A 53,990-nucleotide genomic window follows, 5' to 3' on the forward strand; every position below is an offset into this window, starting at 1 on the left:
GACCTCCGCTACGACCGACGCACGCGGGCAAGCAGGTCGATTGCCTCGTCGGCCATCGCCTCGGTTACCTCGTTCCCGTACCGCGTCCGCTCGTAGCGGTCGACCAGTTCCCGCGCTGCCGGGTCCGCATCGACCGCCTCGACGTATTCGCGGACAGTCTCGCCGGTCCGACGGGGCCGGTGGCGGCGTTCGAGAACGTACGCTAGCCGACGGTAAGCCGCCTCGATGTCGGTTTTCGGGTCGCGCCGCGGGAGGTAGCGAAGCCAGCCCCAGCGGTACACCCGGTCTGCCAGATTGCTCCGGCGGATACCCGCGGCGGCCCCCACGAGCGCTATCAGTCCGAGCACGAGCCGGTCGGTTGGAGGGAGGTCCGGCAGACCACCGCTTCTGTCGGTGTCGTCCTCGAACGGTGTGGGGTCGGAGAAGTTCTCCAGTGAGTCCTGGCTGTCGTTGTCCGGGGTCGGTGTCGTCGGTGTGGGTGTCGTCGGCGACGAATCCAGGCCGCTCGGCGTCGGAGTTGGTGTCGGGTCTTCGGACCGGTCGGTATCGACACCGTCGGTGTCATTGTCGCGCGCGTCGGCGAGCCGGTCCTCTTCAGCTGCTTGACGCGGTCCGGCCGGGGTCGGGTCGAATTTGGTCCAGCCCTCGCCCGGGAAGTACACTTCGACCCAGGCGTGAGAGTCGTATCCACGGACGACGTACTCGTTTTGATCGACCTGCTGGCCGGGCGTATATCCAACGGCGACGCGCGCCGGGATGTCCTGTGTCCGCAACATCACTGCCATCGTCGTTGCAAAGTAGGTGCAGTAGCCCCGGTCCATCTCGAAGAGAAACGAGTCGGCGACATCGCTGTCCGGTCGTGCCACGTCCAGCGAGTACTCCTTGTTCGCCTCAAGCCACTGTTCGACGCGGCGGGCGGCCGAATAGCGGTTGTCCGTCTCCCCGACAATAGCAGCAGCCCGCTCGCTCACCCGATCAGACGTGCTCGCTGGGAGCTGCGTGTAGCGGTTTTCGATGTGCTGTGGGTCGTCAGTTCCAGTGCCCGCAAGTTCCCGTGGGGTTGCACTCGGCACTGCGCTGAGGACCTCGTATCGGTCACCGGGCTCCAGTGTGTCCATCGGTGCGAGTCCGAACTCGCTCGTGACCTGCGTCGAGTCGGTCGGGCCGTCGACGGCAAGCGGTCGCCAGGCGGCCGGCATCACGCTGGCCGCAGACTCGACGCGAAACACCTGCCGCACGCGCGTCGATTCGCCCGGCGGACCGGGAAGGCGCGCGTCCTCGTAGGCGACTGGTTCACCGCTTCGCACCCAGCCGTCACCAGTGTACCGGTTGTAGCTGTCGACACGCCAGTAGTGCTGTGCCGACGCGGTGACCGTGAACCGAACTTTCGGCGAGAGTTCGAGAGAGCCTGCGAGTTCGAACTCCGAGTCCGCCGAGAGGAGGCTGGCCTCGATTGTCCCGCTCTGGTCCGCACTGGTATCGGGGTCGAACCCCAGTGGGAACCCAACGCTCCCGGGCACCACCGAGACGATCAGCGGCGTGACGACCATGATCGCGAGCGCGATTGCGACCGCTTCGACTGCACCCCTGGAGTGTTCCCGCCGATCGAGGTCACCGAATCCGAGCGCCGCCGCGGCGCCGACCACACCCAGCAGCGTCGTCGGGAGTCCGGCATCGCCGGTCAGTACGAAGTAGGTCAACATCCCACCGGCGACGGCGGTGGCGCTCGTATACCACCCGCGCACCCCCAGATACCACGTCACGAACACGGGCGTCGGCGTCACCGAGAGCGCCCACAGCGTCGACGCCTCGATCTCCAGTATCGACTTGCCGCTCAGCAGTTCGACGTTGCTCGCGAGGAGCGCACCGAGTTGCGGGTTGTCAGACAGCGCCCCGACGTAGAGAACCAGTCCAATAGCGAGCAAGACGGCGGCAAGCGAGAGTGCGAGCGTTACCCGCAACACGCGGGCGAACGCCGTCGCTGCAGCCAGGGTGCCGGCGACCAGCACATAGAATGTCGTGGGCTCTCCGGAGACGACGACGATACCGTGCAACACCGCGAGCAGCGAGACGAGGAGCGCCAGGAGCCCCGCGAGTGCGAGCACGCGCATCGGCCGCATGTCCGGTTGCACCCACGCGCTGATGCGGCCGAGCGAGCCGACGGTATCAGTACTCATACGGATACCTCCCCGACCGGTCGGCTGGTCGTTTGCAGGTCGTCGAAGCGCTCGGTGCGGTCGCCGACGTGAACCCGTGGATTCTCGCTCTCCGCGCGGATCGAGATATCGGTCTCGTCGTGAACGGGCGAGGGGACGGTGCCCGACCGAACACCGGCGAGGGCCCGAAGCAGGCTCTCCCTGTGTGCGGTCCCGGTGCCGGACGGGACGCGTTCGCCGGGGACGGTGAGTTCGACGCTCAGTCCAGCATCGAGTGCACCGAGTGCGAGCGTCGCCGCAGCCGAGGCCATCGCGTCGGCGTTCCCGGGGGTCGCATCGGCGACGATGTGGACCGACTCCGTTCGCTGTGCGGGCGCAAACTCCATGACGAGGAAGTCGTCGTACTTCGCACTGGACTTCCAGTGGACGTTCTTCAGCGGGTCACCGGACGCGTACTCGCGGAGGCGGTCGAACTCCTGGCGTTCGGCAGCCAGTTCGTCGGCAAACAGTTGCGATAAGCGCACGTCGTCGGTGGTCGTCACCGGCGGATAGACGACGATTTCCAGGTCGGCGTCGACATCGACGCGTCGGCTGACGAGTCCGAGCGGGTCCCGCTGTCGGACCGTCGGCGCGGCCAGCCGGTAGATACCACGGTCGGCGAGTGTCAGCACTCGCTCGAGTGAGTGCGGTGGCGTCACCGCCGCATCGATGGTGTCCGCTTCGATGCCGTCGGGCAGTGGTTGGACGAGCGTGACCAGCCCGCTACCGTTTACGTCGACGCGCAGTGTCCGCGTCTGGCCGGGGTAGCCAGACTGAAGAGAGCCGTAGGTGAGGCTTGGCTCCTCGGCGCGCCAGACGAGGAGTGCACCGACCGCGAGCGCAGCGAGGATGGGTGCGGCGATAGCGTTCAACGCCCGTGCGCCAGCGAGATACGCAGCCGTGTACGCGAGCGCGACGACGACGAGCGCGCCCCAGCCGCGACGAGTGAGTCTCATTCCGGGTCGACAGTAGCGAGTGCCGCCTCGACGACAGCGCTCGCGGTGTGGTCGGTCGCCGTTCGAATCCGGTGTGTCAGCACGGCCGGCGCCTCCGCTTTCACGTCGTCCGGGATGACGTAGGAGCGGCCAGCGAGGACCGCACGGGCTTGCGCTGCCTGGAGGAGCGCGATGGTGCCGCGCGGACTGACGCCGATCTGGGCGTTCTCGCGCGTGTGGATCGCCAGCCTGGTCGCGTAGGTCCGGAGCGGTTCGCTGACGGTAGTCCGTGCCGTCGCCTCGCGAGCGGCCCGGAGGTCGTCCAGCGTCGCGACCGAGGAGAGCGTCTCGATCGGGTGGTCGCCGACGACGCGACCGAGTAGCTCCGTCTCCTCGGCCTCGTCGGGGTAGCCCAGGTGGAGTTTCTTCATGAAGCGGTCGATTTCGGCCATCGGGAGGTCGTACGCGCGGTCACCCTCGACGGTGTTCTGTGTCGCGATAACGGTAAACGGACTGGGCAGACTGTGGGTCTCCCCGTCGACAGTAGCCTGGTTTTCCTCCATCGCTTCCAGCAGCGCACTCTGTGTCTTCGGTGGTGCGCGATTGATTTCGTCCCCGAGGACGACATTGGCGAAGATGGGGCCCTCACGGAACTCGAAGGTCTGGGTCTGCTGGTTGTAGATGTTGACGCCGGTCACGTCCGAGGGGAGGAGGTCGGGCGTGAACTGGACGCGCTTGAACGAGCCGTCAAAGGATTCGGCGACCGACCGAGCGAGCATCGTCTTTCCGACGCCGGGCACGTCTTCGAGGAGGACGTGTCCCCGACCCAGCAGTGCGGTCATGATGTGCTCGATTTCGTCGTGGTGGCCGACGATGACGCTCTCGACGTTGGCGATGACCTCGTCGACGACCGCGCTCGCGCGTTCGATAGCGCGCTCTGGCTGTACCTCCGGAGATTCTGTCTCGGTATCTGTCATAGGTGGCGAGGGACGACGGCGTGGCGGTGAGTGGCGACGGCAGCGGCCGTATCCAGTCGACACAACCGCTGTCTGTGGATCCGCGGCCGTGTCTCACAGCCCCGATTCGGTGAGCTATGACACACGTGATCACGAACCTTCATCAGGAGGACATTGCGGCCGAAGAGTAGTAAGGCTGCGGGTGAGTTCTACCACTCTTTGCACGTCGCACAGACCAGACCATCGGGGCCGTCCCAGACCCGGTGGACTGTCTCACCACAGGCGGCGCACGTGGTTCCCTCGGCGTCCCACCGCGACGTCGTCGTCGCGGGCTGGGCAGACTCGCTCTCGGTCGCATCTGAGCCGTCGGGTTCCTGCTGGGAACGCTCCGAGTCCGACATCGGTTCGTCTGCATCCGACGCCGGTTCGCGCACGTCAGATTCCGACTCGTCCACACCGGACGCCGTCTCCTCGCTGTCGTCACCGGAGAGAAAGTCGTCGAGCGAGGTATCGTCCATACCGACACAGTGTGCGCACGTCCCTTAGCGGTGTCGGAGAGCCCCATCCGGCACGCGTCGCCCGGATGGAAGCACACAAGTATCGTGGGGCAAAACACCCGGATATGTTCATCAGAGAGCTGTTCCAGAGCATTCTGGATATGCCCGGCAAGTTCGCCGACGTGGCGATGCACGACCCGCTCGGTGCACTCATGCTCGCCGTCGGTAGCGTGTTCGTCCTCCTGTCTGTCGGTTACTTCACGCTGCTCACGCTCGGATCCATCGCGGATCTCTTCACGCCAGAGCCCGGCGGACGGCCCCGCCAGCCAGGTCAATAGCCGTTTCCAGGTCCGGCCCCAGCGGTGACCCGACGACGATGCTGTCGGCCTCGGCCATCACTGCTTCTACCCGCGATTCGACCGTGTCGGGCGTGCCCGCGATACAGAACGCGTCGACCATCGCCGGCGTGACCAGCCCGAACGCCTCCCTGAACTCGCCGGCAGCAATCGTCTCGCCGATTTCACCCGCCAGTTCCCGATCCAGGTCGTGCCGGTCGAGCACCGGCGGGGGCGCGCTCCCAGCGATGAAGGCGACCGGCGGGCGCGCTGCCTCGCGTGCGTCGTCGGCGTCCTCGGCGATGCTGACGCTGGCGTAGGCGGCGAAGTCGAACTCCCCGCGCTCGTCGGGCCGGTCGTCGAGTCCCTCCTCGACACGGTCGCTCGCCCACGCGATGTCGAGGGGATGTGAACCGTTGAAGAGGACGCCGTCGGCGTACTTGGCCGCCATCCGGGTCATGTCTGGCCCCTGTGCGCCGACGTAGACCGGGAGCCGGCGGGCATCGTAGTTGAGGCCAGCATCAACAGCCTGGAAGGTGCCGTCGTGGTCGACGCGCTCGCCGTCCCAGAGGCGGCGCGCGACCTGCATCGTCTCCAGCACTCGTCGGAGCGGGCGCTCGTCGTCGTAGCCGAGATTCGAGAGCGTCGAGCGGTCGCCAGCGCCGACGCCGAAGACACCGCGCCCGTCCGAGAGTTCGTCCAGCGTCGCCGACCGCGAGGCCAGCGTCACGGGATGAGTCTCGTAGGGGTTCGTGATTCCCGGGCCGAGGCGCACCTCGTCGGTCGCGCGAGCAATATCTGCGAGCGCGACGAACTCGTCGCGGTTGTTGTAGTGGTGACTGGCGAAAATCGTGTCGAAGCCCGCTCCCTCGGCTCGAACCGCGAGGTCGGAGAGTTCCGAGACGGGATGTTCCGGAGTGAGTTCGAGTCCGATCATTCTGCGCCCTCCCAGGCGGTGAGCGCCCGCCGGACGATGTCGTCCTCCGGTTCGCGGAACAGTTCGTCACTACCGTTGTGGGCACCGAACTCCCAGTCCCGGATGACCGCGACCGGGGTCCCGCCGTCGCCCTCGCCGGTGACGAGGTTCGCGGTGGCAGCGAGTTCATCGACGACGGCCTGGACGGTGGCGGTGAGTTCCTTGCCTTCCCGGTCGTGTTCGCCGCGCCAGTCGCGGGCGGCCGGGAGGCCGGCCCATCCGAGAGCGACGCCGCGCTGTCCGTAGCGGAACGGTCGGCCCGAGGTGTCGGTAACGACGACGCGAGCGTCCAGTCGTTCGTGGAGCGTCCGCGCGCTTGCACCTGGGCTCTCGGGGAGCAAGAGCAGGTCCGCCCCGGGGATGTTCGAGCGGTCGATGCCGGCGTTGACCGTGATGTGACCGAACGGCGTCACCGCGAGCATGATGGGAAAGTCGATGAGCAGTTCGTCGCTGGCGTCGATGACCGCCTGTGCGAAGCGCGGGTCCTTCTCCTCGCCGGCGGCCGCGCCGACGCGCTCGGCGATCGAGCGGGCGCGCTCGCCGGCCTGGTAGTTGTCGAGGTCTGCCTGTCGGCCCTCTGCCTTCGAGACGATGGTACTGGCGACACAGACCACGTCGTCCGGGCGGAGGTCGACCTGCTCGTCGATGAGTGCGGCCACGTCGTCACCCGGCCGCACCTCCGGCAGTCCCTCGACGGCGAAAACGTTCATATCAGTGGTGGGCAGTGCGAGAGTAAAAGCGGCCCGGAACCGGAGACTACAGTTCGTGCAACTCCACGGTAATCGCCCCGTCCTCGACGGTCGCCACCATCATCGTCGTCCGGGTGGCCGGACTGGCACCAGTCACACTGCCGGGGTTCAGGAGTCGAACGCCGTCGTGTGTGGTGTCGAGAACGTCGTGGGTATGCCCGGAGACGCCGACTGCGGTGTCCGTCTCTGCGTACTCGTGGATGGTGTTGGCAACCCGTTGCTCGTACCCGCGGGGCGACCCAGTGCCGTGGGTGACGACGAACTCTACCCCGTCGAGTTCGGTGGTTGCGACGGCCGGCAGACCGATTCGTGGGTCCATGTTCCCGGAGACTGCGGTGAGAGTGGAAGCCAGTGTTTTGATATCGGCGAGCGCACCCTTCGAGTCGAAATCGCCGGCGTGAATCACGTGGTCTGCCTGTTCGATGCGCTCGCGGAAGGCATCGGGAATCCGCTGGGCGCGCGAGGGAATGTGCGTATCCGAAATGAGTGCAACGTCCATACCGAACCTGTGAGTGCTGGCTACAAATGTGCCACGTTACCACGAAACCCAGGGGTTGATAGTCGGCGGGTGTCAACGCAGCGAACATGGAAGAGCGGGCGGTCGTCACCTGTTTTCTGCGCCACGAGGGAGCTGTCTTGCTCTGTCGGCGCAGCGACGAGGTCGGCAGCTACGCGGGACTGTGGGGGGCAGTCGCCGGCCACGCCGACAGGGATCCTGAGGCCGCCGCTCGACAAGAAATCCGTGAGGAGACGGGGCTAGACCCCGACGAAGCGGTGACCCTCGTCCGTCGCGGGGAGCCGTTTGCCGTCGCGGACGAACAGGCCAGGATTCGCTGGACGGTCCACCCGTTTCTCTTCGACGCCGGCCACCGCGACGTGACACCGAACTGGGAGACCAGTGCGTACGAGTGGGTCGCCCCCACAGCGATATTCCACCGCGAGACGGTCCCGGAGCTCTGGACATCCTACGACCGCGTGCGGCCCACCGTCGAGACGGTCGCCTCCGACCGCGAACACGGTTCGGCGTACATCTCCGTGCGAGCACTCGAAGTGCTCCGCGACGAGGCCGCCAGAACGGCAGACGGCGACCGGGAGGAGTTGTTCGACGTTGCCCGCGCACTACTCGACGCTCGCCCCTCGATGTCGGTCGTCCGCAACCGCGTCAATCGCGTCATGCACGCAGTCCGGGACGCCGACACTGCACGACCAGTCGAGCACGTCGCGGCCGCGGCAATCGAGCGGGCAGTCAGTGCCGATCGACGCGCAGCAGAGCAGGCCGTCGACCACGTCGCCGACTGCCGCGTCGCCACGCTCTCCCGGTCAGGGACCGTCCTCCAGGCGCTGCAGTACGCCGACCCCGAAGCAGTGCTCGTCGCCGAGTCCCGTCCCGGCCGAAAGGGAGTCGCCGTCGCCGAAACGCTGACCGACGAGACGGACGTGACGCTGACAACGGACGCCGGCTTCGCCCACGCGCTCGACACCTGGGACGCCGACGTGCTACTCGTCGGCGCGGACACCGTTCTGGCAGACGGCCGCGTCGTCAACAAGGTCGGAACCCGCGCCGCCGCGATTTCCAGTTCCCTCGAAGGTATCGATGTGCTGGTGACGGCAGCGGTCGACAAGCTGTCACCGGACGGCGAGATAGGCCTCGAGCCGCGAGAGTCAGCAGAGTTGTACGACGGGGACGAGTCAGTGACGGTGCTGAATCGGACCTTCGACGTGACGCCGCCGGACTGTATCGACGCGATCGTGACGGAACTGGGACTGCTCGACCAGGCGGCGGTCGAGCGCGCCGTCGACCGCCACCGACGCTACACCGAGTGGTAAGTACCAATCAGCAGGTGAGGACTATTTATCAACAGCCGATGAACGAACCAGTATGAACGTCCGCCACGCACTTACGGCACTCGGGGCCGGACTGACGACTGGGTTGGTCGTGGCCGTCCTCGTCATCGAACTCCTCGATTTCGAGTTCTCGGCGCTCATCGGCCTGCCGGTCGGCGTTCTCGCCGGTCTCATCGTATTCGCAACCGTCGCCGTGGCGTTCGACGGACTCGACGAGATGGAACGACGGGCGATGAGCGCGTACGCGGCGTTCGGACTCACTGTCATCGGGTTTGCGGCACTGAGCTACGTGAATCTCGCCAGAGGACTCTTTTCGGGAACGGTCGCCGCTGGCGCGGGACTGATCGCAGCTGTGCTGACGTATCTGGGGCTGTGGAGTCGAGAGCGGTAGCGCCATTGAAGTGTCGACCGCTACTCGTTCGGTTACAGGGTCGGTTGCGTCGGAGAGCCCGGCACAGAGTAGAAATTTCATAAGTATCGCGCCCCTCCAGTCGACTGATGTCTCTTACCCTCACCGTCGAAGGAATGAGCTGCGACCACTGCGAACAGAGCGTCGAGGAAGCGCTCGAAGGCGTCGCCGGTGTCGAGAGCGTGACCGTCGACCGCGAGAACGAACAGGCGACTGTCGAGGGCGACGCCGATACCAACGCGCTCGTCGCAGCCGTCGAGGACGCCGGTTACACTGCCTCGGTCTGATTCGAGCCAGTCGAAACGCACCGTAGAGCGACGCGTTTCGTGCCGAGAGACGCTGCAGCCAGAGTCGACACCGCGACTCGGCTGACGAGAGATGACTCAGACAGGTCGAGACGATTCCCCCGGTTCAGACAGTTCCTCGACGCCACGTCCCACATCGGATATTTGTCGACAGTTGTTCAGGTGGTTTCCACAGCGTACTGTCCAGAATATCGAAACAATAAAGCCGCTAACTACCTGTTCGGTTGATATAGTGGTGTCTCCTTCGAATGGGTCTTTTGGCTGGGTACATACCCGCCTTTTCCAGCGGAAGACCAGTTCACGAACGCCGCTGAGACCGCCGAACCGACAGCTCACGGGACGGGGAGACGCCGAAGCTTCCACCGAACATGGACACTAGCGATACGTCGAACGTCGTCCTCGTTACGGTCGACTCGTTACGAGCGGACGCAATCGGTGCCTACGACGACGAGCGCCACACGCCGGTGATGGATTCGCTCGCCGAACGCGGAACCGTGTTCGAGCGCGCTTTTGCGACCGGAAACTGGACGCCGTTCTCGTTCCCATCGATTCTGGCGTCACAGCCGGTGTTCGCCGAGACCGGGCAGATCGGTGTGGACGGGTCAGAGACACTCGCAGAGGTGCTGGCTGACAGCGACGTTTCGACCGGTGGGTTCAACGCGGCGAACGGATTCCTCACCTCCCATTGGGGATACGACGACGGCTTCGACGAGTTCGAACCGTTCGTCGCGAGCGTCGGGTCCAGTATCTACAGCCGATATCTTGCAACCCATCCGACAGTCGAAGCCTGGTTGCAACTGGCGACAGCTCCCGTTCGTCGGCTGGGATCGTGGTTTCGCGGCGAAACCGACGACCGGCCGTTCCTCGATACGTCCCGGATGTTCGACGTCGAACACGCCGCAGCGTCGTTCATCGAAGAGACGGAGTCGCCGTTCTTCCTGTGGATTCACTACATGGACGCGCACACACCGTACGTCCCAGCGCCACGGTACATCCGGGAGGTGTCGTCGAATCTGCTCGGGACCCATCGGATGCTACACGCCCATACGCGGACCGGACTGGGCTGGGAAGTCGGCGAGCGAACGCTCGCGGATCTTCGGACGCTCTACCAGGCGGCGGTCCGGCAGATCGACGCCAGCATCGGCCGACTGCTGGAGACGCTCTCGGAGAGCGGTGTCGAGGACGAAACCGCTGTCGTCCTGGCTGGCGACCACGGCGAGGAGTTCCAGGAGCACGGCCACCTCGCCCACTATCCGAAGCTATACGACGAGCTGATTCGGGTGCCGCTCGTCGTCGACGTTCCCGGCACAGCGGGCCGTCGGATCGACCAGCAGGTCGGGCTCGACGACATTCCGCCGACGATAACCGACCTCATGGACGTCGACTCGCCAGACGGCTGGTACGGTGAGTCACTTATCACGAGTGTCGTCGACGGCGAGCCCCCGGTCGACGAGCCAGTGGTCTCCGTCACCGTTCGCGGCGAAGAGGTGACGGCACAGCCGATTCCGCGGGCGCTCTCCGATGGTGAGCTACTCGTCAGTGTCCGGGACCGGGACTGGACGTACATCGAGAACGTCGACGACGGGTCGGCGGAGCTGTACTACCGGCCGTCGGACCCGACACAACAGGACGACCGCTCGGACGTGGACACTGCAAAAGAGCGACAGATACTCGACCGCTTCAGTACGATCGTCGACGACCACGCCAGTCTGCTCCGCGACCAGACAGGGGAACAGAGAGACGACGTCGACGACGACCTCGGAGCCCGGCTGGAGGCGCTAGGCTATCGATGATGTTCCAGTCCCCGCGTTCGTTCCTTCGAAATCTGGTGTACGGTCCGGTCGCGAAACAACTCCGTCGGTTCGTGCTTGTCGGAACGTTCGCAGCCGGCGTCCAGATGGTACTCCTGTGGCTGTTCGTCGACAGAGCAAATCTGAACTATCTGGTGGGTGCGACCATCGCCATCGAACTAACGATTATTCTGGCGTACGTTCTCAACAACGCGTGGACCTTCCAGAGCTCTCAGAAGACCAGTCTGACAGGCTATCTGTTCGGACTCCTCAAGACGAACGTCGTCCGCGGGACAGCAATCCCCATACAGCTTGCTATTCTCTACGTTCTCGTGGAATGGCAGGGCGTTCCGTATCTGCTCGCGAACGCTGTCGCGATCTTCATCAGCGGGCTGTATCGGTACGTGCTCGACGCGCGGTGGACCTGGAAGTGACGGCCGCGTTGCCTGGGAAAAGACGCGACACTTTTGCGCGTGGATACCCGACGAAACACTGGTGGCGATGACGAGACGTTACCCCCGCTCAGCCCCTTGTGATGAGAACTCAAACTGAGCCACCACATCTTGCATTGAGAGCCTGGTCGCCGTACAGCGCGAACGTTGAAATGAGACGTGTCCGTACACGAAGGCATGAGCGACCAGTCCGCCCACGGGTCCACCCATCCTCCACAATCCGGAAAGCCCGCCATCGAGACAGATGGTCTGACGAAACGCTACGACGACGTCGTAGCTGTCGACGACCTCAACCTCTCTATTCCGCCGGGGACGGTCTACGGATTTCTCGGCCCCAACGGCTCCGGCAAGACGACGACGATGCGAATGCTGACGACGCTGACCCGACCCACGTCGGGAACCGCTCGCATCGTCGGCATCAGCATCGACGACCGCGAGACGCTCATCGACCACATCGGCTATCTCCCCGAAGAGCCGCCCCTGTTCGACGAACTCACCGGACGCGAACAACTGCGCCACGTCGCTGCACTCCACGACATCCCGGCCGCTGTCGCCGACGAGCGCATCGAGAGCTATCTGCAGCGGTTCGACCTCCTCGACGCTGCCGACCGCCGCCAGGAAGGGTACTCGACAGGAATGCGCAAGAAAATCGGACTCATCCAGACAGTTATCCACGAGCCGACAGTTCTCTTTCTGGACGAACCGACCTCGGGACTGGACCCGCGGGCCGCTCGGACGGTCAAAGACCTCATTGCGGACCTCGCGGCCGACGAGACGACGGTCTTTCTCTCGACGCACATCCTCTCGGTCGTGGATGAACTCGCGGACACCGTGGGTGTCCTCAACGAGGGGCGGCTGGTCGCCGAGGGGTCGCCGGCGTCGTTGACGCGGCGGGCCGAACGCGGCGAGAGCAGCAGCCTCGAAGACGTCTTCCTCTCGGTGACGGCCGATCACGCTGACGAACCGGCCGATGGCGAACAGGAAGACCAGATACCCGGTGACAGGAGCCGATGAGCGGGATATCCCACGCTCTCCGACTGGCACGCATCGACGTGACGCGGATGGCCCGCAAGCACACCGACCGGGACAGCGGACTCGGAACGCTCGTCTCGACAGGCGTCTTTGCGCTGTTGCTCGCGGCGGTGACAGTCGGCGGCGGCTATCTCGCGTACCGTGCCGGCGACGCACTCGTTGCTGGCGATATTACCGTACCTCCGAACGCAATCGGCGCGCTACGGGGAATCATCGCGGTACTTGGGCTCGTACTCTCTGTCGTCGTCGTCATTCGCGGCGTCGGTCAGCGGGGAACGCTGGTCAACGCCGAGGGCGTGCTGACCATCGTTTCGACACGGGAAGCACTAACCGGGCTACTCGTCTCGGAGTTCGTCTACGTCCTGCTGTGGCTCGGCGGTCCGACACTCGGTATCGGGACCGGGCTCGCGCTCGGCACGGGGGTCGGCTGGCCGCTGGTGACATTCCCCGCCGGCGTCGCGGCCATCGCTGTCACCGCCGTCGCCGTGGGCTACCCTCTCGGTCTCGGCATCCGTCACTTCGTCACCCGGTTTCGGTTCGTCGCCCGCAACAAGGGCGTGCTCATCGTCGCAGTGTTTCTCGTCTACTTTGCACTCATCGTCACGGGAACGTTGAACCGCGCGATCGTCGCGCTGTTCAACCCGCTCCAGGAATCTCCGGCCGGATGGTTCGCGGACCTGCTCGTCCTCGGCGTTCCCGGGGTCGATGCGACGCCGCTCCGGGCACTCGGGGCGCTCGGGCTCACGGTCGGACTGGGTGCCATCGGTACCGTCGCAGGAACACGATTGGCCGCTCTGCACTGGTTTTCCGACCCCGCGCTTGCCGGTGAGACCGAGGCGGACGACGAGCGGTCGGCACCAGCGACTGCGAAGTCGGGGCTGGAACGACGACTCGCGCCGTATCTGGGTGTTCCGACCGCAGCGCTGGTCGTCCTCGCGTGGCGGCGAGCGGCACGCGCCCCGCTGAAACTGCTGTACGCCGCCTACCCACTGCTCTTCGTCGTCGGCTGGATTGCCGACATCGTGCAGACCGGCACGGTCCCGCCCGCTCTCGCTGTCGGGACAGTCGTGTTCGTTACGTGGGCAGCCGGCGTCATCTTCACGTTGAACCCGCTCGGCGACCAGGGTGCTGGCCTCCCACCCACGCTGTTGAGCCGCGTCGACGGCCGTCGGTTCGTCCACGCTCACCTGCTGGCGAGTCTCATTGTCGCCGTCCCGGCGGGTGTCGTCCTGACCGCGATAGCGGCCACACTCAGTCCACTGGACACACCGACCCGACTGCTACTGGTCACCAGCGCGCCGGTGTTGATGGTCGTTGCCAGCGCGCTCTCTGTCGGTATCGGGATGGCGTTTCCGCGCTTTCAGGCGGTCAACGTCACCCGCTCGGTGAAAACAGTCATTCCGAGTTTGCTTGCCTTCCTGCTCTTTACGCTCCATCTGCTCGGAACGGCCACGGCAGCCGCCATCGTCTACGACGACGCCATCAGGGGACTGGCTGCGTTCGTTCTGAGCTGGCTGCTCCCGTTCGGCCTGGCTATCGACGCCGAAACGCTCGCTCCACTCGCCGCGACAGTACTCATCGGACTGGCAATCGCTCCAGTCATCTCCTATCGGTACGCGGTTCGACGGTTCGACACCTATACACTGGAGTGAGTGTCGACCAGAGTTCAGAAAAGTAATTGTATTCGTTGTCGAGGATATTGTAGCCTTCAGTCGAGAAATCCGTTGACCCTCCCGGTGAGTTCGCCACCTGGGACAGGGGCAATAGATCAGCAGTTCGCGTGCAGAATTGTTCTGCTTTTTCGGTTTTTGGGTGGTTTTTACAGTAGATGTCCGAAGTAGTGTCGGATATGGCCGAGTGAATACGACACGCCGAACGTCTCGTCGAGATGCTGCTGGGCGAGTTCCGGAGACCACGCGTCAGCGTCGTATCCAACATCGCGAGGAGACTGTCGAAGCGCAGTCTCGAACGCTGCACGCTCGTCAGCATCGAGTTTACTCGGCCGTCCCGGCCGCTGCTGGTCTTCGATGGCATCGTCGAGCGAGCGCTCTTCGAAGCGGTCGAGCCAGTAGTACAGCGTCGACGCTGGCACCCCGTACCGGTCGCTGAGCTCCGACACCGAAACCCCGTCAAGATACGCGAGCGCGACCATCAACCGCTTTGCGGCTTTCGCACTCTCGACGTCGTCGAGCCTGTCGCGGAGAGCGTCCGCCGAGACGCCGTCGAGTTTGCTCATGTCCGACGGTATGGGCGCGCGTATAAAATTCTAACTACTAATCTATATCCAGATAATATTTACAATTACTTCTAGACAAGATGCGAAAGGCATCCGCGATCGATACTGCGGAGGAGTGTCGACAGCGAGTTACGAAGCGTGTCGGCTCGGTGGCCGCCCGTCGACACAGACCAGTCACACAGTGGCGGGAAAAGCCTATTGGCGGTCACCGACAGCGTGCTACTATGTTCGATTACTTCGATCTGGAACGCCGCCTGTCTCAAGAGGAGCGACTCATTCAGGAGACAGCCCGCGAGTTCGTCCAGAACACCGTCCAGCCGGAGATTGCCGACCACTGGCAGCGGGGGACGTTTCCGACGGACATCATCACGGAGATGGGAGATTTAGACTTTTACGCACCGAATCTGGAAGGATACGGATTACCGGGCGTCAGTGAGACGGCGTACGGACTCCTGATGCGGGAACTGGAGGCGTGCGATTCGGGCGTGCGCTCGATGGCCAGCGTCCAGGGTGCGCTCGTGATGTATCCGATTTACGCGTACGGGTCCGACGAACAGAAAGAATCGTGGCTCCCGAAACTGGCAGCCGGTGAGGCGGTGGGCTGTTTCGGCCTGACAGAACCCGAACACGGCTCGAACCCGAGCGGGATGGAAACCAGCGCAAAACGGGAGAACGGCGGGTACGTCCTCAACGGAACGAAGAAATGGATTACGAACGCACCGATCGCCGACGTCGCTCTCATCTGGGCGCGTGAGAGATCAGATCCCGAGACCCCGGTGCGCGGGTTCCTCGTCGAGACCGACCGGGACGGGGTGACGACCGAGAATATAGACAGCAAGCTGTCGCTTCGCGCCTCCATCACCGGCGAAGTCCATCTGAACGACGCGTGGGTCCCTGAGGCGAACGTCCTGCCAGGTATCGACGGAATGGGCGGGCCGTTGTCCTGTCTGACACAGGCCCGCTTCGGCATCGTCTGGGGTGCTGTCGGTGCCGCCACGGACTGTTTCGAGACCGCACTGCAGTACGCACAGGACCGCGAGCAGTTCGGTGGCCCAATCGCTCGCTTCCAGCTACAACAGGAGAAGCTCACCGAGATGGCGACCCAGATCACGCTGGCCGAACTGATGGCACACCGACTGGCCGAACTAAAAGAGACGGGAGAGATGCGCCCCGAGCAGGTGTCGATGGCAAAGCGAAACAACGTCCGGATGGCCCGCGACCAGTCCCGTATCGCCCGGGAAATTCTCGGTGGCAACGGCATCACGGCCGATTACTCGCCGATGCGCCACATGGCGAACATGGAGACAGTGTACACGTACGAGGGGACACACGACATCCACACGCTCATCGTCGGTCACGACTTGACTGGCATTCCGGCGTTCGAATGAGCATCCCGCTGCTATTGCATTACAGCCATACCGTTGTCACCCTCTGGCGCTGCAACAGACCAAAATCGCGGGTAACGTCCGCTCTTCTGCACAGGGTAACTGGCGGTGGTAGTACCCATCTACTAGAATATCATAGATAGTAATATTTTTATTCTATCTGAATAGTTTTCGACAGATTCTGTTCTCGAAATGCAGTACATGAATTGTATTATTGCTCTTAGATTCCTTCGTGTGAATGATAAGTTTCCATATACAACTGGAAAATGATTAGATTCATGTAATATAACGGGGCGTCCAGGTATCTGTCACTCCCTGGGTCGCGTGAGTCACAATGTGTAAGTATCGTTTCGTCTAATACAGAAACAGATGGCAAACGAAACCGACGTGAAAACGAGATACAAGGTCGGACGAGTCCTCTCAGAACACGACCTGCTGGACCTCCACGAGGCGTTGCCCGAGCTGTGGGCAGGAGACGGAGACGAATCGGCGAGTCTCAGGGCACTGGCAGAGCGAATAAACGTCGCACTGATGCGGCAGGCGATGGAGGAAGCAGGGATGGACCCGCTAGATGGAGAGGCGGAGAACGCCTATCGCCTCCTCACAGACGACGATGTGAGTGTCGGGGTGCGGACCCAGCAGCGCAACCGCCTGGAGCGTGCAGGCGTCGATGTCGACGAACTCGAAACGGAGTTCGTCACTCACCAGGCCGTCTACACCTACCTCACGAAGGCACTCGGTGTGACAAAAGACGAGACCGACGACACCGACCCGATCGAGAAACACCAACAGCGCATCCAGCGACTTCGGAGCAGAACGGCTGCAGTCATGGAGAACTCGCTGTCGGAACTGCAGAACGACGGGACGATTTCGCTGGGGTCGTTCGACACCACCGTCGACCTGCGAGTGTACTGCCAGGACTGTGAGAGCCAGTACGAACTGTCGAGTCTCCTCCAGCGAGGCGGCTGTGAATGTGAGTGAGACTGCCGGCTATCTCTTTTTGACGCAGTGAGACACACCATGATGAGCATCGCGGAGTCGTCAATTGTCGGCGCGTTCCGGAGGTTTTTATAACAAGGGCCCATTTCGGTATAAATATGGAGACAAAAAAGGTAGCCCAGAAGCAGGTCCGTTTACAGGCCGAGAATATCGGTGGAATCGAGAAGACCACAGTCGAGTTCGAGCCCGGAGTGACAATCCTGACCGGGCGAAACGCGACCAACAGGACATCCCTCCTCCAGGCAATCATGGCCGCGCTGGGAAGCGAACACGCCTCGCTCAAAGGCGACGCAGACCACGGGCACGTCAGCCTCCAGATTGGCGACGACGAGTACACCCGCGAACTGGAGCGGCGTGCCGACACGATAGCGCTCGGCGGCGACCCGTACCTCGACGACCCCGAACTCGCTGACCTCTTTGCCTTCCTCATCGAGTCAAACGAGGCCCGTCGGACAGTCGCGCTCGGTGGCGACCTCCGGGACATCATCATGAAGCCCGTCGACGCCGACGAAATAAAGGCCGAGATCAGACAGCTTCAGGCCGAACGCGACGATATTGAAGACCAGATACAGAAACGAGAGTCGCTCAAGAAGCGGCTCCCGGGCCTGGAGTCACAGCTGGTCGACCTCGACGAGGAGATCGAGGAGACCCGTGCGGAACTCGAGTCGGCACAGACGGAACTCGAAGAGCGGTCCGCCGACGCAGAAGAGGCCCGCGCCGAGCAGTCCGAACTCGAAGCCAAGATGAAAGAGCTCCAGCAGGCCCGGTCGGAGCTGGACACGACCGAGTTCCGCCTCGAGAGCGAGCGCGAGAGTCTGGAGTCACTCGAAGCGGAGCAGGAAGACCTCGAACAGCAGCAGTCGGAGCTCGACGACGAGGAGACAGGCGATCTCGACGAGATCAAATCCGAAATCAACGGCCTTCGCGATAGAAAACAGCGTCTCGAACGGGAGCTGAGCAAGCTCCAGAACGTCATCCAGTTCAACGAAGAGATGCTGGAGGGGACCAGCCGTGATGTCGCCGAAGCACTCCGTGGCGAGGAGACGAACGGCTCGCTGACGGACCAGCTGGTCGACGAGAACGAGTCTATCGTCTGCTGGACGTGCGGGACCGAAGTCGACCAGGAGAAAATCGAGAAGACGATTAGCCGACTGCAAGAGCTTCGGACCGAGAAGTACAACCAGCAAAGCGACATCGAGTCGGAACTCGCAGAGCTCAAAGACGAACGGTCGGCCATCGACGCCGCTCGCCGGGAACGGCGCGAAGTCGACCGACGACTCAACGAGGTCGAGCGAGAAATCGAGGAGCGGACAGAGAAGATCGACGATCTCGAAGCGAAGCGCGAGGAGCTAACCGAGAAGATCGACGACCTCGAGACGGCGGTCGAAGAGCTCGAAGAGCAGGACCGGTCGGAAGTACTCGAAGCCCACCGCGAGGTCAACGAGCTGGAACTGCAACTCGACCGGCTGAAAGACGAGCGCGACGGCGTCAAATCGGAGATTGCGGAGATAGAAGAGCAAATCGAGGAGAAAGAGACGCTCGAACAGCGAAAGGACGATATTTCCGAGCAACTTGCCGACCTCCGGACGCGCATCGACCGCATCGAGGAGCAGGCCGTCGAGGAGTTCAACGACCACATGGAGACGGTCCTCGACATCCTGAACTACGCGAACATCGACCGTATCTGGGTCGAACGCGCCGAAAGCAAAGTCCGCGAAGGCCGCCGGAAGGTGACGAAAACCGAGTTCCGGTTGCACATCGTCCGGACCACCGACGACGGTGTCGCCTACGAGGACGATTTCGAGCACCTCAGTGAGAGCGAACGGGAAGTGACAGGGCTCATCTTCGCCCTGGCTGGCTACCTCGCACACGAGGTGTACGAGGTCGTCCCGTTCATCCTGCTCGACTCGCTGGAGGCAATCGACTCCGAACGCATCGCCAAGCTCGTCGACTACATGCAGGAGTACGCCGACCACCTGGTCGTCGCCCTCCTCGAAGAGGACGCTGTGGCACTGGACGACGACTACGAACGCGTCACCGAAATCTGAGTTCGAACTCGGCCATCGCGATTCGAGTAGCTTGGCACGACCCGCCTGATGCCAGCCAGGCATCTATAGAAGTAATTGTAATAAGAGAGCGGAGGTGTTTGTAGACAGAGTAAGTGAGGATGTGCCCAGAACAGCGATTTTAGGCATTTGAAGACGACAAAATCAAGATTTCGAAATGACGTTTCACAGCCACTCAGAGAGTTGCTAACATTTTTACGATTTGAACAGAATAGATTAATAGAATCGGAAAATAGCACTATTTGTGTATTAGATGGTTTGATGCAGGATTTTTTAATTTTATATGCCATTTTTTCAAGTTATCATTGGATTTTTTGCTGTCCTATATTACAATAACTTATCTACGAATTGGCTTGCCGAGGAAGGGAGGGAGGCAGCGGTCAGACTGGACGGGCGACGGGTGATGTAGCTGTTACATACTAACACTGAAAGACCGTACAGGGGCATAAACACCGTCAGGTTTCACTACCACCCAGTGTGTTGAATGACGGAGAGACAAGCGACCGAAGACATCCAATTCCCAGTGGTTGGGAGCAAACAGTTATTTAGTTGAAATTCCTAACTCGCGTTCCGACGGGACTTGGATGACGGTCTCATCGCACTTCGGGCATGAGTTCATATTCTCACTGATATACGTCGTGTCACACGAATTACACGAATAGAGGACCGTGGTTCCCTCATCCTCGGACTCTTGGCGGCAGGAAGGTGTCTCAGACTGTGTGCGACCGCCAAACCGGGACAGCCATGTGCGGAGACGCTGGCTCATTGTATCAACCATCCCTCGTGTAATTCGTCTGTGAGTTCGGCCATCAACCGGAGCAACGGTGCTATCTCATCGAAGGTTGGCCCCCGCCGAATCGTATGAGTGTCCGCATCCCACTCAATATATCCCGCATCGGCAAGTTTGGGGAGGTGCACATGATATAATTCCACTTGTGTGAGCTCGATTTCGTCGTCTTCTCGTTCAAGATTTGCGACACTGGACTCGTCTTCATCTTGGGGATTGTGCTCGCTGACGAATATGAGGATCCGCTGGCGGTACGGGTGGCTGAGCGCATCGAACATACGGTCTACTGGTCGGGTCGATTGGAGATCTGCCATGGTGGGTATTCTCTGAGTGATCGCGCTTTCCCCCGGCGGATTCACTCTCCAGTGAGGGTTGGCTGAGGCAGATAAAACTGTTGCGAATACCGCAATCCATTGGTTGCTAATTCAGCAATATTTTTGGCTTAGAAGCCTATTTCCACACCCCATTTCTGGTATTTACTCACCAGTGTATTCGAAGTGGCTCCAGGGTTGGCTGTAGTGATTCGTGATGATCTCCGAGCTATGTACTCTGAGTCCGTGCTCGTTTAATTCGCCGGTAATCCGCGTGAGGTCTTTGGTTGAGGTGGCGACGACTTCGATGTAGAGGTTATACTCGCTGGTGATCATTTCGGTCACATCAGTCACGCCCATTATGTCGAGTACAGATTGTGCGACAGTCCCTCGGGAATCCGGGTCGATCGTGCAAACGAACAGGATCAGAAGCGGAAATCCTGCCTGTTCGTAGTTGATCTTAGGCTGGTAGCTCTCGATGACGCCCGCGGTTTCGAGCTTTTCGATCCGGTTGCGGACTGTACTCGCGGAGACATTCACTTCGGTTGCGATCTCTTCGCTGGTCACATTCCGTGCGTCCCGTTGCAGCGCAAACAGGACACCTTCGTCAACAGCATCGAGATCGGTATCGGTGTCCTGTGGGTCTGCATCAGAAGACGTATTCTCGTCCTCAGACATACTGGGAGATAGGGGTGCCTAATAAAAGAGTCGTCGGTCAGTCCGGACTGCTCGCGCCCTGTACTGCTCGGTTCGAGGAGGCGCTATATAAGTGAAGCATCGTCCAAACCTCGCGCCTCCCATCGTACACAGCTGTCAGAGCAGCTGTCTCAATTGGCAGGTCGACCAGCGGTCAGTTCGCAGGCTTCAGCGACCGGCTGTTTCATGCTGTACTGTGTCTGATGAATAGGATTTCAACAGAGCCACACAAGCAAAACTCCAGCAGGTACTACTGCTCTAGAGAACCGGTGACCGACGCAGGTACGTGGCGCTAGAACGGTGCCTCGGGGCCCTCGTCGGCAACGCTGTCGGCCTCACTGCCGTCAGCAGCGGGCACATCGAGCGGGCCATCCCACGCCGTCAACCCGCCGTGGAGGCTGTCGACACGCCCGTCGAAGCCGTCGTAGGCAGCGATGAGTCGGGCGGCCTTGATGCTGGCTTGTCCGTGCGGGCAGACAGTGACGACGTGGTCGGCGTCGGCCACCTCGTCGACGTCCTGCGTCAGTCGTGAGAGTGGGACGTTCACGCTGTCGGGGATGTGGCCCTGCTGGAACGCTGGGGGATTGCGGATGTCCACGACCAGGGGGTCGTCGTCGCCGTCGAGTTTGGCTTCGAGCCGGTCGGGCTCGATTTCGCCGTCCATGGCTGTCACTGGGGGATACGAAAACATATCGGTGACGCTTGACAGCGGCAGTGGCTCAGAGCAGTCCGTCAGCCTGCGCCAACAGGACGCCCTCGATTGTGGCGTCGTTAGCTGGCTGCCGGCGTGCGACGGCCAGTGCGTCGTCGACGGGGACAGTCCTGACCTCTAGAAACTCGTTGCTGTCACGGTCGACCTCGACGGGTTCGAGCCCCTCGGCGAAGACGATACCTCGTCGGTGGCGCATCACGCCCGTCGCAACCCAGAAGTCCTCTAGCAGGGAGACCCCGGCAGGGTCGAACCCGGTCTCTTCACGGAGTTCCCGCGCGCCGGCTTCGGTGAACGATTCGCCGTCCTCGACGATACCCGCGGGGAGTTCGAGGTGGCGCTCGCGGATGGCCGGGCGATACTGTTCGACCATCACGAGTTCGTCACCAGTCCGAGCGACGATGACGACAGCAGCGGGCAGGTCCGCCCAGTAGTATTTTTTCGTGGTGCCGTCTGGCTGTTCGACCTCGTCGTAGCCGCCGTCGTACCAGCCGGTCTCGTACTCGACGGCGCTGTCGAGAACCGGCCAGTCGTGGTCGGCGAGCGTGCTGTCCTCGGGGTCTGTGCCAGTCGATACGTCGGGTGAGTTCTCGTCAGTCATTGTTCGGTCTGTGTGATGGTGAGTAGATACACGGTCCGGCCGTCGTGAACGTAGATACCCTCGTCGGCGGCAGCCGAGGCATTCTGGCGCGAGAGTGCTTCACGTTCGTCGAACACAGAGTGGGTGAACGATTCCTTGAAACCGACTGGGCCCCGCCAGTAGGGGTCGGACTGTCCCGACGAGTTCGGACTGGCGTTGTCGAGTGCAGTCGACGTGAAGGGGTACCGCTGCTCGGATAGTTCACTCACGTTGATTGCAGTCTGGTTCGTTCCGTCGAGGCGCTCGTCGGTCGCGTTCCAGGCACCCTGTGGCTCGACGGTCAGATAGTAGGGGTCGCCGCTCTTGAGCAGGCCCGGGAGCGCTCCGAGCGCGAGCAGGGCGACGAGGATAGCCAGGATGACCAGGATAGCGTTGCGCGTCCGGGTGCGCATCAGACGACCTCCCGGTAGATGCGACCGAAGGCCTGCCGGCGAAGGGTGGCGACTGCTGCCCGGCGCTTCTCGTGGTAGGTGGCGGCAACTGCCTCCTCGGCGAACGGCGCGACGTGCCAAACGGCGTTGTCGACGTTCTCGCTTCCTTCGACGGTAACCGCGTACTCGGTCGCCTCCCGCCACTCGTCAAATTCCGCGCGGGTGCCGACGCGTACTTCGAGCATGGACGCAAAGAGCGCGTCTCGTGCCGTCTCGACGACCTCGCTGGAGACGCGGTCGTCGTACTCGGCGGCGTCGAACGCCATCGCGCGGGTCACTTCCCTCACAACCGTCTGTGCGGTCGGGCCGAGCGCGTCGTAGCGCTCGCGGGCCGCCTCGGCCGTCTCGGGTGCGAACAGCCCCTCGGTGTCCATACGTATCCTTTGGTTGGCGGCCTCTATTCGCTTTCGGAGTCGCTCTCCTCGTCGGCGCCAGCGCGGCGCTTGCGGGTCAGTTCTCGCGCCTCGGCCAGCACGTCGTCGGGGTTCTCGAGGTCCTCGTCAGCCAACTGGCGCTCCGCATCGGCCAGCATTGCATCAGAGATATCCTGGGTGGCGCGTCCACTGTCGTGACCGCCCGCGTGCTCGTGGTCGGCATGGTCGTGGCCCTGACCAGTGGTGTCCTCGAACACCTGTGGGTAGTCGGTTTCGTCGGCCTCGACGGTCAGGTACTCACCGAGCGTCTCCTCGTCCATCGACTCCCAGTCGGGGACGCGGTCGTCCAGCCAGTCCTCGTGGTCGCCGCCCCGGACGAGCGCGGTAAAAGCGAGATGGTTGGCCAGATGGATCGCATCGGACTGTGGGTCCTCACAGACGGGACAGGCGTAGCCCATATCCGACGTGTGGAGAGCCGGAGAGAAATGGCTACTGGTCGCACACGAGCACGAGCGCATCCTCACCGTCGCTGTAGTAGCGGGGAACCGTCCGGCGGTGGACGAAGCCGAACTCGCGATAGAGACGCTGTGCACCGGTGTTCGACTCCCGGACTTCGAGTTTGACCGACGAAACCCCGCGAGCGTCGAGAACACCGAGCGCCCGTTCGAGCAGCGTCGAGCCGATACCTGCTCCGCGATGCCGTTCGCGGACAGCGATATCCTTGATATGACCGAGCGGGCGGCCGTGGTTGGGCACCGAATCGGCGACGACGTACCCGACGATAGCCTCACCATCGGCGACGAGAAACCCCGGTTCACCGAGATAGCGCTCGAACGCATCGAACGGCCACGGCTGGGGAAAGGAGACCTGCTCGATGCGATGGACCGCAAGCAGGTCCGCACGCTCTGCCTGGCGAACCCGCAGGCCATCACCGGGCGAGGCGACGGTTGTCACACGTTCACCTACTTCCTGCGGGCACAAATGGCTACTGCCCGGTGTCACGCAGTGCGCTGATCCCACATGCCGAGACAGTCTATGTGTGTGAGTGTCGCAGAAGGTCTGAACCACCTGACGGAGCGACCACAAGCTTCTTATTTATCAGGTACGAAGCCGCGATTGCACCCACTTGGGTGCCACCCCCACCCCCACCCCCACCCACCTACACTCTTTCGACGTCCCTAACCGCCGAGAGACATCCGTCTGGTTCTGCGTTGCTACTGTTTGTGAAATGGTCTCGTCACGACGCCGAGTGACTGCCGAGAAAGAAGCGTCGGCGCAGTCAGGGATAGACCAGCACAGTACCGAAGTCCTCGTCGAGGACGACGACTTCCTCGCCACTCTCCGCGCGGTGCTCTGACTCGATAGCGACGGCGTCACCGGGCACGATAGCGACCTCGTCAGCGAGGTCGACTTCGATCTCGTCGTTCCGCTTTTTCTGTTGCTGGATCTCCGCTGGATCCATCGATTCGAGCGTGCCGACGACCTGGCCGGCCTGATCGCGGAACTCCGGTCCGATGACCGAGTGGTCGGGGTCCACAGCGACGGGGACGAGTTCGACGTTCGGCTGTCCAGCGCGAATGTGGACAGGAGCGTTGACCGCCTCCGAGAGGTCGTAGGTGTCGACGGCCGCGTCAGGCATCTCGTCGGGGTAGACTTCGACCTTCGAGAGGTCGGCGTTCAGCGCCATCCCCTCGTCGGACTTCCAGCCCCGCACCGTGGAGGCTGTGTCGGCGATGAGTTTGCCGGCCGCCTCGCTCTCCTCGTCGGCCATGTCGAGTGTCGGCCACTCGGTGACGTGAATCGAGCCCTCTGTACTCGGCAGGGCGTCCCAGGCTTCCTCAGACAGGAACGGTGCAAACGGCGCGAGCATCCGCAGCGAGGCCGACAGCGCAGTAAACAGTGCCTGTCTGGCGGCGTCGCGCTCGCCGGGTCGGCCCTCGTAGAGCCGACCCTTGATGAGTTCGAGGTAGTCATCGGCGAGGTCGTGCCAGACGAACTCCCGGAGTTCGCGCAACGCCGCGTCGAAGCGGTAGGCATCCATGTGCTCGGCCACGTCGTCGGCGACCGTCGAACACCGCGAGAGAATCCAGCGGTCGGCGTCCCGGTAAGCCGGGTCCGACAGGGGCTCGCGATCCTCGTCCAGGTGCTGGCCTGCAAAGCGGGTGATGTTCCACACCTTCGTCTGGAAGCGCGAGGCGGAAGTGACCTCCTTCCACTGGAACTGGATGTCGCTACCGGGCTGACCGCCCAGCGCCATCGCCTGCCGGAAGGCGTCGGCGGAGTGTTCCTCGACGACCTCCTCGGGCTGGACGAAGTTCCCGCGAGATTTGGACATCTTGTTGCCGTCGTCGCCGAAGACCATCCCATTGATGAGGATCTCCTCCCACGGAATCTCGTCTTCGAGCGCCGCTGTTCGGAGAATCGTGTAAAATGCCCACGTGCGAATGATGTCGTGACCCTGCGGGCGCAGCGCCGTCGGTTCGAACGAGTCCTCGGGCCAGCCACGGACGTACAGCGGGGTAATCGAGGAGTCCATCCACGTGTCCATCACGTCCGTCTCGCCGGTCCAGTCGTCGCCGCCACATTCGGGACAATCGATACCCGGATCTTCCTCGGTCGGTTTGACCGGGAGGTCTTGTTCGTCGGCGACGTGGGTGTGGCCACAGTCGTTGCAGAACCACGCGGGAATCGGCGTCGCGAAGACGCGCTGGCGGGAGACCACCCAGTCCCACTCCATTCCTTCGGTCCACTCTTCGAGGCGGTCGTACATGTGCTCGGGAATCCAGTCGACCTCTTGGGCAGAATCCAGAATCTCGTCCTGGCGGACCTCGATGAACCACTGCTCTTTCGAGAGAATCTCGATGGGCGTGTCACACCGCCAGCACTGGCCGACGTTCTGGGTGGTGGGTTCGGACTTGTTCAGATACCCCTCGGCATGGAGGTCATCGACAATTTCTTCTTTTGCCTCGTCGATGGAGAGCCCGGCGTACTCGCCGGCGGCCTCGGTCAGGCGGCCGTCCTCGGTGAAGACCTGCCGCAGGTCGAGGTCGTAGCTCATCCACCAGTTCACGTCTTGTTTGTCCCCGAACGTACAGATCATCACCGCGCCGGTTCCGAAGTCGCCGTCGACCTCCTCGTCGGCGATGAGTTCGACTTCCTGGCCGAACAGGGGAACCTCGAAGGTGTCGCCGATACGATCTGCGTAGCGCTCATCGTCGGGATCGACGGCCATCGAAACACACGCAGAGAGCAGTTCCGGGCGCGTGGTGGCAATCTCGATATCTTCGTTGTCGATACCGTCGAAGGTGATGTAGTAGAGCGTGCCGTCGACGCCCTCCTCGGTCTCGACTTCGGCGTCGGCAATCGCCGTTTCACACCGAGGACACCAGTTGACGGGGTGCTCGTCCTGGTAGACGTAGTCGTCGTCTTCCATCCGGACGAACGAGCGCTGGGTCTGGCCCCAGTAGGAGTCGTCCATCGTCTTGAACTCGTGGTCCCAGTCCTGGGAGAACCCGAGCGTCCCCATCGTCTCCCGCATCGCGTCGATCTGGTCTTCCGTGTGGTCGATACACATCTCCCGGAACTCTTCACGGGGCACGTCAGTCCGGTGGATGTCGTTGTTCTCCTCGACTTTGACCTCCGTGGGCAGGCCGTGACAGTCCCACCCCTGCGGGAAGAGCACGTCCTCGCCCTGAAGGCGGTGATAGCGGGCGGCAAAGTCCATGTAACACCAGCCCAGGGCGTTGCCGATGTGGAGGTTGCCCGTCGGGTACGGCGGCGGCGTGTCGATGACGTAGTCTGGTTTCGTTCCGTTGTAGCTGTAGACGTCCATCTCCCGCCACGCCTCGCGCCACTTCTGTTCTGCCCTGTCCGGGTCGTACGAGTCTGGAATCTCACTCATGGTTCACTCTCGACTGTGGTCGGTCGGTAATCCGTGGGAAAACGACGGCGACCGGTCTCACGCTGGTAGCCAGCGTACTACCGACGTGACCACGTCCATACGCGAGGGGTAGAGTGTCGGCTGTATAAATTTTCGCTTACCGTCCGGCCTCTCACGCTCTCCCAGTCACTCCCCGAGCGTCTCCTTGACCGGTACCAACTTGACTGTTCCCGACTGTGCAATCGTGATACGATACCCGGCATACGAGAACCGGATCTCCATCTGTGCGGCCGGAGACGGTGGCACTTCGAATAGCGACTCCACGAAGTGATCGACTTCCATGTACAGCGACGGCAACTCCTCGATATCTGTCCCCCCCAGCTCCGCGATACGTTCCAGCAGGTCGTACTCGGCCGTCGACGGGTCTGGGGCTATTTCAGCGTAGACGGCGCCAGTCGCGCTGTCAGTGTCAGCGGTCTCGTCATCTATTGAGTCCTCCTCCGACATACGTCAGCTGTTGAGGACGGTTACCTATTGCAGTAGTTGCCATGAGAAAACAGAGGATTGCCAGCTAGTTTCCGGGTTGGAATTTATCGTCGCCAGTACGCCGGTGAAAGGATGACCAGCACCGACAGAATTTCCAGACGGCCAATCCACATCAGCAAGACCATGTACACCTTCGCCGGGTCCGAAAACGGGAGAAACGAGTTCATCGGTCCGACGAGGCCAAAGCCCGGACCGACGTTGCCAAGCGTCGCGATGGCGACGCTGGCGGCTTCGAGCGCGGAGAGGTCGATGTCCGGATTCGTGAGTCCCTCGACGAAAATGACCAGTACCGAGAGCGCGAAAATAGTGAGGAAGACGAGAATGAAAATAACCAGCCCGCGAATCGTCTCCTCGTCGATGACCCTGTGGTTCATCCGGAGTGGCCGAACTGCCTCGGGGTGAACAGTGGTGAATAACTCTCGGCGCAGGGACTTCTGGACGACGTACCACCGAATTATCTTGACGGAACCGGCGGCTGACCCCGCCGACCCGCCGAGAAACATCGCAAACAGGAGTGTCGTCTGTGCGGCTTCACTCCACGTGTTGAAGTCCATGCTGGCGTAGCCCGTCGTCGTAACGATGGCGACGACCTGAAAAACTGCCTGCCGGACGGACGGTTCCAGATTGCCGGGAATCGTCGGAATGTTCGCGGGCGTCGTGGCCAGTCCGACTCCGGTAAACAGGAGTGCAGTGACGAACACGCTGACCGCACCCATCGCCAGCAGGTACGACTGGAATTCCCGGTTACCGACGAGTTTCCGCGGCTGGCCGATGAAGGCGTACCAGAACAGGGCGAAATTCGTCCCGGCAACGATCATAAAGAGAATCACAGCCCACTGGATAGCCGGCGAGAACGCCTCGACGCTCCGAGCCTCCGGCGAGAATCCGCCCGTCGGCAAACTCGTCAGCGCGTGCGCGACGGCGTTGTACAACCCCATGTTTGGGGCCAAGCCGGCGAGGTGGAGTCCGTAGTAGACGGCGAAGGCGAGGACGGTCAGTCCGAGATAGATGAGCCAGAGAATGCGCGCTGTCTCTCGGATTTTCGGCGTGAGTTTCGTGAGGTCGATACCGGGTGCCTCCTCGCGGATGAGCCGCGCTCCGCCGACAGAGAGTTCTGGCAGAATGGCGACCATCAGGACGATAATACCCATGCCGCCGAGCCACTGGGAGAGCTGTCGCCACATGAGCATCGCGTGGGAGTGGGTCTCGAAGGAGATACTTCCGAGGACAGTGGCACCAGTAGTCGTAAAGCCGCTCATACTCTCGAAGAGCGCGTTAATCGGATGGGCGATAGTCCCGTTCCCCGCGACGAGATAGGGGACGGTTCCCAAAAGCGGGACGGCCAGCCAGGTGAGACCCACCAGCAAGAACGCCTCACGATGGCCCAGTTCGTCGTCCGGAGCCTGCCACTCCAGAACAGTCCCGACGACGACAGCGAGGAGTATCGTTGCCAGGAATGGCACCGGATTCTCGCCGTACCGGAGCGCGACAACCACCGGCACCAGCAACGGGACCGAGAGGTATCGGTAGACGGTCCCGACCAGCCCAACGCTTATTCGCCAGTCGACGACCTGAGACATGGTCCATCTACCGCCACCCCGATACTAAGCAATTATCAAAAGCGAACTGCCCCGGTCACAGCTGACCAGCAATATACTTATCACTCAAAACGAACAAGATTGGGTCATGGTACCAGACATCACGATACGGCGCGCGACCAGCGACGATATCACGGATATCCAGCGCGTCGCCCGGGCGTCTTGGCACGAGGTCTACGGCGACCTGATGGACGACGACGATATCGACGAGATGCTCGACAAGGGCTACTCGGCGGAGTTCCTGTCAGCAGCGCTCGACGCGAGGGAAATAACGCTGTTCGTTGCCGAAGACGAGTACAGCGTCGTCGGGTACGTGAGTTGCGAGCCGCCAGCAGACGACGAAGTCGGCCAGGTGAGTATCTACGTCTCGCCGGACTACTGGGGGGAAGGCATCGGGACGCAACTGCTCGAGAAGGCCGAAACCTACCTCGAAACGAAGGACGCCGCGGCGCTCCAGGACATCGTCCTGGCGGGCAACGACATCGGCAACGCATTCTACCAGAAACATTTCGAGCGAACCGACGAGACGACCGTCGAGATGGGCGACGAGGAGTTCGATGCCAACGTCTATCGTGCAGATCTGTAGCCACTCGACCCACGACAGCGCTCGATATCGGCGTGACAGAGAGGGGAGACACCAGTGACGAACAGGTGGCTCCCTCGCCCCGAACGAACACTACCGACACCTCGAAAACCCATCGCAGATGTCTACGACGCCGCCTACAGCGGTGTCCCGAACTGGGACATCGGCCGCCCGCAGCAGGCGTTCGTGCATCTCCAGGAAGCGGGGCGAATCGAGAGCCCCGTCCTCGACGTGGGCTGTGGGACCGGCGAATTGGCCCTGTATCTCGCCAGTCATGGCCACCGAGTGCTCGGTATCGACCTCGCCTCGAACGCGATTCGCCAGGCAAAGCTCAAAGCCCGGTGGCGGCGCATTCCCGCGCAGTTTCTGGTCTGGGACGCTGTCGACCTCGGCAGGTTGGCGGAAGCCGGTCTGTCCGTCCGAACAGTCGTCGATAGCGCGATGTTCCACATCCTCGGCGACACAGAGCGCGGACGCTTCGTCCACGGGCTCGAATCGGTCATCGAGCCTGGTGGGCTGTACTGCCTGCTCGGTGACGCCCGGCGTGACCCCCGGGATAGCTACGGCATCACTCCCCGGGAGCTGCGCGACCGATTTGCCGACGGCTGGACGGTCGAGTTCGTCTACGAGACGATATTCGAGCGGCGGTATAGCGCCAACCCCGCGTACCTCGCCGGTATTCGTCGACCCATCGATTCGTGACTCGGTACCGACCCTCGTGGCAGTTTTATTATATTTGCTGGTGTGTCACACAGTATGGACGACCCGTTCGGTCGCGCGCTCCGTGACCACTATCACGGCGAGTGCGACGACCCACTGGTGCACCGCGACGGCGCCGAGACGGCGGAACATCCGATCGAACGCTTCTATTTCGGTACCTTCCCCGACGACACCCAGGATGCCGAGTGGCTCCGCTCGTGGCTGGACGGCCCGCTGCTCGATGTCGGTGCCGGGGCGGGCGAGCACGCGCTGTTCTTTCAGACGCAGTTCGAGACTGTCGCCATCGAACCGAGCGAACCGCTGGTCGAGACGATGCGGGACCGCGGAGTGGCAGACGCCCGGCTGGCCGATATGTTCGAGCTGCTGGAGACGTTCGAACGCGACCGGTTTCAATCGCTGCTCGTCCACGGTACGCAACTGGGGCTGGCCGGGTCGAGACACGGCCTCCGCGAGTTGCTGGGCGAGTTCGCTTCCGTGACAACGACTGACGCAACGGCCGTCGTGGACTGCTACGACCCGACAGCCGGTGAGGTTTCGGAGTTGCTTGGCTACCGGAGCGACCCAACGCCGGGGCTCGCCTCCCGTGTGCTGACGTTCGAATACGGCGACGACGTGAGCGAGACGCTGCTCTTTCGCCTGTTCAGTCCCGACCGACTCCGGGAGGCGACGACCGGGACCGGCTGGGCGGTCAGCGACGTACAGCGGCCGTCCAACGACCACTACTACCGCGCGGCGCTGACGAAAGGGTAGCGGCCGTTGCGACGAACCACAACCCCTACTTGCCTCCCCGGTGACCCGCAGATATGGAACTGGGCCTCATCGGACTCGGACGGATGGGACAGATTGTCGCAGAACGCGTCATGGACGACGGCCACGACGTGGTCGCGTTCGATATCGACGACGACGCCGTCGCCGAGATGGCCGACGCTGGTGCGACCCCTGCAGACTCGATAGCGAGCGTCGCCGAGCAGTTAGGGGATGAAAAGCGCATCTGGCTGATGGTCCCCGCCGGCGACCCCGTCGATGCCGCGCTGGACGAACTCGCACCCCACGTCGACGGCGACGACGTCATCGTCGACGGCGGCAACTCCAACTTCCACGACTCCACCCGTCGTGCAGGCGAAACCGAGGCGGCGTATCTCGACTGTGGCACCTCCGGCGGCCCTGCCGGTGCAGAACTCGGATTTTCGCTGATGGTCGGCGGTCCCGAGTGGGCCTACGACGAACTGACACCAGTGTTCGACGCCGTCGCCACCGGTCCGGACGGCCACGACCGGATGGGTCCCGCCGGCAGCGGTCACTACGTGAAGATGGTCCACAACGGCGTCGAGTACGCGCTGATGCAGGCCTACGGCGAAGGGTTCGAACTCCTTCACGAGGGCCGGTACGACCTCGATATGGAGGCGGTCGCGCGCACCTGGAACAACGGCGCAGTCATCCGCTCGTGGCTGCTGGAACTCTGCGAGGAAGCGTTCCGCGAGGAGGGCAACGACCTCGGTGACGTGGCCGACCACGTCTCAGGCGGCTCGACCGGCACCTGGACCGTCCAGGAGTCACTGGAGCAGGAAGTGCCGCTCCCGCTCATCTATCAGGCACTCACTGAGCGGTTCAACTCGCGGGCGACTGGTGACGGCGAAGGCCGGTTCTCGCGCCGCCTGGCGAATCGGCTCCGGTACGGCTTCGGTCGACACGAAATCGAGCGACAGTAGCCGCTTCAAACAGTATCGACGACTACTCTCTGGAACGGAGATCCCCCTGTATTCCCAAAGTGTGGTTTTAGTAACAGGATTCATATTGGATGCCGACATAGGTTCACACATGACAGAACATATTCTGGTCCCGATCGACGAGTCAGACCCGTCGAGCGATGCCATGCAGTTCGCAATCGAGCACCATCCGGAGGCGACGATCACGGCAATACACGTCGTCGACCCCGGAGAGGCCTTCGCGGGGACGAGCATCGAGGGTGCGGCTTCCCGACAGGACGTATTGGAAAGTCAGGAGAGACACGCGGAGAAGCTCCTGGAAGACGTCCGCGAGAAAGGCGAATCCGAGGGAGTGACTATCGAGACCGACACCGTCGTCGGGAACGTCTCGCGGTCGATTATCGAGTACATCGAGGAGCACGATATCGACCACGTCGTCATCGGCAGCCACGGTCGAACCGGCGCGAGTCGTATCCTGTTGGGCAGCGTCGCAGAGTCGGTCACGCGGCGCTCGCCGGTACCGGTGACGGTCGTTCGGTAAGACGGCCGCGCCGGCTACTCCCCGTTCGAGATGCGAGAATGCGAACCGATGAGCGCGCCGGAGAGGTCGAGGTCGTGGACGGTCGCCTCGCTATCGATGATCGAATCTCGGACCGTCGAATCCGCGACGGTCGCGCCGGGGAACACAAGCGAGCGGTCGAGGTCCGCGCTGTGAACCGTCGCGTCGGCCATGATGTGGACGTTCTCGCCGATTTCGGTGTCCTCGACGGTAGCCGACTGTGCGACGATCGAGTCGCCGTCGAGCGCCCACTCGACAGCTTCGAGGTAGCTCTCCGGTGTGCCGATATCGAACCACGCGCCGTCGAACGTGAAGGCGTGGACCTCGCTGTGTTCGACGAGCCACTGGATGAACCAACCGGGTTCGTCGGGGTTGTTGCCGTCTGCCAGATACTCCCCAAACCGGACGCTCTCGGCCGGGAACGCATAGCAGGCAATCGAGACGAGCGTACTCGGCGGGTCGTCGGGCTTTTCCTGGAAGTCCACGACGCGGTCGCCGTCCAACTCGACCAGACCGTAGGACTTTGCCTTCTCGCGAGAGCCAACGTCGTAGGCAGCGAGTGTCGGTGTCGACTGCTCTTCGAAGAAGTCGAGGAAGTCGGCCACGTCGAAGCTGATGAGGTTGTCACCGGCGATGACGAGCAGGTCCTCGTCGGCGATCCCTTCGCGCTCGACCAACTGTGCGAGTGCGCCGACGACGCCGAACTTCTCGTCCTCGTCGGTGGTGTCCTCGACGGAGAGTTGCGGTTTCTCGAAGCCGGTCTCGGCGACGTGGTCGCGAAAGTCCTCCGCAAAGCGCTCGTTCGTGGAGACGAACACGTCGTCGATGCGGTCGTCGGCCTCCAGTTGCGAGAGAATCGTGTCGATGACGGTCGTCTCGCCGACCGGGAGGAGCATCTTCGGGCGGTGGCGGGTGACGGGCCACAGCCGCGTGGCGTACCCCCCAGCGAGTACGACTGCTTTCATATTCTGAACGTTCAATGGGGCGGATAAATCCCTTTTCATCCCGCTGTCGGCGAAACGATGATAGTCGTACACGGAGTAGCGTGAGTATGCGCGAGGCGAGTCGGACGACGCGCGAACGAATCGCAGACCGCCTGCGTGACCAGCCCCTCCCTGCCGGCACGCTCGCCCGGGAGTTCGACATCCGGGCGGCCACGGCACTCGACCACGTCCAGCACATCGCACGCTCGCTCGACGGGACAGACGAGGAGCTCCTCGTCGCTCCTCCGGAGTGCGAGCAGTGTGGTTTCACAGACTTCGACGACCTGGTGAACCGTCCGAGTCGGTGTCCCGAGTGCAAAAACGAAGGCGTCGCAGAGCCAGTGTTCAGCGTCGAGTGAGGTGGACAGCCACCACAGGCGAAACAGCATCACGGCGGCCACGGGAACTCACCTCTCGCGTTGTTGTGCATGAACTCGCGGTTTCGGTCCGGCCAGTCTAGCAGCCGGTCCCGAAGCAGGTCGCCGCCCTCGGTTTCCGGGTCGGGACCGCCGAGTTTGGCGCTGATAAAGAGGAGTAGCCCGCCACCGTAGCCGACGACGACGGTGACGAGCGTCATCACCGTTATCGAGAGAACGAGTTGCAGGAGCCGTTTGCCGAACGGTTTGTCTCCCTGAGCAGTGTGCTCGGTCTGGTCCATAGGATGACGTTGTAGCGCTACAAAATAACTCAAGACACGCTGTTGCTGGTTCGGAAATTCGACACAACGGTTATATTGGAGACTTCTAGTTCCCGGAGAAGCCGATTCGGCCGCGCGAAGAGAGCCTGTATCAAAGGTATTCGATCGAGGAATCTCTGGGATTACGGTCTTCGAGATGCCCATCGACTGCCTTCACCACGTCACCGATTTTTCTATTCGCTTGTTGAACGTAAATCAGTCCCGTCTGGTCCAACCCTTCTCCCTCGACGAGTGAAAGGAAATTATCGTCGAAGGTCACGAGAATCCAGTTGTTCTGCGCTGCGTATCGTAACTGGTCACGGTCAGGGTCACCGAGTGTGCCTTCGTCTCTGGCTGTGTAGACAGCCACGACGGCGAAGCCCATCTGCGACAGGAACCCAGATGCTCTCGTCGCAGTACAACGGCCGACTCATGCGGATGCAGATTCAGAGGGGACGACGCGGAAATCGTCGATATGGTCGTAGTAGTACGCCAGTGCCCGGTGGACATCCGCCAGCGTCAGGTCCGGGTACAACTGCGTTATTTCGTCCGGCTCGTAGCCACTGTGTTCGTAAGCACTGGCGATATCTTTCACACGAATACCGGTGCCCTCGACTGTCGGCGCACCATCACTGTGTTGGTCGTCCCGAACGATTCCCATACACAGTTCATAGCTTCCCCATCGGTATCAAATACTGGGTCGCACTCAGTTCCCGGAAAAGCCGATGCGGCCGCGCGAAGAGAGGTCGTGTTCGCCCGACGGGCCAGTCTGCTCGAAATCGTAGTCGTCGTCAGTCAGGTAGACGACGCCATCGTCGACGGTCACGTCCAGTTGTTCGACGGTCGCGCCCTCGCAGGGTCCGTAATTACAGTACCCTGTGTCCCGCTCGAAGGTCGCGCCATGTTTCGTGCAGACGAGTTCGTCGTTGCGCACTTCTGCGCCGCTCCCAGAGTCGAAACGCACGTCGGTCCAGTGGGGACAGTAGTTTTTCATCGCGACGACGCCGTCAGCGAGTCTGAGAAGGATCACCTCTTCGAGGTCGAACCCGTCGCGCACAGTAAAGAGAAACGAGCCGTCCTCGGGAACGTCGTCGACCGGCGCAATCCTGCTGTCCTCGTCCATACGCCCCCGATTCGGGAGCGGAGGGCTTGAACGGTACGATTCAGTAGTGTTCTGTCTCGACGCGCTCGTCGAAGAGTTTGCCGAGTAGCCTCGTCATCGGACCCACGTCCAGTTCGGTGCCGTCGACGGTCGTCACCGGCCGCACCTCCCAGGTCGTGTTCGTGACGAACGCCTCGTCGGCACTGCGGAGGTCCGGAATCGAGTACCGGCCCGTCTCCACCGGCAACCCCTCCGAGCGGGCGATATCCAGCACGACGCCGCGGGTAACACCAGGGAGCAAATCGAGGTCGGTCGCCGGCGTCTTGAGCGTCCCGCCATCGACGAAGAAGACGTTACTCGTCGCCCCCTCGGTGAGATATCCCTCCACGTCGGCCATAATCGCCTCGTCGGCGTCGGTCCCCTCCAGTTCGAGTCGTGCGAGAATGCCGTTGAGGTAGTTGTGCGTCTTCGCATTCGCCGGAATGGCGGCCGACGGAATCCGACGCGTCTCCGCGGTCTGGAGTGTTGCCGGGTCGGCCCAGACGGACTCGCCGTCGGTCCCGCCGCGGGGGAGTTCGTCGACGATGACCGTAATCGTCGGCGCGACTCTGGGGTCGGGCGTGAGCTTGCCCGCCTGCACGCCGCGAGTCATCGAGACACGAGCGTAGGCGTCGTCGAAGTCGTTGGCCGCGACCGTATCGAGCACTCGTTCTTCGAGGTCGTCGACCGGCGGCATCGCCTCGTCGAAATCGAGCGCCCGGAGCGAGCGGGCGAAGCGCTCGGCGTGGCTCTCCCACTCGAAGATGTCACCGTTGTAGACGCGCAGCGTCTCGAAGATGCCGTCACCGTACAGAAAGCCGCGGTCGCGGACGTTGACGGTCGCTTCCGATGCCGGGACGAGTTTGCCGTCGACGTGGTAGGTCAGATCTGTCATGGGTCAGCTGTCGGGGTCGCCATCGCGAGGAAGTTCGCAATCAGTCGTTCACCCGCGTCGGTCAGAATGCTTTCGGGATGGAACTGGACGCCGACGTGCGGGCGCTCGCGGTGACGGACGCCCATCACGACGGCGTCCTCGTCGGTCGTGTGTGCAGTTTCGACCAGGGTCTCGGGAACTGTCGTCTGCTCGACAGCCAGCGAGTGGTACCGACCGACCTCGATGTCGGCCGGGAGGCCGGCGAAGATGCCGTCGCCGTCGTGAGTGATCGTCGAGGGTTTCCCGTGGACGACGGCCTCGGCGTGGCCCACCTCGGCACCGTTAGCCGCACACAGCGCCTGGTGGCCGAGACAGACGCCGAGCGTCGGATAGTCGCGCTCGGCGAAGATGTCCATCGAGACACCTGCCTCCTCGGGCGTGCCGGGACCAGGCGAGACGACGATTGCGTCGGGGTCGAGGTCGTCGATACCGTCGAGAGTGATTTCGTCGTTGCGGCGGACGAGGACTTCGCCCTCCGCCTGGGATTGCATTCCAGCGTCTGGTGCGGTGACAACTGCACCGACGTTCTGCGACTGCGTCGCGGAGCCCGGTGCGGTGACAACCGCGCCGACGTACTGGACGAGATTGTACGCGAACGAATCGTAGTTGTCGATGACGAGGACCTTCATGGTTGCTCCACGCTCAACTCGGCGCGTTGCCCGAGCGCCTCGTCGATAGCAGTAACGAGCGCCCGGCCTTTGTCGAGCGTTTCGGCGTACTCCCGGTCGGGAACCGAATCGTGGACGATGCCGGCCCCGACGCGGAGGTGATACTCCTCGGCGTAGCGCACCAGCGTCCGGATGACGATGTTCAGCGTCGCCCGGTCGTCGAACCCGAAGATGCCGATCGACCCGGTGTAGGGGCCGCGCCGGGTCGCCTCCACCTCGTCGATTATCTCCATCGTTCGGGGTTTCGGCGCGCCGGTGATCGTGCCGCCAGGGAACACCGCGGCAATCGCGTCCGCCAGCGTCGCATCATCTCGGAGTCGCCCCTCGACTTCCGAGACGAGGTGCATCACCTCCGAGTAGCGGTCGACGCGGCGGTACTCGCTCACGTCTACGGTGCCGTACTCGCTGACTTTCCCGAGGTCGTTGCGCTCCAGGTCGACGAGCATCGCGTGCTCGGCGCGCTCTTTCTCGTCGGCGAGGAGGTCCGCTTCGAGTCGGTCGTCCTCGTCGGGGGTCGCGCCGCGCGGCCGCGTGCCGGCGATCGGCTCGGTGACGAGGCGGTCGCCGTCACGCTGGAGGAGGAGTTCGGGACTCGCGGAGACGAGGTCCACGCCCGGAAACTCAAGCAGCGCGGAGTACGGCGCGGGGTTGACCTCGCGGAGTGCGTCGAACGCCTCGACGGGATGGACGGCGGCGGGCGCGTGCAACCGCTGGGAGACGTTCGCCTGGAAGGTGTCGCCGTCGCGGATATACGCTTTGACCTGGCGGACGCGCTCGGCAAACTCTTCGCGGGTGCAGTCGCTCCGGAAGTGTGCACTGTCGGTCGTCACCGGCGGATCCCCGACGGCGGGGTCGCCCTCCGTCGCCGCCCGCGCGAGTTCGCGGGCGTGGTCGCGGGCCAGCCGATACGTCTCTGCCAGCGCCTCGGCATCGTCCGGGTCGTCGATACGCGGGCACGCAGTGATTCGAAGCGTCACGTCGCCCTCGCTCGGCCGCTCCCAGGCGGCGATTCGGTCATAGGTTGCCAGTTGGAGCCTGGGGAGTTCGCGGTCCCGGACCGCATCCGCGGGAAGCGATTCGAGTTCGCGGGCCACGTCGTAGGAGAGCCAGCCGATAGCACCACAGGGATAGGGGACGTCGCACTCGCCGCGGACGAGGGTTTCACCGTCGAGAGCGGTTTCGAGGGCGGCGAGCGCACTCGCCCCAGCGTCGACTTCGACGAAGTCTGCGGGCGTAACAGCGAAGTAGCCCCACCCGGACTGACCGCCGGTCGTATCGAGGAAGACGCCGCCGGGACCGTCGCGTGCCCGTCGGTAGGCGAGGAAGGGGTCCGAAACGGTCACGCGGAGTTCGACCGGGACGCGGGCACCGGGCGGTGCGTCGCGTGCGGTCCGGAGGTAGGTCTCCCGGTCGGTGACGACCTCGAACATTACCGGCAGAAACGACAGGAGCGCCTAACCGTTTTGCGGTTTTCCGAAGGTTCAGAACGACTGCGCGCGCTCGACCCAGTCGCCGGCACGGGTTTCGCCCGTCTCGGCAGCCGCTGCGACCTCGGCCGGGTCGGCTGCCGCGAGGTCCGCAACCGTCTCGATGCCGACCGCTTCGAGTCGTTCGGCGTACGTCGGGCCGATACCCTTGATTTCCTCGACCGACGGACTGTCTGCCGACTCGTCGGCCGGCTCCTCCTCAGTGGCCGATTCTGCTTCTGCGGCCGGTTCTTCCTCGGTGACTGATTTCTCTTCCGTGGCCGATTCCTCTTCCGCATCCAGTTCTTCGTCAAGAGTCGCCTGCTCGTCGGCCGGCGACTCCGCAGTCTCTTCCTCGGCAGTCGGTTCCTCGTCGTCCGACTCCTCGGAGACTGGTTCCGGTTGCGTCTGTTCGGTAGTCGATGCTGCGGTACTCTCCGGTTCGTCGGTCGCCGTCGGCTCACTTTCGCCGACAGTCGCCCCTGTCTCGTCCGCCGATTCTGTCTCACCATCCATCTGCTGTTGTGCCGCGTCTGTCCCCTTGACGGCGTGTTCAGATTCGGCGGCAGGTTCATGCTCAATAGTTACGTCAGGCTCGGTGTCCCGGGCGGGCGAGTGCCCATCCTGGTCAGAACCGAGGAGAGACTTGAGTTTGTCCAGCAACCCCATGGCGGATAATTGTGACGGGGAATACTTAAACTCGTGTCCGAAGCGCCTCGTTCATCTCGTCGACGGGTGCGTCGCGACCGGTCCATCGCTCGAACGCCTCGACGCCCTGGAACAGCAGCATCCACGCACCGTCGATGGTCGTCGCACCGGCGGCCGCCGCGTCTGCGAGCAGGCGCGTCTCGATCGGCGAGTAGACCGCATCGAGCACCGCGATATCAGCGTGCAGCGCGTCGGCGGGCACCGGCGAGCGGTCCTCCTCCATCCCGACGCTGGTGGCGTTGACCAGCAGGTCCGCTTCGGGGACCAGGGCAGAGAGCGCGTCGAGACCGTGCCCCTGTGCGCCGGATTCACCGGCAGGATGGGAGGCTGCGACAGCCGCCGCGAGGTCGTGGGCTTTCGCCTCGGTCCGGTTGGCGATATGGACGGTCAGCCCCTCGTCGGCCAGCGCGAACGCGACTGCGCGGCCAGCGCCGCCGGCACCGACGACGACAGCCTCACCGGTGAGTTCGACGCCATGATGCGTAAAGGAGCGGACGACGCCGGCGGCATCGGTGTTGTAGCCGGTCGGCGGCGACGTCGAGAAGTCGACAGTGTTGACCGCGCCAATGCGCTCGGCCAGCGGCGTCGGGTCGACCGCTTCGAGCACCTGTTGCTTGAACGGAATCGTGACGTTCAGCCCGGCGATACCAAGCGTGGCCGCACTCTCGACGGCCCGTGCGCCAGCGTCGGCGTCGGGTTCGAACGTGACGTAGCGGGCGTCGATACCGAGTTCGGCGTAAGCGGCTTCGTGCATCGGCGGCGATAGCGAGTGTTCGACGGGGTTGCCGAGAAGACCGTAGACGTCCATATCGGCAACTCCGGGCGGGGGCGTATAATCGCCACGGTCGGCCACCTAAGTCAGCGAGGGAGTCCCGCCGTTCACGGCGGGTGTAGGTGATATCGCAAGACATTCTTACTGAACGGTCAAGTGGTTCGACAGTGAGCCGTTTCCGTCACCCACTTGTTATCGTCGCGCTCGCTGCCGCGCTCTCGGTACCGTGGGTCCTCACCTGGGCAACCGGTGCCGGTTTCGGCGATGTCACTACCGTCGCAATTAGCGGCATCGCCGTTGTCGGCGCGTCCTTCCTGCTGGCGTGGGGTGCCGAGACCGCCGAGAAGGACGTGCCCCGCGCCTTCGCTATTGCCGTGCTCGCAGTACTCGCCGTCGCTCCGGAGTACGCCGTCGACGCGCTGTACGCGTGGGGCGCGGGTTCCGGCGGCGCGACCGCCGAGGCCTGCCGCAGCGTCGCGACTGGCGGTCACGGTGCGAGCGCGGCGGCAAGCGGACTGGCCGGTGCCTGCCAGGACGCGAACCTCGCGGTCGCCAACATGACCGGCGCGAACCGCATCCTCATCGGCATCGGCTGGGCCGGTATCGCCCTCCTGACCGTCTGGCAGGCCCGCCGAACCGCCGACCCCGCAGTCGACTACCGCGAGGGGTTTCTCGCCACGCGCGTCACGCTGGATAAGGACATCGCGACCGAGATCACGTTCCTCTTTGCCGCGACGGCGTGGGCCTTCTTCGTCCCGCTGGGCGGCGGTATCGATATCCTCGATTTCACCGTGCTCGTGGGCCTGTACGTCGCCTACATCGGCATCATCATCCGGGGCGACATCGAAACCGGCGACGAACACGTCGGCGTCCCCGCCTACTTCCAGCGGTTCCCACGACCGGTTCGCGTGTCCACCGTCCTCGGCCTCTTCGCTTATTCGGGCTTTCTCATCTTCATCGCCGTCGAACCGTTCGCCCACGGTCTCGAGAACATCGGCGAGTCGATCGGTGTTCCGGCCTTCTTTATGATTCAGTGGATTGCGCCGCTGGCCAGCGAGTCACCGGAACTCATCGTCGTCGCCGTCCTCGTCTACAAAGCCCGCTCGACGGCGGGGTTCAACGCACTCATCTCCTCGAAACTCAATCAGTGGACACTGCTCATCGGGACGCTCGTCGTCGTCTACTCGATTGCGCTGGGCCGGTACGGCACGCTCCCGTTCGACCAGATTCAGGCCGCGGAAATCTGGATTACCGCCGCACAGTCCTTCTTCGCGCTCGCGTTGCTGGTCGATTTCAGCATCTCGGTTCGAGAGGCCGTCGCGCTCTTTACCCTCTTTATTTCGCAAGTCCTCCTCGAGTTTACCTTCCTCAGAGTCTGGGAACCGTTCCCAGACCCGAAATACGAACTGCTGCTGGCCTACACCGCACTCTACCTCCTGCTCGGGACAGCGTTACTCATCGCCCGACGGAATCGGTTGCACGAACTGTTCGAGTTGACCGCCTTCGCCGTCCGGAAGGCCGCCGGCCGGCATCCGACGAAACCTGACCACGCTGATTGATGCTCGGAATCCTCATTTCGCGGGCCGACGACGCATCGACGCACATCGGCGAGCATCTGCTCGATATAGCCGACTGGAGCGAACAGACCGACGACAGTCGCCCCGACGCCGCGGGCGGCGGAACCGTCTACCGAACGGAGGGAGCCGAACTCCGCGAATTCGAGGAGTTACACCTTTACCTCGACCGGCCGGCCGACGCCTTCGACGACATCGACGTGCTCGTGTTCGCGTCGAAACACGCTGGCGAGACGGGACAGTTGCTGACAGCCCACCACACCGGTAATTTCGGCCCGGCCGACCATGGCGGCGAGGACAACGCCGTCGCCCACGCCTGCCCGAACACACACGCCCACGTCCTCGACGCGCTCGAAACGCACGCGCCAGCGGGATATGACGTAGGTATGGAAGGAACCCACCACGGCCCGACGGACGTGGGCGCACCGTCGATGTTCGTCGAAGTCGGATCCAGCCAGTCCGAGTGGGACGACCCCGCCGCCGCCCGTGCGACCGCACGAGCGATTCTCGACTGTCGCGGTGTCCCGGCGGACTGCGACCCCGAGAACGGCGGCGGAGACGTCCACCGACGGCATCTCCTCGGCATCGGCGGCGGCCACTACGCACCCCGATTCGAGCGAGTCGTCAAAGAGACCGACTGGGCAGTCGGCCACATCGCCGCCGACTGGGGGCTCGACGCGATGGGTGACCTCGACAGCGCGGCCAGCCAAACGGTGCTGTCGGCAGCCTTCCAGGAGAGCCGTGCTGCCTACGCGCTGGTCGACGGTGACCGTCCCGACGTGGCGGCGGCCGTCGAGCGCGCCGGCGGTCGCGTCGTCAGCGAAACGTGGGTCCGCGAGACCGACGGCGTCCCCCTGGGATTCGTCGACCGGGTCGAATCGGCGGTGGCGACCGTCGACGATGGACTGCGCTTCGGTGCGACCGCGACTGGCTACGATGGGGAGTTCACCGTCGTCGGCCTCCCAACGGGACTGCTCGACGAAACGCGCGGCATCGACAGGGAGGCGACCTACGGGATTCTCGACGAACGCGCGCTCGCCTTCGGCACCGATCAGGGCGGCACTCGACCGACGAATCCGGTCGTCCTGGCCGACGAAACAGACAAAGAAGGTGTGTTCGACGAACTCGCGACCGTTCTCGACCAGCGCTACGATAGCGTCGAGCGGGAGGGCGAGGAACTCGTCGCCCGCGAGCAGGCGTTCTCGGCTGAAAAAGCCCGGACGCTGGGGATCCCCGAAGGTCCGAAGTTCGGCAAACTATCCAGTGGCCACCCGGTCGAGGTCGACGGCGAAACCATCCCACCGAGCGCAGTGAGCGAACAGCGGGAACGTCGGTTTCGACTGGAGTAGTTCCGGACTATGATTTCGGGTGGAAATATAGGGGACGACTAGACGAAGCGTCAGCCGAGCGTCAGACGCAGGGGAAAACCTATTAGGGTCCGTCTGCAAAGGAGCATTTAAATATGGACTCGATCATCGACGACGCAATCGACGAGGCCGAGGAGGAACGGGAGGAAGCGGCCGCCGACGCCGAGTCGGAAGAACAAGGGACGCCAGCAGCAGACAATCCGTCGACGTCGGGCCAGATGACAGACGAGGAACTGGCGTCAGTCGTCGAGGACCTCGAAACGAAAATCACCGTCGTCGGCTGCGGGGGCGCCGGCGGCAACACCGTCACCCGGATGACCGAAGAGGGGATCCACGGCGCGAAACTGGTCGCGGCCAACACCGACGCCCAGCACCTGGCCGACGAGGTAAAAGCCGACACAAAGATTCTGATTGGCAAGAAGCGCACCAGCGGTCGGGGGGCCGGCTCGGTGCCGAAAATCGGCGAGGAAGCGGCTCAAGAGAACATCGAGGACATCCAGCAGTCCATCGACGGCTCCGACATGGTCTTCGTCACGGCCGGTCTCGGCGGCGGAACCGGGACCGGCGCGGCACCCGTCGTCGCACAGGCCGCACAGGAAGCGGGGTCGTTGACGATTTCCATCGTCACGATTCCATTTACCGCGGAGGGTGAGCGCCGACGGGCCAACGCCGACGCCGGTCTCGAACGGCTCCGCGCGGTGAGCGACACCGTCATTGTCGTTCCGAACGACCGCCTGCTCGATTACGCGCCGTCGATGCCGCTCCAGGACGCCTTCAAGATCTGTGATCGGGTCCTGATGCGCTCGGTCAAGGGAATGACCGAACTGATTACCAAGCCCGGCCTGGTCAACGTGGACTTTGCTGACGTTCGGACAATCATGGAGAACGGCGGCGTCGCGATGATCGGTCTCGGTGAGTCCGACTCGGAGAACAAGGCGCAGGACTCGATTCGCTCGGCGCTTCGCTCGCCGCTGCTCGACGTGGAGTTCGACGGCGCGAACTCCGCGCTCGTCAACGTCGTCGGCGGGGCGGACATGAGTATCGAGGAGGCAGAAGGTGTCGTCGAAGAGATTTACGACCGTATCGACCCCGACGCACGCATCATCTGGGGTGCGAGCGTCAACCAGGAGTTCGAGGGGAAGATGGAGACGATGATTGTCGTCACCGGCGTCGAGAGTCCACAGATTTACGGCAAGAGCGAGGCAGAGCGTGAGAAGGCGGCCCAGCAGCTCGGTGAGGATATCGACTACGTCGACTAACGAGGCTGTTTTTCCGCGGAGCCGAATCGGTTCGAACGGCCCCACTCCACCAGTGTCGGAAGATAGAAAAGCGCCGAGTGGCAAACCAGCCTCATGAACACGCCCACGGACCTCAGTTCGTACGTCCGCGTACTCAAGTTAGCGAGTACGCCCTCCTGGGAGGAGTTTTCGCAGGTGGCCAAGATCGCGGGGGCAGGTATCGCGCTGGTCGGCCTTCTGGGATTCCTGATTTACACGGTCATGTTCTACATCCCAGGTGGTCCATGATGGACGAGGACGACTTCAACGGGAACTCGCCACAGGACCCGCTCAGTGCCGGTCCCGGCGAGAGTCCACTGGACGATGACCCCGAGCCAGAGGAAGACGACCTGCTGGACGCCGAACCCGCCGAGATGGACGAGCCGGAAGAGCCACAGGAAAAAGAGTACAACACCGGCATCTACGCGATCAAGACGACGGCGAGCCAGGAGCGGACTGTCGCGGACATGATTATGAACCGCGAGGAGCCGTCGATTCACGCCGCGCTGGCGCCGGACTCGCTGACCTCCTACGTGATGGTCGAGGCCGACGACCACAACGTCTTCGACCGCATCCTTGACGAGATTCCCCACGCCAACGGTGTCGTTCCCGGAGAATCCTCCATCTCAGAGGTCGAGCACTTCCTCTCCCCGAAACCGGACGTGGAGGGTATCGCCGAGGGGGACATCGTCGAACTCATCGCCGGCCCGTTCAAAGGCGAGAAGGCGCAGGTCCAGCGCATCGACGAGGGCAAAGACCAGGTCACTGTCGAGCTGTACGAGGCGACGGTTCCGATTCCGGTTACCGTGCGTGGTGACCAGATTCGGGTGTTGGATAGTGAGGAGCGATAGCTCCTCAGACCATGCGAACGGCGAAGCCGTGAGCAGATAGTGAGGAACGCTGACCAACGGGAAGCGTTCCTCAAAAAAGCGAGCGGGGAGCATTTGCGACCCGCGAGCTAACTCCGAAGAACGCTAAACGTTCTTCGTACTCTCGTTCGTTTTTTCCGGTCGAAGTCCGAGACGCTCAGTCGTCGGCAGCGGCAGCGAACGACGTGGTTTCCCGTGCTTCCCGGGACTCCTGTTCGTCACGGAGCGACGCTGCGGTGTCACTCATCTCTCGGGCGACCAGCCGCTGCTGGTCGCTCAGTGACCGCGTCGACGCTTCGAGTTTGGCGACTGCACTCCCGAGACTCGTCAGGTCGGTGCTCAGCCCGTCCATCGACTCGCCGAGCGTCGAGAACGCATCACCCAGGCCGCGGTCGTCAGCTGCGGACGTGTCATCCATACACAAACAAAGAGTCCACACAAAAATAGCGACAGTACCAAACTCGTTAGGAGATAAGGAGCAGCCGTCTCAGCGGTCGACGTAGGCTTCGGTGGCGAGACGGTGGACGGTGTCGTGGATCTCGTCGACTTTCTCGGCCTGTTCCTCGCTGGTGGCGGCAGCGGTCTGGACCTCGTTCGAGACCTCTTTGGCCCGAGTAACGACTTCGTCGAGCATACTCGCGATCTGCTCCGTACTCGTCGCCTGGTCGTCGGTCGCATCAGAGACCTGTTCAATGCCCTCGGCAGCCTCCTCGACGGCTTCGACGATGTCTGTGAGCGCCGCCGTCGAGTCTTCGACCTGCTCCAGTCCGCGTTCGACCTGTTTGTTGGTCTCTTCGAGGTTCTCGACGGTGTCCCGGGTGTCGGATTTGATGTGTGAGACCATCTGCTCGATTTCGCCGGCGCGCTGCTGTGACTCCTCGGCCAGCGATTTGACCTCGTCGGCGACGACAGCAAAGCCGGAGCCAGCCTCGCCCGCACGCGCGGCCTCGATGGAGGCGTTCAGCGCGAGCATGTTCGTCTGTTCGGCGATGTCGTCGATGACCTCGACGATCTCGTCGACCTCGTCGACACGCTGGCGGAGCGCCTCGACATCCTCGGCGACATCGTTGGCCGAATCGGCGACGTCCTGCATCACTTCTTGTGTCTGTTCTGCGGTCTCCTGGACCTCCGTGGCGGCGTCGTCGGCGTTGTGGGCTGTCGACGCGACCTCGTCGCTGGTTGAGGCGATCTCCTCGATCGTCGCCGAGAGGTTGGCCACCTCGTCGCTGACAGTCGCCAGCGTCTCGGATTGCTCGTCGGCGAGCGTCGAGATGTGCTGGCTGGTGTCGGCAACCGACTCGACGGAGTCGTGGAGGTCACCGGTCTGGTCGGCCACGTCGGCAACGATGTCAGAGAGACGGTCCGCCATCTGGTTGAGCGAGTCGACCACTTCCAGCAGTTCGTCGTCGATGTGCTCAGTCTCCTCGACCGACGCCCGAGCTTTCAGGTTCCCGGCCTCGATTTCAGCCATCGTGTCCTGCAGTTCGGCGACCATCGCCCGGAGCTGTTGTTGCTGGAGGGCATCCTCGGTGCGGTCGTGAATCATCTCGACGACGCCAGCGAGATCACCGTCCTCGTAGATAGGGGCGGCACTGAACTCGATGTGGCGGTCCTCGCCGAGCGCGTCTTTCATCACGCTCTGGTCGGCGTACAACGTGTAGTCGACATCCTCGACGCGCGGGACGCCGTGCGCCTCGTCGGCGCTCTCGGGGGCTTCCAGTACCTTCTCGGCCAGCGTCATCGACCGGCGGCCGTCGTGATAGAAGGCCGGACCGATGACGCCGTGTTCCTCCTGAAGTTGCCTCGCACCCTCCTCCGATTCGCCAGTGAGTTGCTGCAGCGAACGGTTCCAGTTGGTGATTTCGCCGTCAGCGTTGACGACGAATATCGGGGTGTCGATGTGATTCAACAGGGCGTGGTAGTCGAACGGTACCGCTGCCGGCCCATCCTGGTCCGACCTGGCGAGTGTGCCACCGTCAGCACGGGTCTGCTCGCCTCCCGACTCGTCGGCCCCAACTACTGTCTCAGCCGCCCCGTGAGTCGCGTTCGAAGAGTTGTCCTGTGTCATTACCTCATACCACCATAGTAGACACTGATAAGTACCCAATCTAATTATTCAAAACGACCATATTACCGAGAGCGAAGCCGACGCTACCCGGCCCCATCGAGACGGGTCGTGACTATCCGTTTCCTTCGATGCGGTCGACGACTTCCCGGATGTCGGCGGCGTCCTCGATGTCTTCTTTGATAGTCTCGCGTCGGCGGACATCGGCGGCACTCGCGTCGTAGGCGCGCACGTAGTCCGCGCGTGAGTGCTCGTCGAAGGCGTGCCGAATAGCGAAGTAGCCGTCGGGGACGACAGCGCCACAGACCTTGCACTCGATGCGGTCGTGTTCGGTCGCCTGGTGGACGATGAGGTCCTCGACCCGGTCGAACGTAGCGTCGTCGCCTTCGATGGCGCACTCCCAGCGTGCCATTTCTGTCGGATGGGAGACTCTCCGGCGATAAAAACGTTCCTCCCGGTGGCAATGGAAAGTCCTAACCGCAATAGCACCGAATCCGCCGGCAGTGACGACGACACACGTCGATATGCACGTGAAGATACTCGACGAACGGGTCGTCGAGCGCGCCAAGCGGCGCGGCATCGACGTGCTCGTCTACGCCCCACACTTCACGCGCTGGACGACGATTCGCAAACGGGCCGAACGATTCAGCGACGACGACCTGCTCGTGGTCCCCGCACGGGAACTGTTTACCGGCGACTGGCGAAATCGCCGACACGTCCTCGCACTGGATCTACAGCGAGGGATCCCCGACTTTCTCACGCTCGATGGCGCGATGAACGAACTCGCCAAACAGGACGCCGTCGTCTGCGTGCCACACCCCGGCTTTCTCACTATCAGTCTCGAACGCGAGCACATCCGGGAGTACCGCGAGCACGTCGACGCAATCGAGGTGTACAATCCGAAACACCTCGCCCGGGACAACCGTCGCGCCCGCGCGCTCGCCTCAGAGTTCGACCTCCCCGGCTTTACCTCCTCGTACGCTCACCTGTCGGGGACAATCGGCGAGTGCTGGACCGCCTTCGACCGTGATATCGACACCGCTGCGGACCTTCACGCCGCGCTCAGAGACGGGATGCCACGAACGGCCACACACCGCGACGGACTCGGCCATCTCAAGCGACGCGCGATCGAGATAGCACACATCGGCTACGAGAACACCTGGAAGAAGCTCGACCGTGTGTATCTCTCCGGCACGGAACCGACCCACCCCGACCACGTCGCCTACGGCGGCGCCTTCGACGACAGCAGCGTCTACTAGATACCGAGTGCCTGCTGTGCCTCGACCACGACCGGCGACCCGTACGTCACCAGCAGGAAGATACCCGCAATCTCGACGGCCGTGATACTGAACATCATCAGGTCGGTGTACTTGCTGTCGACCGGAATCCCGAAGGGAACGTCGAACTCCTTGTCCCAGACTGGGTAAAACAGCGCGATACCCCGCGTCGTCCCGAGTACGTCCAGGACGTAGTGCGTGAGAACACCCAGCCAGACCCACTGGAGATTCCCGAAGTAGAACGGATAGGCTGCGACGATAGCCAGCACTGGCAGATTGTGGAGCGTCTTTCGATGCTTGCCGAAGGCCGTGTCCACGTCGGGGAACAGCGCACCGAGGACGACGGGGACGAACACCTCCGCGATCGTAACGAACGTCTCGACATCACCAGCCGGTTCGAGAACGTACCCCAGCCCGATTGCCAGTAACACGCCGTTGAGTACGTGCCCACGTTTGTTCATCGACGGGTACGTCGACGGGCAGACTGACAAGCCTTGTTATTTGCCATCCCGCACGGCCGTCACGAGGTCCTCCAGTGCTCGCGTGGCTGCCTGCTCGCGCACCGCTGCTCTGTCGCCGTCGACAGTGTACCGTTCGACCGCTGTCTTCGAGTTCTCACTCCCCCAGGGTGCAGCCGACGCGACAGCGACTGACACGTCGGCGTCGCAGAGCGTGTCGGCGACGGTCGCTGCAATCGAGTCATCGCTGTCGTCCCGGACCATACCGGACCCAACGACTGAGCCCCCGAAAAGCGTACGGCTGTCGACCACAGCCGAACGTTCAAGACCGAAGCCGCGACCAGCCACGTCCATGCACTGAACTCTGCCACGGCGCGGTTCGCGATTGCGTGACACACCGCGCCGTGACTACCGTTCGTGTCACCTGTTTGCCCCCTTTTGGCCGTATCCAGTCGCCCATCGAAGACGGAAAGAGACAGGTGGACCGCGCCACCACCGACGGGTATGGACTACGAGACGCCGCAGTTCTTCCGCGTCATCCAGTACGCGGCGGCTGCCGACCGCGACGTGGTCGACATGGTCAGCGGCAGCCCTGACTGGGATCCCCCCGAAGCACTCCGCGAGGGACTGCACGACTACGCCGACGCCGACCCCGCCGACTTCCAGTATCCCGCCAGCGTCGGCATCCGCGGGCTCCGCGAGGAACTCGCCCAACGCCGCGGCGTCGACGTCGAGCAGATTATCGTTACCAACGGAACGGGCGAGGCCAACCACCTCGCGATGGTCGGTGGTCTCGACGCCATGCCCGGCAACGAGATCCTGCTCACCGACCCCGTCTACCCCTACTACGCCGGCCGTGCGAACTTCCTCGGTGCCGACACCACGCTCGTCCCCGTAGCTGAGGACGGCCACGCTGACGCGACCGCGATCGCCGACGCGGCCAGTGACGACACTGCAGCCATCGTCATCAACACCCCCAACAATCCGATGGGTGTCACCTACAGCGCAGAGACCGTCGAGCGACTGGTCGAGGTTGCCGAAGAAAACGACGCGCTTCTCGTGAGCGACGAGGTGTACGACCACTTCGATTACACCGGGCGCTTCGAATCGGCGCTGGCCGTCGACTCACCGCACCGGGTCGTCACCAACGCGTTCTCGAAGTCGATGGCAATCACCGGCTGGCGGGTCGGCTACGCCGTCTTTCCACACCCCGACGGCCCTAACGGACATCTGCTCGACGAAGCGCGCACGCGCCACATGCTGACCAACGTCACTGGATCCCGTCCCGTACAGGCCGCTGTCCTGCACGCACTCCGAGAGACCAGCCCCGACTACTACGAGGACGTGCGAGCACGCCTCCGTGAGCGCATCGCCACCTTCACCGACGCGCTCGACGCTGCCGGTGCCGAGTACACCGAACCGGAGGGTGCCTTCTACGTGATGGCCCGGTTCCCCGACTTCCCAGGCACCTTCGAGAACGTCGAACAACTCGTCGACGAGGGTGGTGTCGCCGGGATGCCCGGCGAAGCCTTCGGTGAGGCGCGCGCTGACTGGATACGGTTTTCGCTGACGACCGACCGCGTCGAGACGGCCGCCGAGCGACTGGCAGCGTTTTTTATGTGAGTTCGCTTGGTCGGGCAACGTAGTATGGCGACGTTTCGACCAGGCAGAGAGGAAAGGACCGTTTCCCGATAATAGAGACGAGGTCGAACCCAACTCGTGAGAGTTCCTGTCGTTGGCGGACCGGGTTCGTAAAGTACGTCTCCAAGTCGCCAATCGATGTGCGCTCGAATTTGTACGGGGAAAAGAGACGACCGCCGTTCTTTGTCCGAAGGTATTTATCTCGCACGAAGCCGTGGTCGCTCAGGAGCGCCGGGAGCGCGTACCACTGGTTGTGTGACGAGAAGACGAACGTACCGGAGGGAGAGAGGACGCGTCGTATCTCCTGGAGTGCCTCCCGTCGTAGTTCCACCGGTGAGAGATAATCGAGTCCGTTGAACGCGAAGATGACGTATTTGTACGAGTCAGAATCGAAGGGGAGGTCAGACACGTCGGACGAGACGAACTCGATATCCGGGTGTTCCGAGTTCGCCTGCACGAGCAGCGGCTGGCTGATGTCGGTCCCGGTGACATCGTACCCGCGCGCTTCCAGAGCACTCGTTACCCGACCAGCGCCGCACCCAACGTCCAGTATCTGGCCCTCAGTATCAGAAAAATAGGCATCAATCGCGCGCTCTTCTGGTTCCGAGAGTCCCTGCCGTTTTATTTCACCAGTCTGAAAGAGAATCGACTCCTCGCTCCGAAACTGCTCGTAGTTCTTGTCGCTCTGCGGGGGGAGGGGACCAGGAGGCATAGTCCATGTTGGGGAGAGTAGGAAATCGTTATACGCCGACTAAATCTGGAGATGGTCCTGAAACAGCGAGGCGACATCCATGGGTTCAAATTGAAAGGAGACACAGTATGCCTGAATGCCCGACTCCGACACCGTCGACTGGCAGGACTTCTTCGGCTTCGCCCAGCCGTACGACAACCAGGCCGACGCCATCGAGTCAGCACTTCAGGTCGGGCGCGCGAACGGCTACCTCGCGATGGAGGGACCCTGCGGGACGGGCAAGACGATGGCTGCCCTGACTGCCGGTGCCACCCTGATTCATGAGGGAGAGTACGACCGTATCGTCGCCGTCACGCCGGTCAAACAACAGCTCCAGCAGTTCATCGACGACTTGCGGACGATGAACGCCGGGCTGGAAGAGCCCTTGACCGGTATCTCGCTGGTCGGGAAACGCGACCTCTGCCCGTACGGCCGCGAGGGGGTCTTCCCCGACGACGTGAGCACGCACGACCGGTGTGAGGACCTGCGGGAGAACACCGCACGACTGGTCGAGAGCGACAACAGAAGCGACGACCGCGCGGTCGCCAGTGCCTCGGTCGGCGGCGAAAGCGAGGAAATCTGGTGGGACCCCCAGCTGGGAAGTGACCTCGCCAAACACGCCCGCCCCGACGGACCGGGCCAGCAGACGTTCGAGGACGCACTCGATACCGCGGGCGCGACCAGTCCGTACCGCCGGAGCCAGCCGAGCGCTCCCGAATCGATGGCCGAGGGCGACGACACGCCGCTGTACTGCCCGTTCGAGGCCGACTGGTTCGCCCGGAACAAAGGGTCGCCGGTCGATTTTGCCGTCGGCGAGAACCACGTCGTCACCGCCGACGACTACCTCCCGGCGGCGACCGAGCGGGGTACCTGCCCGCACCGCGTGATGGGCGTGCTGCTAGAGGAAGCGGACGTGGTCGTCGGTAACTACAACCACCTGTTCGACCCCGACTCGCGGCCGCTGCTGGAGTCGATTTTAGACGAGAACACGTTCGTGGTCGTCGACGAGGCCCACCGACTCGAAGAGCGCGTTCGCGATTTGCTCTCCAAGCGGGTCGGCCGTGCAACGCTCAAGCGGGCGCGCAACGACTGCGACCAGCTCCTGACGCGTGCCCGCCAGACCGCCGAGCACAAACAGCAGGTTCGGGACTGTCTGGCCAGCCACGACGTCCCTCTCGATGCGGTCGAACGCGCCCGCGAGTTCTACGACGCCACGCTCACCTGGTTGGATGAGCGCGTTGCTGATCACCTCACCGAGGAGTTCGGCCCGGAGTGGCGTGCCGGCAACACCGACGTCCTCCCCGACCGAACGCTGGAAGTGCCGCTCCGGGACCCCGAAACGGTCGAGCAAGACGAGTTGACCGAGTGGGCCGAGCGGGAGGGATACGCCGGCGACCTCTGGCGATCACTTCCCACAGTTGGGCTGGCCGTCGAGGACGCCGTCGACGAGCTGGGGTTGACCCGAACGCCCGTCTGTACCGCAGTCGGAGCCATCATGAGCCACTGGTGGGAGACAGACCACGCCAGTTACTTGCGAGAGGTCGAGCTCGAGTACTCGCCGGCCGACGAGCGCAGCGTCGAGCGACCCTGGCAGACGCAGTACACCGCCGGACTGGTCTGTTTCGAGTGTATGCCCGGCGACTCGCTGCGCGAGGTGTTCGATGGACTCGGCGGGGGCGTCCTGATGAGTGCGACGCTGGAACCGCTGGACGTCTTTTCGGAGGTCGCCGGACTGGAGGCGCTTCGTCGAGCGGACCGGCCGGTCGTCGAGCGGACGTACCAGCTGCCCTTCCCGGAATCGAACCGGGCGAGTTGGACCGTCGACGCGACGCCGTTTACCGCCCACAATCGTGGCGACCCCGACGAGAACGCGGACCCCGAGACGTGGAACCGGACCCGCGACGAGTACGCACACGTCCTCCGGACGCTGGCGCGCTCGCCGGGCAACGTCCTGATTGCGATGCCGAACTACCGCGAAGCGGGGTGGGCCGGCGATTACCTCGCCGACGTGGTCGAGAAGCCGGTGCTGGTCGACGAGAGTTCGGCAAACGAGGAGACCGAGCAGTTGAAACAGCAGTTCTTCCGGGGCGAGGGAAAGGTACTGGTGACGAGCACGCGCGGAACGCTGACAGAAGGGGTCGACTACGACGGTGAGAAACTCCACTGCTGTGCCGTCGTGGGGGTACCCCTGGTCAATATCGGGTCGCCGCGCGTGCGGGCTGTCCGGCGCGCCTACGCCGACGCGTTCGGCGAAGACAACGCGTTCGAGTACGCGCTGACGGTGCCGGCGGTGCGGCGAGCGCGACAGGCCATCGGTCGGGTCATCCGCGGCGTCGACGAAGTGGGGGTGCGTGCGTTCGTCGGCCGGCGCTTTACCGCGGGCGCGCGCCACAGCGTCCAGCCCTATCTCTCGCCGGGCGAGCGCGAGGAGTTCGTCAGGTTGACTCCCGAGTTCCTCCCTGGGCAACTCGAGTCGTTCTGGGAGGAACATAATCGCCGATAGACGCCACTTACTGGCGGCAACTGCGCCAGGACATCACAAGGCCTATGCAACGTGAGACGACTCGTATAACCGATGCCGGTTTGTAACAACTGTGGCGGGTTCGTGACTGAACGCTATGTCCGAGTGTTCACTCCGGAGGGGTACGACGGACCGCGTGTCTGTCCGAACTGTGAAGATAA

The 53,990-nt window shown here is 63.0% G+C and carries 61 protein-coding genes (1 of these 61 running past the window's edge); 26 read left to right on the forward strand and 35 right to left on the reverse strand.

Features of this window, described 5'->3' with window-relative positions; genetic code table 11:
- Positions 1-8: 8 nt before the first annotated feature.
- The 4 genes from WDJ60_RS10290 to WDJ60_RS10305 form a co-directional block, all read right to left on the reverse strand.
- Complete coding sequence (locus tag WDJ60_RS10290; protein WP_340100298.1) at positions 9-2,177, reverse strand: transglutaminase TgpA family protein; 2,169 nt, start codon at positions 2,175-2,177, stop codon at positions 9-11.
- Positions 2,174-3,151, reverse strand: coding sequence for a DUF58 domain-containing protein (locus tag WDJ60_RS10295; protein WP_340100299.1), 978 nt, complete (start codon positions 3,149-3,151; stop codon positions 2,174-2,176). Before WDJ60_RS10295 ends, WDJ60_RS10290 begins: the two co-directional genes overlap by 4 nt.
- Positions 3,148-4,107, reverse strand: a complete 960-nt coding sequence (locus WDJ60_RS10300) for an AAA family ATPase (RefSeq protein ID WP_340100300.1) — start codon at positions 4,105-4,107, stop codon at positions 3,148-3,150. Before WDJ60_RS10300 ends, WDJ60_RS10295 begins: the two co-directional genes overlap by 4 nt.
- Positions 4,108-4,295: 188 nt before the next feature.
- A complete protein-coding gene (locus WDJ60_RS10305) occupies positions 4,296-4,604 on the reverse strand; it encodes a DUF7573 domain-containing protein (RefSeq protein ID WP_340100301.1) in 309 nt (102 codons plus the stop codon).
- Between the two features lie 11 nt (positions 4,605-4,615).
- Here WDJ60_RS10305 and WDJ60_RS10310 point away from each other — a divergent pair, with 11 nt between their 5' ends.
- Positions 4,616-4,921, forward strand: coding sequence for a DUF8024 family protein (locus tag WDJ60_RS10310; protein ID WP_340100302.1), 306 nt, complete (start codon positions 4,616-4,618; stop codon positions 4,919-4,921).
- Here the strand turns inward: WDJ60_RS10310 and WDJ60_RS10315 are convergent.
- The 3 genes from WDJ60_RS10315 to WDJ60_RS10325 are packed head-to-tail and all read right to left on the reverse strand — an operon-like array spanning position 4,878 to position 7,142.
- A complete protein-coding gene (locus tag WDJ60_RS10315; RefSeq protein ID WP_340100303.1) occupies positions 4,878-5,855 on the reverse strand; it encodes a 5,10-methylenetetrahydromethanopterin reductase in 978 nt (325 codons plus the stop codon). The genes WDJ60_RS10310 and WDJ60_RS10315 overlap by 44 nt on opposite strands.
- Entirely contained in the window at positions 5,852-6,604 is a 753-nt protein-coding gene (locus WDJ60_RS10320; protein ID WP_340100304.1) for a coenzyme F420-0:L-glutamate ligase, read from the reverse strand. Before WDJ60_RS10320 ends, WDJ60_RS10315 begins: the two co-directional genes overlap by 4 nt.
- Before the next feature lie 46 nt (positions 6,605-6,650).
- On the reverse strand, positions 6,651-7,142 hold the full coding sequence (locus WDJ60_RS10325) for a metallophosphoesterase family protein (RefSeq protein WP_340100305.1): 492 nt from the start codon (positions 7,140-7,142) through the stop codon (positions 6,651-6,653).
- A gap of 86 nt (positions 7,143-7,228) precedes the next feature.
- Between WDJ60_RS10325 and WDJ60_RS10330 the strand changes: the two genes are divergently transcribed.
- The 7 genes from WDJ60_RS10330 (at position 7,229) to WDJ60_RS10360 (ending at position 14,128) form a co-directional block, all read left to right on the forward strand.
- Positions 7,229-8,470: an eIF2B alpha/beta/delta subunit family protein gene (locus WDJ60_RS10330; protein WP_340100306.1), complete on the forward strand. Its 1,242-nt coding sequence runs from the start codon at positions 7,229-7,231 to the stop codon at positions 8,468-8,470.
- Positions 8,471-8,522: 52 nt separating this feature from the next.
- Positions 8,523-8,879, forward strand: coding sequence for a DUF8147 domain-containing protein (locus WDJ60_RS10335; protein ID WP_340100307.1), 357 nt, complete (start codon positions 8,523-8,525; stop codon positions 8,877-8,879).
- A gap of 107 nt (positions 8,880-8,986) precedes the next feature.
- A complete protein-coding gene (locus WDJ60_RS10340; protein ID WP_340100308.1) occupies positions 8,987-9,184 on the forward strand; it encodes a CopZ family metallochaperone in 198 nt (65 codons plus the stop codon).
- A 386-nt stretch (positions 9,185-9,570) separates the two neighbouring features.
- Positions 9,571-10,995 carry a sulfatase gene (locus tag WDJ60_RS10345; protein WP_340100309.1) on the forward strand — a complete coding sequence of 475 codons (1,425 nt, stop codon included), beginning with the start codon at positions 9,571-9,573 and terminating at the stop codon, positions 10,993-10,995.
- Positions 10,992-11,426 carry a GtrA family protein gene (locus WDJ60_RS10350; RefSeq protein ID WP_340100310.1) on the forward strand — a complete coding sequence of 145 codons (435 nt, stop codon included), beginning with the start codon at positions 10,992-10,994 and terminating at the stop codon, positions 11,424-11,426. Before WDJ60_RS10345 ends, WDJ60_RS10350 begins: the two co-directional genes overlap by 4 nt.
- A 195-nt stretch (positions 11,427-11,621) precedes the next feature.
- Positions 11,622-12,458, forward strand: a complete 837-nt coding sequence (locus WDJ60_RS10355) for an ABC transporter ATP-binding protein (RefSeq protein ID WP_340100311.1) — start codon at positions 11,622-11,624, stop codon at positions 12,456-12,458.
- A complete protein-coding gene (locus WDJ60_RS10360; RefSeq protein ID WP_340100312.1) occupies positions 12,455-14,128 on the forward strand; it encodes a hypothetical protein in 1,674 nt (557 codons plus the stop codon). Before WDJ60_RS10355 ends, WDJ60_RS10360 begins: the two co-directional genes overlap by 4 nt.
- A 167-nt stretch (positions 14,129-14,295) precedes the next feature.
- On the opposite strand, the gene WDJ60_RS10365 is transcribed toward WDJ60_RS10360, so the two are convergent.
- The gene (locus WDJ60_RS10365; RefSeq protein WP_340100313.1) at positions 14,296-14,712 is read right to left on the reverse strand and encodes a helix-turn-helix domain-containing protein; all 417 of its coding nucleotides are present in this window, start codon (positions 14,710-14,712) and stop codon (positions 14,296-14,298) included.
- A 224-nt stretch (positions 14,713-14,936) separates the two neighbouring features.
- Between WDJ60_RS10365 and WDJ60_RS10370 the strand changes: the two genes are divergently transcribed.
- The 3 genes from WDJ60_RS10370 to WDJ60_RS10380 all read left to right on the forward strand — a co-directional run bounded on the left by WDJ60_RS10370 (position 14,937) and on the right by WDJ60_RS10380 (position 19,144).
- Entirely contained in the window at positions 14,937-16,100 is a 1,164-nt protein-coding gene (locus WDJ60_RS10370) for an acyl-CoA dehydrogenase family protein (RefSeq protein WP_340100314.1), read from the forward strand.
- A 366-nt stretch (positions 16,101-16,466) separates the two neighbouring features.
- Positions 16,467-17,078: a rod-determining factor RdfA gene (gene rdfA / locus WDJ60_RS10375; protein WP_340100316.1), complete on the forward strand. Its 612-nt coding sequence runs from the start codon at positions 16,467-16,469 to the stop codon at positions 17,076-17,078.
- A 116-nt stretch (positions 17,079-17,194) separates the two neighbouring features.
- Positions 17,195-19,144: an archaea-specific SMC-related protein gene (locus tag WDJ60_RS10380; RefSeq protein WP_340100318.1), complete on the forward strand. Its 1,950-nt coding sequence runs from the start codon at positions 17,195-17,197 to the stop codon at positions 19,142-19,144.
- Between the two features lie 780 nt (positions 19,145-19,924).
- On the opposite strand, the gene WDJ60_RS10385 is transcribed toward WDJ60_RS10380, so the two are convergent.
- The 11 genes from WDJ60_RS10385 to WDJ60_RS10435 all read right to left on the reverse strand — a co-directional run bounded on the left by WDJ60_RS10385 (position 19,925) and on the right by WDJ60_RS10435 (position 29,116).
- Positions 19,925-20,227, reverse strand: a complete 303-nt coding sequence (locus tag WDJ60_RS10385) for a DUF7344 domain-containing protein (RefSeq protein WP_340100320.1) — start codon at positions 20,225-20,227, stop codon at positions 19,925-19,927.
- A 198-nt stretch (positions 20,228-20,425) separates the two neighbouring features.
- Positions 20,426-20,938, reverse strand: a complete 513-nt coding sequence (locus tag WDJ60_RS10390) for an Lrp/AsnC family transcriptional regulator (protein WP_340100322.1) — start codon at positions 20,936-20,938, stop codon at positions 20,426-20,428.
- Positions 20,939-21,248: 310 nt separating this feature from the next.
- Positions 21,249-21,620: a rhodanese-like domain-containing protein gene (locus WDJ60_RS10395; RefSeq protein ID WP_340100323.1), complete on the reverse strand. Its 372-nt coding sequence runs from the start codon at positions 21,618-21,620 to the stop codon at positions 21,249-21,251.
- A gap of 55 nt (positions 21,621-21,675) precedes the next feature.
- Positions 21,676-22,266, reverse strand: coding sequence for an NUDIX hydrolase (locus tag WDJ60_RS10400; protein WP_340100324.1), 591 nt, complete (start codon positions 22,264-22,266; stop codon positions 21,676-21,678).
- Positions 22,263-22,697, reverse strand: coding sequence for a hypothetical protein (locus WDJ60_RS10405; protein WP_340100325.1), 435 nt, complete (start codon positions 22,695-22,697; stop codon positions 22,263-22,265). The genes WDJ60_RS10400 and WDJ60_RS10405 overlap by 4 nt, the downstream gene beginning before the upstream one ends.
- On the reverse strand, positions 22,697-23,110 hold the full coding sequence (locus tag WDJ60_RS10410) for a DUF5809 family protein (protein WP_340100327.1): 414 nt from the start codon (positions 23,108-23,110) through the stop codon (positions 22,697-22,699). Before WDJ60_RS10410 ends, WDJ60_RS10405 begins: the two co-directional genes overlap by 1 nt.
- A 23-nt stretch (positions 23,111-23,133) precedes the next feature.
- Positions 23,134-23,568, reverse strand: coding sequence for a DUF5810 domain-containing protein (locus tag WDJ60_RS10415; RefSeq protein WP_340100329.1), 435 nt, complete (start codon positions 23,566-23,568; stop codon positions 23,134-23,136).
- A gap of 31 nt (positions 23,569-23,599) precedes the next feature.
- Entirely contained in the window at positions 23,600-24,064 is a 465-nt protein-coding gene (gene rimI / locus WDJ60_RS10420) for a ribosomal protein S18-alanine N-acetyltransferase (protein WP_340100331.1), read from the reverse strand.
- A 325-nt stretch (positions 24,065-24,389) separates the two neighbouring features.
- Positions 24,390-27,011, reverse strand: a complete 2,622-nt coding sequence (locus WDJ60_RS10425) for a valine--tRNA ligase (RefSeq protein WP_340100333.1) — start codon at positions 27,009-27,011, stop codon at positions 24,390-24,392.
- Between the two features lie 165 nt (positions 27,012-27,176).
- Complete coding sequence (locus WDJ60_RS10430; protein WP_340100335.1) at positions 27,177-27,497, reverse strand: HalOD1 output domain-containing protein; 321 nt, start codon at positions 27,495-27,497, stop codon at positions 27,177-27,179.
- A gap of 83 nt (positions 27,498-27,580) precedes the next feature.
- Positions 27,581-29,116: a TrkH family potassium uptake protein gene (locus WDJ60_RS10435; protein ID WP_340100337.1), complete on the reverse strand. Its 1,536-nt coding sequence runs from the start codon at positions 29,114-29,116 to the stop codon at positions 27,581-27,583.
- 106 nt (positions 29,117-29,222) lie between these two features.
- Between WDJ60_RS10435 and WDJ60_RS10440 the strand changes: the two genes are divergently transcribed.
- The 5 genes from WDJ60_RS10440 to WDJ60_RS10460 all read left to right on the forward strand — a co-directional run bounded on the left by WDJ60_RS10440 (position 29,223) and on the right by WDJ60_RS10460 (position 32,684).
- Positions 29,223-29,720 carry a GNAT family N-acetyltransferase gene (locus WDJ60_RS10440; protein ID WP_340100339.1) on the forward strand — a complete coding sequence of 166 codons (498 nt, stop codon included), beginning with the start codon at positions 29,223-29,225 and terminating at the stop codon, positions 29,718-29,720.
- A gap of 54 nt (positions 29,721-29,774) precedes the next feature.
- Positions 29,775-30,419, forward strand: a complete 645-nt coding sequence (locus WDJ60_RS10445; protein ID WP_340100341.1) for a class I SAM-dependent methyltransferase — start codon at positions 29,775-29,777, stop codon at positions 30,417-30,419.
- Between the two features lie 54 nt (positions 30,420-30,473).
- Positions 30,474-31,187 (forward strand): methyltransferase domain-containing protein, encoded by a 714-nt coding sequence (locus tag WDJ60_RS10450; protein ID WP_340100342.1) that lies wholly within the window; start codon positions 30,474-30,476, stop codon positions 31,185-31,187.
- Between the two features lie 53 nt (positions 31,188-31,240).
- Positions 31,241-32,146: a phosphogluconate dehydrogenase (NAD(+)-dependent, decarboxylating) gene (gene gnd / locus WDJ60_RS10455; protein ID WP_340100344.1), complete on the forward strand. Its 906-nt coding sequence runs from the start codon at positions 31,241-31,243 to the stop codon at positions 32,144-32,146.
- Between the two features lie 109 nt (positions 32,147-32,255).
- Positions 32,256-32,684 carry a universal stress protein gene (locus tag WDJ60_RS10460; protein ID WP_340100346.1) on the forward strand — a complete coding sequence of 143 codons (429 nt, stop codon included), beginning with the start codon at positions 32,256-32,258 and terminating at the stop codon, positions 32,682-32,684.
- Between the two features lie 14 nt (positions 32,685-32,698).
- Here WDJ60_RS10460 and WDJ60_RS10465 read toward each other — a convergent pair whose 3' ends face one another.
- A complete protein-coding gene (locus WDJ60_RS10465) occupies positions 32,699-33,667 on the reverse strand; it encodes an NDP-sugar synthase (RefSeq protein WP_340100348.1) in 969 nt (322 codons plus the stop codon).
- An 86-nt stretch (positions 33,668-33,753) separates the two neighbouring features.
- Between WDJ60_RS10465 and WDJ60_RS10470 the strand changes: the two genes are divergently transcribed.
- A complete protein-coding gene (locus tag WDJ60_RS10470) occupies positions 33,754-34,044 on the forward strand; it encodes a transcriptional regulator (RefSeq protein ID WP_340100350.1) in 291 nt (96 codons plus the stop codon).
- A 29-nt stretch (positions 34,045-34,073) separates the two neighbouring features.
- On the opposite strand, the gene WDJ60_RS10475 is transcribed toward WDJ60_RS10470, so the two are convergent.
- The 9 genes from WDJ60_RS10475 to WDJ60_RS10515 all read right to left on the reverse strand — a co-directional run bounded on the left by WDJ60_RS10475 (position 34,074) and on the right by WDJ60_RS10515 (position 40,086).
- On the reverse strand, positions 34,074-34,343 hold the full coding sequence (locus WDJ60_RS10475; RefSeq protein ID WP_340100351.1) for a hypothetical protein: 270 nt from the start codon (positions 34,341-34,343) through the stop codon (positions 34,074-34,076).
- Positions 34,344-34,473: 130 nt separating this feature from the next.
- Positions 34,474-34,746, reverse strand: coding sequence for a DUF5615 family PIN-like protein (locus tag WDJ60_RS10480; RefSeq protein ID WP_340100352.1), 273 nt, complete (start codon positions 34,744-34,746; stop codon positions 34,474-34,476).
- Between the two features lie 45 nt (positions 34,747-34,791).
- Positions 34,792-35,022, reverse strand: a complete 231-nt coding sequence (locus WDJ60_RS10485; protein ID WP_340100353.1) for a DUF433 domain-containing protein — start codon at positions 35,020-35,022, stop codon at positions 34,792-34,794.
- A gap of 45 nt (positions 35,023-35,067) precedes the next feature.
- Entirely contained in the window at positions 35,068-35,484 is a 417-nt protein-coding gene (locus tag WDJ60_RS10490; RefSeq protein ID WP_340100355.1) for a Rieske (2Fe-2S) protein, read from the reverse strand.
- A 40-nt stretch (positions 35,485-35,524) separates the two neighbouring features.
- The gene (locus tag WDJ60_RS10495) at positions 35,525-36,388 is read right to left on the reverse strand and encodes an aminotransferase class IV (RefSeq protein ID WP_340100429.1); all 864 of its coding nucleotides are present in this window, start codon (positions 36,386-36,388) and stop codon (positions 35,525-35,527) included.
- Positions 36,389-36,393: 5 nt separating this feature from the next.
- Entirely contained in the window at positions 36,394-37,065 is a 672-nt protein-coding gene (locus WDJ60_RS10500; protein ID WP_340100356.1) for an anthranilate synthase component II, read from the reverse strand.
- Positions 37,062-38,534, reverse strand: a complete 1,473-nt coding sequence (gene pabB, locus WDJ60_RS10505) for an aminodeoxychorismate synthase, component I (protein ID WP_340100357.1) — start codon at positions 38,532-38,534, stop codon at positions 37,062-37,064. Before pabB ends, WDJ60_RS10500 begins: the two co-directional genes overlap by 4 nt.
- 51 nt (positions 38,535-38,585) lie before the next feature.
- Positions 38,586-39,239, reverse strand: coding sequence for a helix-hairpin-helix domain-containing protein (locus tag WDJ60_RS10510; protein WP_340100358.1), 654 nt, complete (start codon positions 39,237-39,239; stop codon positions 38,586-38,588).
- 25 nt (positions 39,240-39,264) lie between these two features.
- Positions 39,265-40,086 carry a shikimate dehydrogenase gene (locus WDJ60_RS10515; protein ID WP_340100360.1) on the reverse strand — a complete coding sequence of 274 codons (822 nt, stop codon included), beginning with the start codon at positions 40,084-40,086 and terminating at the stop codon, positions 39,265-39,267.
- Between the two features lie 131 nt (positions 40,087-40,217).
- On the opposite strand from WDJ60_RS10515, the gene WDJ60_RS10520 reads away from it, so the two are divergent.
- From WDJ60_RS10520 to WDJ60_RS10540, 5 genes are all read left to right on the forward strand, one after another.
- The gene (locus WDJ60_RS10520; protein ID WP_340100361.1) at positions 40,218-41,609 is read left to right on the forward strand and encodes a sodium:calcium antiporter; all 1,392 of its coding nucleotides are present in this window, start codon (positions 40,218-40,220) and stop codon (positions 41,607-41,609) included.
- Complete coding sequence (locus WDJ60_RS10525; protein ID WP_340100362.1) at positions 41,609-42,973, forward strand: D-aminoacyl-tRNA deacylase; 1,365 nt, start codon at positions 41,609-41,611, stop codon at positions 42,971-42,973. Before WDJ60_RS10520 ends, WDJ60_RS10525 begins: the two co-directional genes overlap by 1 nt.
- Positions 42,974-43,086: 113 nt before the next feature.
- The gene (ftsZ, locus tag WDJ60_RS10530; RefSeq protein ID WP_340100364.1) at positions 43,087-44,250 is read left to right on the forward strand and encodes a cell division protein FtsZ; all 1,164 of its coding nucleotides are present in this window, start codon (positions 43,087-43,089) and stop codon (positions 44,248-44,250) included.
- 93 nt (positions 44,251-44,343) lie between these two features.
- Positions 44,344-44,517 (forward strand): protein translocase SEC61 complex subunit gamma, encoded by a 174-nt coding sequence (locus WDJ60_RS10535; RefSeq protein WP_340100366.1) that lies wholly within the window; start codon positions 44,344-44,346, stop codon positions 44,515-44,517.
- Positions 44,518-44,642: 125 nt separating this feature from the next.
- Positions 44,643-45,119, forward strand: coding sequence for a transcription elongation factor Spt5 (locus WDJ60_RS10540; protein ID WP_340100430.1), 477 nt, complete (start codon positions 44,643-44,645; stop codon positions 45,117-45,119).
- A 175-nt stretch (positions 45,120-45,294) separates the two neighbouring features.
- Here the strand turns inward: WDJ60_RS10540 and WDJ60_RS10545 are convergent, their stop codons facing one another.
- From WDJ60_RS10545 to WDJ60_RS10555, 3 genes are all read right to left on the reverse strand, one after another.
- The gene (locus tag WDJ60_RS10545) at positions 45,295-45,555 is read right to left on the reverse strand and encodes a hypothetical protein (RefSeq protein WP_340100368.1); all 261 of its coding nucleotides are present in this window, start codon (positions 45,553-45,555) and stop codon (positions 45,295-45,297) included.
- Positions 45,556-45,624: 69 nt separating this feature from the next.
- Positions 45,625-47,205: a methyl-accepting chemotaxis protein gene (locus tag WDJ60_RS10550; protein ID WP_340100369.1), complete on the reverse strand. Its 1,581-nt coding sequence runs from the start codon at positions 47,203-47,205 to the stop codon at positions 45,625-45,627.
- 112 nt (positions 47,206-47,317) lie between these two features.
- Positions 47,318-47,614: a DUF7565 family protein gene (locus WDJ60_RS10555; RefSeq protein WP_340100370.1), complete on the reverse strand. Its 297-nt coding sequence runs from the start codon at positions 47,612-47,614 to the stop codon at positions 47,318-47,320.
- Between the two features lie 112 nt (positions 47,615-47,726).
- Here WDJ60_RS10555 and WDJ60_RS10560 point away from each other — a divergent pair, with 112 nt between their 5' ends.
- Positions 47,727-48,461: a PHP-associated domain-containing protein gene (locus WDJ60_RS10560; protein WP_340100432.1), complete on the forward strand. Its 735-nt coding sequence runs from the start codon at positions 47,727-47,729 to the stop codon at positions 48,459-48,461.
- On the opposite strand, the gene WDJ60_RS10565 is transcribed toward WDJ60_RS10560, so the two are convergent.
- Entirely contained in the window at positions 48,458-48,940 is a 483-nt protein-coding gene (locus tag WDJ60_RS10565) for a metal-dependent hydrolase (protein WP_340100371.1), read from the reverse strand. The two genes, WDJ60_RS10560 and WDJ60_RS10565, sit on opposite strands and share 4 nt — an antisense overlap.
- A gap of 36 nt (positions 48,941-48,976) precedes the next feature.
- On the reverse strand, positions 48,977-49,201 hold the full coding sequence (locus WDJ60_RS10570) for a hypothetical protein (RefSeq protein ID WP_340100372.1): 225 nt from the start codon (positions 49,199-49,201) through the stop codon (positions 48,977-48,979).
- A 240-nt stretch (positions 49,202-49,441) separates the two neighbouring features.
- On the opposite strand from WDJ60_RS10570, the gene WDJ60_RS10575 reads away from it, so the two are divergent.
- Positions 49,442-50,560 carry a pyridoxal phosphate-dependent aminotransferase gene (locus WDJ60_RS10575; RefSeq protein ID WP_340100373.1) on the forward strand — a complete coding sequence of 373 codons (1,119 nt, stop codon included), beginning with the start codon at positions 49,442-49,444 and terminating at the stop codon, positions 50,558-50,560.
- Here WDJ60_RS10575 and WDJ60_RS10580 read toward each other — a convergent pair.
- Positions 50,553-51,290 carry a class I SAM-dependent methyltransferase gene (locus WDJ60_RS10580; RefSeq protein ID WP_340100374.1) on the reverse strand — a complete coding sequence of 246 codons (738 nt, stop codon included), beginning with the start codon at positions 51,288-51,290 and terminating at the stop codon, positions 50,553-50,555. The two genes, WDJ60_RS10575 and WDJ60_RS10580, sit on opposite strands and share 8 nt — an antisense overlap.
- Positions 51,291-51,405: 115 nt before the next feature.
- Here WDJ60_RS10580 and WDJ60_RS10585 point away from each other — a divergent pair, with 115 nt between their 5' ends.
- Positions 51,406-53,811: an ATP-dependent DNA helicase gene (locus WDJ60_RS10585; protein ID WP_340100375.1), complete on the forward strand. Its 2,406-nt coding sequence runs from the start codon at positions 51,406-51,408 to the stop codon at positions 53,809-53,811.
- A gap of 72 nt (positions 53,812-53,883) precedes the next feature.
- Positions 53,884-53,990 carry the 5' portion of a DUF7563 family protein gene (locus WDJ60_RS18910; RefSeq protein ID WP_465269216.1) on the forward strand. The gene runs 49 nt beyond the window's last position, so only the first 107 of its 156 coding nucleotides appear in the window; the start codon lies at positions 53,884-53,886; the stop codon falls past the right edge of the window.

Source organism: Salinibaculum salinum (assembly GCF_037645885.1).
In the GTDB taxonomy this organism is placed as follows: domain Archaea; phylum Halobacteriota; class Halobacteria; order Halobacteriales; family Haloarculaceae; genus Salinibaculum; species Salinibaculum salinum.

Excerpts from the sequence above, each read along its gene's own strand:
- WDJ60_RS10440 (WP_340100339.1), top strand. The coding sequence starts at position 29,223 with ATGGTACCAGACATCACGATACGGCGCGCGACCAGCGACGATATCACG.
- WDJ60_RS10365 (WP_340100313.1), bottom strand. The coding sequence starts at position 14,712 with ATGAGCAAACTCGACGGCGTCTCGGCGGACGCTCTCCGCGACAGGCTC.
- WDJ60_RS10430 (WP_340100335.1), bottom strand. The coding sequence starts at position 27,497 with ATGTCGGAGGAGGACTCAATAGATGACGAGACCGCTGACACTGACAGC.
- WDJ60_RS10315 (WP_340100303.1), bottom strand. The coding sequence starts at position 5,855 with ATGATCGGACTCGAACTCACTCCGGAACATCCCGTCTCGGAACTCTCC.
- WDJ60_RS10560 (WP_340100432.1), top strand. The coding sequence starts at position 47,727 with ATGCACGTGAAGATACTCGACGAACGGGTCGTCGAGCGCGCCAAGCGG.
- pabB (WP_340100357.1), bottom strand. The coding sequence starts at position 38,534 with ATGTTCGAGGTCGTCACCGACCGGGAGACCTACCTCCGGACCGCACGC.
- WDJ60_RS10580 (WP_340100374.1), bottom strand. The coding sequence starts at position 51,290 with ATGCCTCCTGGTCCCCTCCCCCCGCAGAGCGACAAGAACTACGAGCAG.
- WDJ60_RS10325 (WP_340100305.1), bottom strand. The coding sequence starts at position 7,142 with ATGGACGTTGCACTCATTTCGGATACGCACATTCCCTCGCGCGCCCAG.
- gnd (WP_340100344.1), top strand. The coding sequence starts at position 31,241 with ATGGAACTGGGCCTCATCGGACTCGGACGGATGGGACAGATTGTCGCA.
- WDJ60_RS10470 (WP_340100350.1), top strand. The coding sequence starts at position 33,754 with ATGCGCGAGGCGAGTCGGACGACGCGCGAACGAATCGCAGACCGCCTG.
- WDJ60_RS10305 (WP_340100301.1), bottom strand. The coding sequence starts at position 4,604 with ATGGACGATACCTCGCTCGACGACTTTCTCTCCGGTGACGACAGCGAG.
- WDJ60_RS10330 (WP_340100306.1), top strand. The coding sequence starts at position 7,229 with ATGGAAGAGCGGGCGGTCGTCACCTGTTTTCTGCGCCACGAGGGAGCT.
- WDJ60_RS10380 (WP_340100318.1), top strand. The coding sequence starts at position 17,195 with ATGGAGACAAAAAAGGTAGCCCAGAAGCAGGTCCGTTTACAGGCCGAG.
- WDJ60_RS10460 (WP_340100346.1), top strand. The coding sequence starts at position 32,256 with ATGACAGAACATATTCTGGTCCCGATCGACGAGTCAGACCCGTCGAGC.
- WDJ60_RS10395 (WP_340100323.1), bottom strand. The coding sequence starts at position 21,620 with ATGGACGGCGAAATCGAGCCCGACCGGCTCGAAGCCAAACTCGACGGC.
- WDJ60_RS10405 (WP_340100325.1), bottom strand. The coding sequence starts at position 22,697 with ATGCGCACCCGGACGCGCAACGCTATCCTGGTCATCCTGGCTATCCTC.
- WDJ60_RS10500 (WP_340100356.1), bottom strand. The coding sequence starts at position 37,065 with ATGAAGGTCCTCGTCATCGACAACTACGATTCGTTCGCGTACAATCTC.
- WDJ60_RS10475 (WP_340100351.1), bottom strand. The coding sequence starts at position 34,343 with ATGGACCAGACCGAGCACACTGCTCAGGGAGACAAACCGTTCGGCAAA.
- WDJ60_RS10340 (WP_340100308.1), top strand. The coding sequence starts at position 8,987 with ATGTCTCTTACCCTCACCGTCGAAGGAATGAGCTGCGACCACTGCGAA.
- rdfA (WP_340100316.1), top strand. The coding sequence starts at position 16,467 with ATGGCAAACGAAACCGACGTGAAAACGAGATACAAGGTCGGACGAGTC.
- WDJ60_RS10585 (WP_340100375.1), top strand. The coding sequence starts at position 51,406 with ATGCCCGACTCCGACACCGTCGACTGGCAGGACTTCTTCGGCTTCGCC.
- WDJ60_RS10510 (WP_340100358.1), bottom strand. The coding sequence starts at position 39,239 with ATGGGGTTGCTGGACAAACTCAAGTCTCTCCTCGGTTCTGACCAGGAT.
- WDJ60_RS10435 (WP_340100337.1), bottom strand. The coding sequence starts at position 29,116 with ATGTCTCAGGTCGTCGACTGGCGAATAAGCGTTGGGCTGGTCGGGACC.
- WDJ60_RS10515 (WP_340100360.1), bottom strand. The coding sequence starts at position 40,086 with ATGGACGTCTACGGTCTTCTCGGCAACCCCGTCGAACACTCGCTATCG.
- WDJ60_RS10360 (WP_340100312.1), top strand. The coding sequence starts at position 12,455 with ATGAGCGGGATATCCCACGCTCTCCGACTGGCACGCATCGACGTGACG.
- ftsZ (WP_340100364.1), top strand. The coding sequence starts at position 43,087 with ATGGACTCGATCATCGACGACGCAATCGACGAGGCCGAGGAGGAACGG.
- WDJ60_RS10390 (WP_340100322.1), bottom strand. The coding sequence starts at position 20,938 with ATGTCTGAGGACGAGAATACGTCTTCTGATGCAGACCCACAGGACACC.
- WDJ60_RS10335 (WP_340100307.1), top strand. The coding sequence starts at position 8,523 with ATGAACGTCCGCCACGCACTTACGGCACTCGGGGCCGGACTGACGACT.
- WDJ60_RS10415 (WP_340100329.1), bottom strand. The coding sequence starts at position 23,568 with ATGGGCTACGCCTGTCCCGTCTGTGAGGACCCACAGTCCGATGCGATC.
- WDJ60_RS10485 (WP_340100353.1), bottom strand. The coding sequence starts at position 35,022 with ATGGGAATCGTTCGGGACGACCAACACAGTGATGGTGCGCCGACAGTC.
- WDJ60_RS10370 (WP_340100314.1), top strand. The coding sequence starts at position 14,937 with ATGTTCGATTACTTCGATCTGGAACGCCGCCTGTCTCAAGAGGAGCGA.
- WDJ60_RS10545 (WP_340100368.1), bottom strand. The coding sequence starts at position 45,555 with ATGGATGACACGTCCGCAGCTGACGACCGCGGCCTGGGTGATGCGTTC.
- WDJ60_RS10550 (WP_340100369.1), bottom strand. The coding sequence starts at position 47,205 with ATGACACAGGACAACTCTTCGAACGCGACTCACGGGGCGGCTGAGACA.
- WDJ60_RS10480 (WP_340100352.1), bottom strand. The coding sequence starts at position 34,746 with ATGGGCTTCGCCGTCGTGGCTGTCTACACAGCCAGAGACGAAGGCACA.
- WDJ60_RS10290 (WP_340100298.1), bottom strand. The coding sequence starts at position 2,177 with ATGAGTACTGATACCGTCGGCTCGCTCGGCCGCATCAGCGCGTGGGTG.
- WDJ60_RS10355 (WP_340100311.1), top strand. The coding sequence starts at position 11,622 with ATGAGCGACCAGTCCGCCCACGGGTCCACCCATCCTCCACAATCCGGA.
- WDJ60_RS10490 (WP_340100355.1), bottom strand. The coding sequence starts at position 35,484 with ATGGACGAGGACAGCAGGATTGCGCCGGTCGACGACGTTCCCGAGGAC.
- WDJ60_RS10425 (WP_340100333.1), bottom strand. The coding sequence starts at position 27,011 with ATGAGTGAGATTCCAGACTCGTACGACCCGGACAGGGCAGAACAGAAG.
- WDJ60_RS10535 (WP_340100366.1), top strand. The coding sequence starts at position 44,344 with ATGAACACGCCCACGGACCTCAGTTCGTACGTCCGCGTACTCAAGTTA.
- WDJ60_RS10410 (WP_340100327.1), bottom strand. The coding sequence starts at position 23,110 with ATGGACACCGAGGGGCTGTTCGCACCCGAGACGGCCGAGGCGGCCCGC.
- WDJ60_RS10555 (WP_340100370.1), bottom strand. The coding sequence starts at position 47,614 with ATGGCACGCTGGGAGTGCGCCATCGAAGGCGACGACGCTACGTTCGAC.
- WDJ60_RS10350 (WP_340100310.1), top strand. The coding sequence starts at position 10,992 with ATGATGTTCCAGTCCCCGCGTTCGTTCCTTCGAAATCTGGTGTACGGT.
- WDJ60_RS10320 (WP_340100304.1), bottom strand. The coding sequence starts at position 6,604 with ATGAACGTTTTCGCCGTCGAGGGACTGCCGGAGGTGCGGCCGGGTGAC.
- WDJ60_RS10565 (WP_340100371.1), bottom strand. The coding sequence starts at position 48,940 with ATGAACAAACGTGGGCACGTACTCAACGGCGTGTTACTGGCAATCGGG.
- WDJ60_RS10465 (WP_340100348.1), bottom strand. The coding sequence starts at position 33,667 with ATGAAAGCAGTCGTACTCGCTGGGGGGTACGCCACGCGGCTGTGGCCC.
- WDJ60_RS10345 (WP_340100309.1), top strand. The coding sequence starts at position 9,571 with ATGGACACTAGCGATACGTCGAACGTCGTCCTCGTTACGGTCGACTCG.
- WDJ60_RS10540 (WP_340100430.1), top strand. The coding sequence starts at position 44,643 with ATGGACGAGCCGGAAGAGCCACAGGAAAAAGAGTACAACACCGGCATC.
- WDJ60_RS10400 (WP_340100324.1), bottom strand. The coding sequence starts at position 22,266 with ATGACTGACGAGAACTCACCCGACGTATCGACTGGCACAGACCCCGAG.
- WDJ60_RS10525 (WP_340100362.1), top strand. The coding sequence starts at position 41,609 with ATGCTCGGAATCCTCATTTCGCGGGCCGACGACGCATCGACGCACATC.
- WDJ60_RS10385 (WP_340100320.1), bottom strand. The coding sequence starts at position 20,227 with ATGTTCGATGCGCTCAGCCACCCGTACCGCCAGCGGATCCTCATATTC.
- WDJ60_RS10300 (WP_340100300.1), bottom strand. The coding sequence starts at position 4,107 with ATGACAGATACCGAGACAGAATCTCCGGAGGTACAGCCAGAGCGCGCT.
- WDJ60_RS10295 (WP_340100299.1), bottom strand. The coding sequence starts at position 3,151 with ATGAGACTCACTCGTCGCGGCTGGGGCGCGCTCGTCGTCGTCGCGCTC.
- WDJ60_RS10575 (WP_340100373.1), top strand. The coding sequence starts at position 49,442 with ATGGACTACGAGACGCCGCAGTTCTTCCGCGTCATCCAGTACGCGGCG.
- WDJ60_RS10570 (WP_340100372.1), bottom strand. The coding sequence starts at position 49,201 with ATGGTCCGGGACGACAGCGATGACTCGATTGCAGCGACCGTCGCCGAC.
- WDJ60_RS10450 (WP_340100342.1), top strand. The coding sequence starts at position 30,474 with ATGGACGACCCGTTCGGTCGCGCGCTCCGTGACCACTATCACGGCGAG.